Below are 47,254 nucleotides of genomic sequence, written 5' to 3'. Positions count from 1 at the left end.
GCCGTTGTCGGAGGGTTAGGAGCCGCTGCTGTCGCCGTTCCTTTTATTAAATCTTGGAACCCAAGTGCCAAAGCCAAAGCGGCTGGAGCCCCCGTTGAAGTTGAAATCGGTAAACTTGAAGAGGGGCAAATGGTTCGTGTTGAGTGGCGAGGAAAACCTGTTTGGGTTGTTCGTCGTTCTCAATCAGTGGTCGATGGGCTAAAAGATATCGAAAACCAACTTCGAGATCCTCAATCGGATGAGCAGCAGCAGCCTAATTATGCGCAAAATGCTTATCGATCGATTAAACCTGAATATTTCGTTGCTGTGGGTATTTGTACTCACCTTGGCTGTTCACCTACTTATTTGCCTGATTCTTTTAGTGAACAAGTTCAAGGGGTTAAATCTGGTTTTTTCTGTCCTTGCCATGGTTCGAAATTTGATATGGCGGGTCGAGTTTTTCAAGGTGTTCCGGCACCACTAAACTTGGTTATCCCTCAATATATGTATCTTAGCGATACTCGTATTGTCATAGGATTAGATGAGACCGGGGAGGCTGCATAATGCAAGTTTTACTTGATTGGGTAGAAAAGCGTTTACCTGCAATGAACGCTTACAAAAAACACCTATCTGAATATCCAATGCCGAAAAACTTTAACTTTTGGTATTTGTTTGGATCGTTAGCTATGTTGGTTCTTGTTAACCAACTGCTCACTGGCGTGTGGCTAACCATGAACTATGTGCCATCAGGTGAAGGGGCTTTTGCATCTGTTGAATACATCATGCGTGATGTTGAGTATGGTTGGTTACTGCGCTATATGCACTCCACTGGCGCTTCAGCTTTCTTTGTGGTGATTTATCTACATATGTTCCGTGGCTTAATTTACGGTTCCTATCAAAAGCCTCGTGAGCTGCTATGGCTATTTGGTATGCTGATCTTCTTAGTGTTGATGGCCGAAGCCTTTATGGGATATTTGCTACCATGGGGACAAATGTCCTACTGGGGAGCGCAAGTTATTATCTCTTTGTTCGGTGCAATCCCCGTTATCGGTGATGATTTAACTCTATGGATACGTGGTGACTACGTTATTTCAGGTGCCACTCTGAACCGTTTCTTTGCACTGCATGTAATTGCTTTACCTATTGTTTTATTGTTGCTAATTGTTCTCCATATATTAGCACTGCATGAAGTCGGTTCTAATAACCCTGACGGTATCGAAACCAAAGTACCAAAAGGGGAGATGGGCGATGATTATAAAACGCAGTTTAAATTTCATGACTACTACACCAAGAAATACGACATCATTGATTCGATTCCATTCCATCCTTACGGGACAGTGAAAGATCTTATTGGTGTAGCTGGTTTCTTAATCCTGTTCTGTTATGTGTTGTTCTTTAACCCAGAGATGGGTGGTTACTTCCTTGAGCCGCCTAACTTTGAAGCGGCAAACCCACTAAAAACACCAGCACACATCGCACCTGTTTGGTATTTCACGCCTTTCTATGCAATTTTACGTGCCGTTCCTGATAAGTTAATTGGTGTGGCTGCGATGGGTGCATCGATTGTGGTGTTGTTCTTATTGCCATGGCTGGATCGTTGTAAGGTTCGTTCTTACCGTTATCGTAGTAAGTTCCACTTAATCAATATTATTCAGTTCACTATCTGCTTTATTGCGTTAGGTGTTTTAGGTGCGTTACCTGCGACAGCCACTTACACAATGCTTGCACGTATATTTAGCGTTGGTTACTTCATGTTCTTTGTTTTGTTGTTCTTCTACAGCAAAAATGAAGCAACGAAACCATTACCAGAGAGGGTGACATTTAAATGAAAAAGTGGATTGTAATTTTGTTTGCAATGCTGCCATCTCTTGCTTTGGCAGCTGGCGCAAATGTACATTTAGATAAAGCAAATAATGATTTAACAGATCAAGCATCACTGCAGCATGGTGCAAAGCTATTCATGAACTACTGTTTTGGTTGCCACTCAACTCAGTACCAGCGTTATGAGCGTGTAGCGAATGATTTGAATATTCCCTCGGATTTGATGAAAGAGAATTTGATCTTTGATCCGAATGCCAAAATTGGTCAACTGATGGAGAATGCGATTCCAGATAAGTCGGCAGCGAAATGGTTTGGTGCACCGCCACCAGATTTAACGCTTGTGGCTCGTGTTCGAGGAACAGATTGGTTGTATACTTACCTTCGCTCATTTTATGCCGATCCTAGCCGGCCCTTTGGCGTAAACAACATCGTATTCCCAAGTGTCGGTATGCCCCATGTGCTTGAAGAGCTACAAGGGATCCCACAACCAGTTTATGGTACTCATCTTGTCAATGGCGAGGAAGTCAAGGCTGTTATTGGTGCCGAGTCTGATGGAACGGGTGAGCTGAGCCAAAGTGAGTATGATCAAGCGGTCCGTGACATTGTTAACTTCCTTGAATATTCAGCAGAACCAGTCAAGCTTGAACGTCAAACTTTAGGTTGGTGGGTAATGGCATTCCTTGTGCTATTTACTATCGTGGTCGTTCTATTGAAGAAAGAATATTGGCGTGATGTGCATTAATTGTGCTACCATGCGGCGTTAATTTCTAATTTTTAGAATCTTCAATGGAGGCTTGGCCTCCATTGTTTTTATATCTGTAAGTGTGCTGGAGGGCTCCATGGCTGTAGCTGCCAATAAACGTTCTGTGATGACGCTATTTTCGAGTGCATCTGATATGTATAGTCATCAGGTACGTATTGTTCTAGCGGAAAAAGGTGTCAGTGTTGAAGTAGAATTAGTTGATGAAACCAATCTGCCAGCTGACCTTATTGAGCTAAACCCATATAAGACAGTACCAACGTTAGTTGATCGTGAGCTTGCTCTTTATGACTCAAAGATCATCATGGAATACCTAGATGAGCGTTTCCCTCATCCACCGCTGATGCCTGTTTATCCTGTGGCTCGTGGTAATAGCCGTTTGATGATTTACCGTATTGAGAAAAACTGGTACTCACTGGCTGAGAAAGTCGTGAAGGGCAATGCGGAAGAGTCAGAAGCTGCTCGTAATAAATTACGCAATGATCTGCTTACTCTTGGTCCTGTGTTCGCGGAATACGAATATTTCATGAGTGAAGAGTTTAGCCTCATTGACTGCTATTTAGCTCCATTACTATGGCGCTTACCTATTTTGGGTATTGATCTGATTGGTCCTGGCTCTAAAGAGCTTAAAGTATATATGAATCGTGTTTTTGAGCGTGATTCATTCTTGGCTTCTTTAACAGAAGCTGAACGTGAGATGCGTTTAGTTCGTTAAGGCAGTTTGATGGATATCTCTCAAATGACTCCTCGCCGACCTTATATGCTTAGAGCATTTTATGATTGGCTATTAGAAAATGAATTGACTCCTCATGTTGTTGTGGATGCCACTCTTACGGGTGTACGAGTGCCGATGGAGTTTGTGCAAGATGGACAAATTATCCTTAATCTTGCCCCAAGAGCGATAGGTAACCTTGAGCTTGGCAATGAAGCGATTACGTTCAATGCTCGCTTTGGTGGACGTCCTCATTCGGTCATAGTGCCTTTGTACGCAGTGCAAGCTATCTATGCACGTGAAAACGGTGCAGGTACTATGTTTGAACCTGAAGAGGCTTATATCCCTTATCTAGAAGCGGGCATAACAGAGGAATCTGAACAAGAGCCGATGTTAAGCGTTGCTTCTCAAGAAGATGAGGAATTATTAGAGACTCGAGCACAAGAAACCTCTCGGCCGAAGGGAAAACCAAGCTTAAGAGTTATTAAGTAACTCATTTTCACACATTAAGCAGTCATGATCGAAAAAGCAGCGATATTCGCTGCTTTTTTTCTAAAAAAACAAAGGATAACCGAGGTTATTCGCTGTATTGAAATGCCTTAATCACCTGTTTTACGCCTGATATGTTTCGGGCAATATCACTGGCTAGATTAGCCTGTTCTGCCGAGACATAGCCAAGTAAAAATACTTCTCTATTTTCTGTGATTACTTTGATTTTGATTGTGTTCAGTTCAGAATTGGCCAACAGCGCTGATTTTACTTTAGTCGTAATCCAACTGTCGTTACTGATTTCACCAATTGATAAAGGCGCTTTTATTCTGACTTGATTATGAATGGTTTTGACCCCTTTTGTCTCACGTGCTTTATTTTCAAACTCATTGAGTAATCCGGAGTTTTCAGCTTGTCCCATCAATACGACAATCCCTTGATAAGAACTGGCCGTAATGCGAGTTTTTCCGTTAAAGGGGGCTTTATTGGCGATACCTGCTACTTCAAATTCGATGTTATTATCATTCCAAATTTCTTGAGTGGTTCGAGGGTCTGTTACTAGACTCGCTGTTGTCGCCGCGCCAGCAAGGATAACTCCTGCACAACCTGATACAGCAAAGCTCAACAGTAGAATGAGTGAAAGTTTTAATCTATTCATTGTCTATTCTTCATGAGAAGGGAAAAGGACTTGATCAATCAAGTCACATAAGCAGTGTAGGGTGACCATATGAACTTCATGGATTCGAGCCGTCCGCTGCGAGGGGATGCGGATCTCCACATCATTTTCACCTAGAAGACCAGCCATTTCTCCACCGTCTTTGCCTGTGAGAGCGATAATCGTCATATCACGAGTCACAGCCGCTTCCATCGCTTTAATGATGTTTTTGCTGTTACCACTGGTTGAAATAGCCAACAAAACATCACCAGGTTGACCAAATGCACGTACCTGTTTAGAGAATATTTCTTGGTAGTGATAGTCGTTAGCAACTGCGGTTAACGTGGTATTGTCTGCGGTTAATGCAATGGCGGGTAAACTCGGACGTTCAGTTTCAAAACGGTTCAGTAAGCAAGAAGAAAAAAGCTGGGCATTGGCCGAGGAGCCACCATTACCACAACAGAGAATTTTATGACCGTTAAGTAGCGTTGCCACCATGGCTTGTGCAGCATGCGTGATCGCATGGGGTAGTGCTTCAGCAGCCGCAATTTGAATTTGGATGCTTTCGGTAAAACTGTCTTTAATGCTGTCGAGCATCGTTTATCCTTGAGTTATTGCGTTTTTAATCCACTCAATGTGGTGCACATCTTGGTGGATGGCGATCACATCGAAACGAAAATCGGTGTCATAGGGCGATAGGCCATGTTTCAGTAGCCATAAATTCGCGGTTTTCATCAACTTTGCCATTTTTGCGGTAGTAACCATTTCTGCGGCATGCCCATGACATTGGTTTTTTCTGTATTTAACCTCTACGAACACTAAGGTGTTTTTATCTCGCATAATGAGGTCGATTTCACCGACTTTGGTATTGAAGTTTTGTTCAATAAAAGCCAAACCACAACCTAATAAATAGTGTTTGGCTGCGGTTTCATACTGTTGACCAACTGCGCGGCGACTAAAGAGCGCCATGCACCGCCCAACTGATCTCTCTCTGTACCACGCATTGCTCATCAATACTTAATGTGCCTGTTTTGCCATCGATACTATACCCCTCGACGACTTTCATTTGTGGCAACTCAATCATTAACTGATAAGCATCCATACCTAATGCTTGTAAGCGCCGCTCGCTATTGGAGTTCTTTGGCCACAATTGGTTCATTTCATTATCCAGCATTGAATTGGGATGAATGAGTAATGGAATATCGCTATAAGTTACACCAGAGAGGTCTTCATACTGTGTGTTACCACTGTTACTACGAGAGTTTGAAAACAGTTTGGGTGGCTTAGTGTCAGGGTTAATTGCGACCTCGATAAAGGGTTTAATTAAAGTCAATTCTGCGCTGTTAGCCACGATATAAACCGAATCGATATCACGACGACTGCGGGGCAGGCTTTGTAAATCAATACCCATCAACGCATCCATTTGCGCGATATTTTGTTGGCTATCTTGCAGACCAAATACTGAGTTAATGTTGCGTTGCAATTGACGCTTATCACCAAATAGGTTCACCGATACTTTATTCTTGCTGTATTTTTGCCATTCTGCGTTAAACGCTTCTACTACACGCTGGCCGTAATTACCTTGAGGAGCGAGTATTAAAGGGTACTGATAGCCTTGGCTAAACAGATACTTAGCGGCTTGTTCAACCTCTTGCTCTGGCGAAAGTGCAAGATAGCAAGTGTTGGGGTGATCTTCAATTTGGTCTGGAATATTCAACGCCAGCGTAGGGATAGAAGCTAAGCGTGCTTGTTGAAGCTTATGTAGATTCTCGATGTTCTCTTTGATGAGTGGCCCAACAATGAAATCAATGTTTTTTTCAATCAGTTGCTTGTCTATGAGCGCGGCGTCTTCGGCATTGGTATCAATCACAGTCAAGGTAGCATTGAGGTCACGGTTACGGTCATTCATCATCGCCATGATAAAGCCATCACGGATCAGTTGAGCTTGCGTGGCAAATTTTCCGGAAAGAGGAAGTAACAACGCGGTGTTAGTGGGTTTGATGATTTCCAGCGCTAAAATATCTTGTATCGCTTTAGGTGTATAACGAGCCGCTGGGTGATTGCTGTTTTCCGCAAGCCATTTTTCGAGCGTATTCTTCAACTGCGGAATATTACTATTGAGCGTTTTCATATATACAGCCAGTTGTAGCCAGCCATCGAGCACGTTTTCGTTAGGCTCTGGATTTAATTGGGTAATTTGACGCTCGCTATAGTGATTGAAATTGAGCCAAATTTGATCAGCAATCGCCTCTTGCTCGGCATCATCAACGTAAGTGCTTAATGCAATAAGCTCCCTATTTGAATCAAAAGGGCGGCTGAGCGCGGTAAAAATATCGGCGCGCATTTGATGGTATTGAGCCCATGTTTCAGGGCTTAGCTTCCACCAAGCCTGAAAATTAAGCTGAGAGAGCGCTTGTGAAAACTGTTCCGCATTACTCAACAACTGCGCCTTAGCCATTTGCCATTCAGCTTGTTGCGCTTCAGAGAGCGACTGTTTGGCTAAGCGCATAATCAACAGTTGCGCTTGTTCGCTGTTGTTTTCGTTAATGGCGGCTTTAAGAGCCATGATCAACCAATCATTTTGCAGCGAACCTTGGCTACTATCTGCTTGCATCAAGTAAGTTTGCGCTGACTTGATGGGATCTTGCGTAATATCGACTGAGGTGGGCGTCGACGGTGAAGACGAACACGCCGCCAAAGCCATTGCTAATGCAACGGGCGTGAATAAGCGTGGTACACTGAGTCTCGGATGGTTCTTCATAGCCATGAGTTCTTTCGTTATTCCGTGTAAAATTGTCTCTATATTAATCGTTGAAGTGATGGTAAACAAATGACAGATAGCAAAACCTTGCCAGCAGAGATCCCAACTCTCTACATTGTTCCTACGCCAATTGGCAATTTGGGTGATATTACCCAGCGAGCCATTGAAGTACTCTCAAGTGTTGATGTTATCGCTGCGGAAGATACACGCCATACTGGCAGACTTCTCGCTCACTTCAATATCCAGACTAAAACCTTTGCCTTGCATGATCACAACGAACAGCAAAAAGCACAAGTGTTAGTCGATAAATTATTATCAGGGCAATCTATTGCGTTGGTTTCTGATGCAGGAACGCCACTGATCAGTGATCCAGGGTACCATCTTGTCAATCAGTGTCGTCAAGCTGGTGTTAGAGTTGTGCCACTTCCGGGCGCCTGTGCTGTGATTACTGCGCTCAGTGCATCAGGCTTGCCTTCTGATCGTTTCAGTTTTGAAGGTTTTTTGCCGCCGAAAAGCAAAGGGCGTAAAGATAAATTCCTAGAGATCGCTAAGGCTGAACGCACCTGTATTTTTTATGAGTCACCACACCGAATTAGCGAATCACTGCAAGATATGTTAGCTATCTTAGGGCCAGATCGTAACGTGGTGCTAGCCCGCGAGCTCACCAAAACCTTCGAGACGATTCAAGGTTTGCCGTTAGGCGAACTGATTAATTGGATTAATGAAGATGAGAACCGCAAGCGTGGTGAAATGGTGTTACTGATCCATGGTTACAGAGAAAGCGTGGACGATAGCTTGTCGGACGAAGCGTTGCGCAGTTTAGCGATTTTGACAAAAGAGCTGCCTCTGAAAAAAGCGGCCGCATTGGCGGCTGAAATTTATAACCTTAAGAAAAATGCTCTTTATAAGTGGGGGCTTGAAAACCTATCTGCTTAATTAGCCAGCGGCATCTTGATGTTTTAAATCGATGGATAATTAAACGCTTAAGCGTGAATTAAACACAGAAGTTGTTTGAGCCTAGACAGTACCTATCTTTCTCTATACAATCCGCCCTCGGAGTTGACTGGGTAGTCGCTGCTTCATTGATGTCCTTTAGCCTTGTGCTGAGGAGACTGATGGAGGGGAGGAAAGTCCGGGCTCCACAGAGCAGGGTGCCAGGTAACGCCTGGGGGGCGAAAGCCTACGACAAGTGCAGCAGAGAGAAGACCGCCGATGGCCCAATTTCTTCGGAATGGGCACAGGTAAGGGTGAAAGGGTGCGGTAAGAGCGCACCGTGCGTCTGGCAACAGTTCGTAGCAAGGTAAACTCCACCCGGAGCAAGACCAAATAGGCTTCCACATTGCGTTGCTCGCGTAAGGAAGCGGGTAGGTTGCTTGAGCCAGTGAGTGATTGCTGGCCTAGACGAATGGCTACTGCCGCGCAAGCGGAACAGAACCCGGCTTATACGTCAACTCCACCTATTGCAGACCCATCATAACTCTTGCGGTTATGATGGGTTTTTTGCTTTTTATTGACGAAAATTATTTCGTAAGCACTAAACTTAGCGCAATATCACGTGATGCCAACGTCAAGTGGTAGCGATGCGGCGTTAAATCAGTAAACTGAATACTTGCGCCGTAGCCGATTGCTATATTTCAGCTTTAGCCCGATGAGAAAACGATGACTGAACCTTTTCAACACATTTCTGTACTACTGAATGAATCCATTGATGGCCTTGCTATCAAACCAGGCGGTATTTATATCGACGGCACGTTTGGCCGTGGTGGTCATAGTCGTACAATTCTCTCTAAGTTGGGTGACAATGGTCGTCTGTACAGCATAGATCGCGATCCACAAGCGATTGCTGAAGCTGGAAAAATTAACGACCCGCGTTTTACTATCATTCATGGCCCATTTTCTGGCATGGCACAATACGCTGAGCGCTACGATCTGGTCGGGAAAGTGGATGGAGTACTACTTGATTTAGGCGTTTCCTCGCCGCAGTTGGACGATGCCGAGCGCGGTTTTAGTTTCATGAAAGATGGCCCGCTTGATATGCGTATGGACCCGACGTCAGGGATCCCTGTCTCGCAGTGGCTTGCGCAAGCCGATTTGGACGACATTACTTGGGTGATTCGTGAATTTGGTGAAGACAAGCACGCGCGCCGTATTGCCAAAGCGATTGTCGCTTACCGTGAAGACGATGAAAAAGAGCCTCTGACGCGTACCAGTCAATTGGCCAAACTGATTTCAGAAGCTGCGCCGAAAAGCTTTAAAGAGAAAAAACACCCGGCTACGCGCTCATTTCAAGCATTTCGTATCTATATCAATAGTGAATTAGAAGAGATCGACACTGCATTAAAAGGCGCAGCTAAGATCTTAGCCCCACAAGGGCGCTTATCGGTGATCAGTTTCCATTCGCTTGAAGATCGCATGGTCAAACGCTTTATTCGTAAAGAGAGTAAAGGCCCAGAGGTTCCACATGGTTTGCCGTTAACAGAAATACAAATTCAGGCATTGGGCTCAGCCAACTTAAAACCAGTTGGGAAAGCGATTATGCCAACTAAAGAAGAAGTGGAACTCAATCCCCGTTCACGCAGCTCAGTATTACGAGTTGCTGAAAAACTGTAGTCCATGTCTAAGTCGCCGCCTAACTTAACCAAACTGATTGCACTTGACCTGTTTACGGTGGGTCGAGTGCCGCTTATTTTGTTAATGTTAATTTTTGCCAGTGCGATGGGAGTGGTGTTTATTACCCACCATTCTAGGCAGGCGATTTCAGAAAAAGATCAAACTTTAGTTGAGCGCGAGCGGCTCGATAATGAATGGCGTAACCTCATTCTTGAGGAAACGGCCCTCGCAGAACATAGCCGCGTGCAGAATCTTGCCAAACAAGAGCTGGAAATGAAGCGACCTGATTCTGATAAAGAAGTGGTGATTACGCTCAAATGAAAAAAAACAAAGACAAAGCCCAAGCGGCACCTCGTCAAGAAAAAGCGACATCTCCTATTTTGATCCGTTGGCGATTCTATCTCATCCTCTTTTTTGTATTCGTTACTTTCGCTTTATTGGTTGGGCGCGTTGCCTTTATCCAAATTATCGAACCGGATAATTTGATCCGCGAAGGGGATATGCGCTCTGTCCGAGCCAAAACCTTGCCATCGGCACGCGGAATCATTTCAGATCGTAATGGTGAACCTCTCGCAGTCAGTGTTCCTGTCGATGCAGTATGGGCTGATCCTGTGGCTATTTTTAAAGCCGGCGGCTTAGTTGAACGTGAACGTTGGTACGCACTGGCTGATGTGTTAGGCATTAAGCGCAGTGAGCTGCTGAAAAAAATTGAAGAGAACCAAACCCGCCGTTTTATCTATTTGCAGCGTCAAGTGAGCCCTGCAATGGCCAATTATATTCGCGAACTTAAATTAGCGGGTGTGGGGCTCAAGGCCGAATCTCGCCGTTACTATCCAGCTGGTGAGGCGAGTGCGCACTTAATTGGTGTGACGGGCATCGATGGCCACGGTTTAGAAGGGGTTGAGCGCAGCTATGATAAATGGCTGACGGGGGAAGCTGGCAAACAGGTGATCCGCAAAGATCGGTATGGCCGAGTGGTGGAAAATATCTCGCTTGAAGAGCGTGAAGAGGGCAAGCCGCTGGCGTTGACCATTGACCAACGTTTGCAAGCGATCGCCTTTCGTGCGGTCAAGCAAGCTGTAGCGGACTATCGTGCCACTTCGGCATCGGCCATTTTGCTCGACGTGAAAACGGGTGCAGTATTAGCGATGGTTAACGCCCCTTCATACAACCCCAATAACCGTTCCGATTGGCAAAGTTTTAAAATGCGTAACCGCGTGATCACGGACGCCTTTGAACCGGGCTCAACTGTTAAACCTTTTGTAGTATTGGCCGCGCTTGAAAATGGCGTTGCAAATGACAAAACGGTGATAGATACAGGGAATGGCATCATGCAAATCGGCGGCAGTCGAGTGCGTGATACCTCAAAAGTCGGCAAAGCCGATTTAACCTTAATTCTGAAAAAATCGAGTAACATCGGAGTGGCTAAGCTGGCGCTTGAAATGCCTCTCGAAGCCTTATTAGGTATGTATACCTCTGTAGGGCTTGGTGAAATGTCCGGTTTAAACCTCGTCGGTGAGACTTTGGGTATTTTCCCGAATCGCCGCCGTTGGTCACCGTTTGAAATTGCCACCTTGGCATTTGGCTATGGTTTGTCAATTACCCCCATTCAGTTGGCTCATGCTTATGCCACTTTAGGCAATTTAGGTCAGTACCAACCAATCCATATTATTGACAGCAACCAGCAAGATTTATCACGCCAAGTGGTTGATAAAACTAATGCTAAGAAAGTGTTGGAAATGTTAGAAACCGTTACCCAACCCGGTGGCACAGCAACTCAAGCCGCGGTTCCGGGCTATCGTATTGCGGCCAAGTCAGGCACTTCGCGCAAAGCGATTGCCGGCGGTTATGGTGATGAATATTTTGCTTACACGGCAGGAGTGGCTCCAGTGAGCGACCCTCGAGTCTCGTTAGTGGTGATGGTGAATGAACCTCAAGGTGACTTATATTATGGCGGCTCCGTTGCCGGCCCTGTCTTTGCCGAAATAATGAAAGGAGCGTTGCAGATCCTCAATGTCGCTCCTGATGAAAATCGATTCCAAAAATAATTAAGAGAGAAGCACAATGACGCCGAGTATGTGTTTACAAGATCTCATCGCCCCTTGGCTTGACCTCGATGGCCATTCTATTTCAACGTTGTCGGTGACTCGTTTAGTGCTCGATAGCCGTAAAATATCACCCAATGATACCTTTATTGCAGTGGTCGGCCATGCCATCGACGGAAGGCAGTTTATTGATAACGCCACTCAAGCTGGGACGAATCTGGTATTGGCTCAAGCGTGTGGGCAGCATCCGCATGGCAGTATGACTACCGTCAATGGCGTGTTAGTGATTTACCTTGCTGATCTAAACCAACATCTATCTCAACTGGCATCGCGGCTTTATCGTTCGAAGACCAACACGTTGATTGGGGTTACGGGAACCAACGGTAAAACCACCATTACTCAATTAATTGCGCAGTGGATTGACTTGTTGGGCGAGAAAGCGGCGGTGCTGGGTACGACGGGGAATGGTTTTCTTAACCATTTGCAGCCTGCCGCCAATACCACAGGTAATGCCATTGAGGTCCAAGAAACACTCTATCAATTAGCGCAACAGGGCGCTCGCTATACCGCTCTGGAAGTCTCTTCGCACGGATTAGTTCAAGGGCGAGTTCAAGCATTGAAGTTCGCTGTGGGCGTGTTTTCTAACTTGAGCCGCGATCATCTCGATTATCATGGCACCATGGAAGAGTACGCCAAAGCAAAGCTCTCCTTATTTACCGCTCATCACTGCCAACACGCTGTCATTAATGCCGACGATGCGGTGGGGGCGAGTTGGTTAGCACAGCTGAAAGCACCGATTGCCGTCTCTTTAAAGCAGCAACCGCAATGCGCTAAAGCGCTGTGGGCGAGCTCGGTCTCTTACAGTGATAATGGTATTTCATTAACCTTCGACGGCTACTATGGTCAAGGTGAATTGAGCGTGCCGTTGATTGGCGAATTTAACGCCAGCAATCTTCTACTCGCTTTTGCCACTATGCTGACTTTAGGTTTTGATAAACAAGCCTTGATGACAACGGCTTCTCAACTGCAGCCAGTCTTAGGGCGAATGGAGCTCTTTCAAGCGCCAAATCGTGCGAAGATCGTCGTCGATTATGCACACACGCCTGATGCTTTGGAAAAAGCACTATTAGCACTTCGCGTTCATTGCCAAGGTCAGCTATGGGCGATTTTTGGTTGTGGTGGCGACCGTGATAAAGGCAAACGCCCGATGATGGCCGAAATAGCAGAGCGCTGCGCCGATAAGGTCATTTTGACCGACGATAACCCTCGTAGCGAAAAACCGGCAGACATTGTACAAGATATGGTGGCAGGGCTTGAGTTTGCAAGTCGCGCACACGTTGAACACAATCGTTACGCTGCCGTGCAATACGCCCTGCAACATGCTGATCAGCAAGACATCATTTTATTGGCAGGCAAAGGGCACGAAGATTATCAAGTGATGGCCCATCAAACTATTCACTATTCGGATCGCGAAACGGCGCAAACCTTACTGGAGATAAGTGCATGATAGAAGTCTCTTTACAGCAATTGACGCACGTTTTGCAGGCACAATTGGTTGGTTGTGATGTCACCGTGTCTGAGGTCTCGACCGACACACGTCAAATCAAACCCGGTGCGCTCTTTGTTGCCTTGGTCGGTGATAAATTTGATGCTCATGAGTTTGCTGTACAAGCGGTTGCGTCTGGTGCAAAGGCGTTATTGGTTCAGCGCCCTTTGGCGGTTTCGGTTCCTCAACTGGTGGTTACCGACACCAAACTGGCGTTAGGCCAGCTTGGCGCTTGGGTTCATCAACAGTGTCAAACACCGACCGCTGCGATTACAGGCAGTTGCGGTAAAACCACAGTCAAAGAGATGGTGGCAAATATTTTATCAGCCAAAGGCCGCGTGCTCTTTACTGCTGGCAATTTTAATAATGATATCGGCGTGCCGCTCACTCTGCTTCGCTCTGGTCTTAATGATGCGTATGCGGTGATTGAGTTAGGGGCGAACCATATTGGTGAAATTGCTTATACCACCTCTTTAGTGAAGCCGGATGTCGCATTGGTGAACAATGTTGCCGCGGCGCATCTGGAAGGTTTTGGCTCAATTGAGGGTGTAAAACAGGCGAAAGGTGAAATTTATCAAGGCCTTGCTTCAGGTGCGACAGCCATTATTAATTTAGAAAGCCACGGTGGTGAGCGGTGGAGTGCTATTTTAGCGGACAAAACCGTTAAAACCTTTTCCAGCCGTCAAATGGCAGATTTTTACGCCCGTGGTATTAGGCTTAACGAACAAGGTGAAGCTCAGTTTGAAATGATCACACCCATCGGTCATATTGATATTGGGCTCAATATTGTGGGTGAACATAACGTCTCTAATGCGTTGGCGGCGGCGGCATTAGCCATTGAGTTGGGGGCGAATCTTGAAGAGGTGCAGTACGGACTTGCGCATCTAGCTCAGGTGAAAGGGCGTGTTGATGTCACCCAATTGAGCTCGACTGTGAAACTGATTGATGACAGTTACAATGCCAGTGTTCCAGCGATGAAAGCGGCGGTTGATCTACTTAACACTTTCTCTGCAAGGCGTTGGTTAATTTTAGGTAATATGGCTGAGTTGGGCGATGAAAGCCTTGCACTTCATCGTCAAGTCGGTGAACATGCTGCACCATTCCAGTTTGACTATGTCCTTACTTACGGTCGCGATGCAAAAGTGATCAGTGACCTATGCCATGGCCTCCATTTTGAAAGCCATGCGGACATGATTGCTTATATCGAGCAGCAATTATCACAATTCGATCAAGAGTCTCATACCTTACTTGTCAAAGGTGCAAACAGTGCGGGTATGAGTAAAATTGTGGCTGCTCTCAAGGAGAAATACTCATGATTATTTGGCTCGCGGATCTACTCCAGCCATACTTCTCTTTTTTTCGTCTGTTCGAATATCTCTCATTTCGGGCCATCGTCAGTATTTTAACCGCACTTGCTCTGTCGTTATGGATGGGGCCGCGCTTGATTAAACGTTTGCAACTACTGCAAATTGGTCAAGTAGTGCGGAACGACGGTCCAGAATCACATTTTAGTAAGCGCGGTACGCCAACCATGGGCGGAGTGATGATCCTCGCCTCTATCATTATTACCGTACTGCTGTGGACTGATCTCTCAAACCCTTACGTGTGGGCTGTACTCGCGGTGCTGCTTGGTTATGGCGTCGTCGGTTTTGTGGATGATTATCGCAAAGTGGTGCGTAAAAACAGTGATGGATTGATCGCACGCTGGAAATACTTTTGGCAGTCGGCCATTGCGTTGATAGTGGCGTTTGCTCTCTATGTACATGGCAACGATACCGCAGCTACTCAGCTTGTGGTGCCTTTCTTTAAAGATGTGATGCCGCAACTGGGCTTGCTCTACATTGTGCTGACCTATTTTGTCATCGTCGGAACCAGTAACGCGGTGAACTTAACCGATGGTCTGGACGGTTTAGCCATCATGCCGACGGTTTTGGTTGCTGCCGGTTTTGCTGTGATTGCATGGGCAACTGGGAACGTCAATTTCGCCAGTTATCTGCATATTCCTTATGTTCCTTATGCCTCAGAGCTAGTGGTGGTGTGTACTGCAATTGTGGGGGCCGGTTTAGGTTTTCTGTGGTTCAACACTTATCCTGCGCAAGTCTTTATGGGCGATGTGGGTTCACTCGCTTTAGGCGGTGCACTCGGTACAATTGCGGTGTTGGTTCGTCAAGAGTTTGTGTTAGTGATCATGGGCGGCGTGTTTGTGATGGAAACCTTGTCGGTGATTTTACAAGTCGGTTCCTACAAATTGCGTGGTCAACGTATTTTCCGGATGGCCCCTATCCATCACCACTATGAATTGAAAGGTTGGCCAGAACCACGCGTGATCGTCCGTTTTTGGATTATCTCAATTGTGTTGGTGTTAGTGGGTTTGGCTACACTAAAAGTGCGCTAGTGATAGAGCAAAACGGTGTTGAATGGAATGAAGATGGATCGTTGGCAAACTGTTAATAATGTGGTGGTCGTGGGGCTGGGTATGACGGGCCTCTCGGTGGTTAACTACCTTTTGAGCCTAGATCGCTCGCTCACGATTAAGGTGATCGACACACGGGAAAACCCGCCAGGTCGAGAGCATTTAAGCTCGCAAGTTGAGCTACATTGTGGCGGCTGGAACAAAGCTTGGTTATTTGACGCAGACCTGATTGTGACTAATCCAGGCATTGCTTTAGCTACGCCAGAGATTCAACAGGCGTTAGCACGACATATTCCCGTGGTGGGCGATATTGAGCTCTTTGCTTGGCAGGTGGATAAGCCTGTTATCGCTATCACAGGAGCCAACGGCAAGAGCACAGTGACGGATTTAACCGGAGTACTTGCTAAAGCTGCTGGGGTTAAGGTTGCCGTTGGCGGCAATATTGGTGTGCCTGCTTTAGATCTACTTCAGCAAGAGGCCGATCTTTATGTGCTGGAGCTCTCAAGCTTCCAGCTAGAAACGACCTCAAGTTTAAAACTCGTCTCTGCTGCCTTTCTCAATCTGACTGAAGATCATATGGATCGCTACGATGGTATGGAATCGTATCGCCAAGCTAAATTGCGCATTTTTAAGTATGCGCAAGCGGCGGTCGTGAACGCCGATGATAGCCAGACGGAACCTCCCTCATTTTCAGGTCACATCGCACGTTTTTCCGTTGAACATGACGCGGACTATTGCACGCAAATGATTGATGGCAAATCGTTCTTAGTGGCGAAAGGCACGCCATTGTTGGCAAGCGAGGAACTCAGCTTAGTGGGACGACACAATAGTGCCAACGTGCTCACTGTGCTCGCACTGCTCGATTTGGCGGGTGTTGATTACTCATCTGCGCTTGATGCATTGAAATCTTACCGCGGGCTGACACATCGTTGTCAGGTTGTTGCTGATAATCACGGCGTAAAATGGGTCAATGACTCGAAAGCGACCAATGTCGCAAGCACTCAAGCGGCGTTGTCGGGGTTAAATTGCCAAGGGACTTTGTATCTGCTTGTGGGGGGCGTTGGCAAGGGCGCTGATTTCTCGCCATTAGCACCGATACTAAAAACATTGAACGTAAAACTGTGCTGTTTTGGCGTTGACGGTGGGCAATTCATGCCACTGCATCCATCGGCTCAGTTTTATTCATCGATGGAAGAGATTATCGTATCGATCAAACCGCAGCTGCGTCGTGGTGATATGGTGATGCTTTCGCCTGCTTGTGCCAGTTTTGATCAGTTTAAAAACTTTATGGCCAGAGGTGACGCCTTTGCCGAGCTTGCGCAGCGTTACGCTTAATCAACAGGAAATTGCATTTTGTCCTTTTCAAGCCTCATCAAAATGACTCGTCAATGGTTTCAGAGCCAAGCGCCTGAAGCCTTGTTTGATCGTCAATTGGTATGGATTGCTTTAGGTTTGATGCTTACTGGGCTTGTGATGGTGACATCGGCTTCGTTTCCTATCAGTTCGCGTTTAACGGATCAACCGTTTCACTTTATGTTTCGTCACGCCATTTTCTTGATGCTGGCCATCGTGACATCGAGTGTGGTGTTGCAAGTGCCAATGAAACGTTGGATGCAATACAGCTCGGTGCTACTTGGCGTCTCTTTTATGCTGCTGATTGTGGTTTTGCTCGCGGGCAAATCGGTCAATGGTGCCTCGCGTTGGATCCCTTTGGGGTTATTTAACCTGCAACCTGCTGAGGTCGCGAAACTGTCACTGTTTATTTTCATGGCTGGTTACTTAGTTCGTAAACAAGATGAAGTGAGGCAAACCTTTTTTGGTGGTTTCATGAAACCGATTATGGTGTTTGGAACCTTGGCTATCTTGCTACTTGGTCAGCCAGATTTGGGAACCGTGGTTGTGATGCTGGTGACTCTGTTTGGTATGCTGTTTATTGCTGGGGCCAAACTGTCACAATTTATTGCGCTCATGGTGGCTGGAATTGTTGCGGTAATCGCACTGATTGCGGCAGAGCCTTACCGTATTCGCCGTGTAACTTCATTTCTTGATCCGTGGGAAGACCCGTTTGGCAGCGGTTATCAATTGACTCAATCTTTGATGGCCTTTGGTCGTGGAGAGTGGTTTGGTCAAGGGCTTGGTAACTCGATTCAAAAGCTAGAGTACTTACCTGAAGCGCACACTGATTTCGTATTTGCAGTGCTGGCTGAAGAGCTCGGTTTTGTTGGCGTTGTACTGGTTCTACTGCTGATTTTTAGTCTGGTGCTTAAAGCGGTGTTTATTGGTAAAAAAGCCTTTGAGCATGATCAGCAATTTGGTGGCTATTTGGCCTTTGGTATTGGAATTTGGTTTGCATTCCAAACACTCGTCAATGTGGGTGCTGCAGCGGGTATGGTGCCGACTAAGGGCCTAACGCTGCCCTTGATCAGTTACGGCGGTTCAAGCTTAATTATTATGTCGGTTGCGGTGTCGATCTTATTGAGAATTGATCATGAATGTCGACTCAAAGATCGCAATCGAGTGTCTATAGAAAAAGAATCCAATGATAAACAATAAACGTTTAATGGTTATGGCTGGTGGCACGGGGGGACATGTTTTTCCCGGCCTAGCTGTGGCTAAACAGCTCCAACAACAAGGTTGGCAGATCCGCTGGCTAGGGACTGCGGATCGGATGGAAGCAGAATTAGTGCCTAAACATGGTATTGAGATCGACTTTATTCAGGTCAAAGGTTTACGTGGCCAAGGCATAGGGCGTTTGCTGAAAGCGCCTTTTCAAATTGTGAACGCGATTTTTCAAGCGCGTCGTTATTTGAAGCAGTGGCAACCTGATGCGGTGCTCGGTATGGGCGGATACGTCAGTGGCCCCGGTGGCGTGGCAGCGTGGTCTATGGGAATTCCCGTTGTGCTTCACGAGCAAAATGCCGTAGCAGGGTTAACCAACCGTTGGCTTTCGAAAATTGCCAAACGCGTATTTCAAGCCTTCCCCGGTGCCTTTACTGAGGCGCAAGTCGTAGGTAACCCTGTACGTCAAGATGTCGCTACATTACCCGCACCGCAAGTACGCTTTGCTGAGCGAAATGAACCGATCCGCATTCTCGTGATGGGCGGCAGCCAAGGTGCGCAGATTCTCAACCGAACTTTGCCTGATGTGCTAGCTATGCTTGGCGATAATTACCAAGTTTGCCATCAAGCAGGCAAGAATAATCAGCAGTCGGTTGAGCAAGCTTATCGCGCGCTTCAGATCAAAAATGCACACGTTACTGAGTTCATTGAGGATGTGGCTGGCGCTTATGCGTGGGCTGATTTACTGGTGTGCCGCTCGGGAGCATTAACGGTTTCCGAAGTGGCAGCGGCCGGTGTTGGCGCTATATTTATCCCTTTTATGCATAAAGACAGACAGCAAGCGCTTAACGCGGATCACTTAGTCGCTTGTGGTGCGGCCAAAATGATTGAACAGCCGCAGCTCACAGTAGAAAAACTAGCGCAAGAGATTGCTTCTCTTGAGCGTCATGATCTGCTGTTGATGGCGCAACAAGCGCGTGCAGCCGCACAACTGGATGCTGATAAAGTCGTTGCCGACGCTATCATCGCACTTACCCAATAACGAGAAATTTTTCATGACCATTAAACATACTCAAGATTTAGCTCAAATCCGTGCCATGGTGCCAGAGATGCGCCGCGTCAAGTGTATTCACTTTGTCGGTATTGGTGGGGCGGGAATGAGCGGAATTGCAGAAGTATTGCTCAATGAAGGCTACCAAATTACCGGCTCTGATCTCGCTTCCAACCCTGTGACTGAAAGATTGGCAAGTAAAGGGGCTATCATTTATATCGGTCATCAAGCCACTAATATTGAACTCGCCAGCGTGGTGGTAGTCTCTACTGCAATCGATGAGCTAAATCCTGAACTGAAAGCGGCGCGTGAGCGACGCATTCCTATTGTTCGTCGTGCAGAAATGTTGGCGGAATTAATGCGTTTTCGTCATGGCATTGCGGTGGCTGGTACGCATGGTAAAACAACGACTACGGCATTGGTTACGCAAATTTATTCTGAGGCTGGTTTAGATCCCACGTTTGTTAATGGCGGGTTAGTCAAAAGCGCTGGCACCAATGCGCGTTTGGGTTCAAGTCGGATTTTGATTGCTGAAGCTGACGAAAGTGATGCTTCATTCCTTCATCTTCAGCCTATGGTTAGTATCGTGACCAACATCGAAGCTGATCACATGGATACGTATGGCGGTGATTTTGAAACGCTCAAACAGACCTTCATCGATTTCCTACACAACCTGCCATTTTATGGTCAGGCGATATTATGTATTGATGATCCTGTTGTGCGTGAAATCATTCCACGTATCAGCCGTCAAGTGATCACCTACGGTTTTGCCGATGATGCAGATGTCAGGATTGAGAATTACCATCAGCAGGGGCAACAAGGCCAGTTTACGGTCGTCAGACAGGGACGAGCCAATCTGGATATCACGCTTAATATTCCAGGTCGTCATAATGCGCTTAATGCCTCCGCGGCTATTGCAGTGGCAACGGAAGACGACATCAGCGATGAAGCGATTTTAAAAGCGATGGCTAGCACCCAAGGTACGGGACGTCGTTTTGATCATCTGGGCGAGTTTGATACAGGCAATGGGGTTGCGATGCTCGTTGATGATTATGGTCATCATCCGACCGAGGTGGGCGTGACTATTAAGGCGGCGCGTAGTGGTTGGCAAGAAAAACGGCTAGTGATGATTTTCCAACCTCATCGCTACAGTCGAACTCGCGATCTGTATGATGATTTTGCCAATGTACTGGAGCAAGTCGATGTGCTGATCATGCTCGATGTCTATGCCGCAGGAGAAAAGCCGATTGCGGGAGCCGATGGTCGATCGTTGTGCCGAACGATACGCAGTCGCGGTAAAATTGATCCTATTTTTGTTCCCGACAGCACCATACTGCCTTCGATTCTGGCTAATGTATTACAAGATGGTGACCTCGTGCTGACGCAAGGTGCTGGGGATATCGGCAAGGTAGCGAAACATTTAGCGGGACTCGAACTGAATATCAGTAAAATGCAACAGGTTTAATTTAAATGGCTTATTTGTGTATCAATATTGAATAACATGGTATCCAGTCCAGATTTATTACTTTCAATGTTTGATACTTTCAGCGACCTCAGTATAATCCGGAGGTTAAAGTCAGTGCTTTTACCTCTATTGTGAACCAAATAGGGCATGCGATTGCGATTTAGAAACAGGAACATCAGGCTTTGTTAATGAATGTGTTCGATGAAAGCCGAGCTGTGTCCCGTTCGCCACTCATAAAAGATCACGCCGCTGGCGCTATTTTTTTATTTGTGGTGTTGTTGCTGATAAGTTCACTCATTTATTCAACACTTAGTTGGATGTGGGACGAACAGAGGCTACCGCTTTCAAAAATTGTTCTACAAGGTGACTTGCAATACGTATCTTCGCTAGATGTGCAGCGCGCTTTTGCTCAGTTGGATCATATCGGTACTTTCATGTCGCAAGATATTAACGTACTTCAATCGAGTGTACAGGTCATCCCGTGGGTGGCCCATGCATCGATTCGTAAACAATGGCCTGACACAATAAAAGTGTTTCTGACAGAGTATAGAGCGGTAGCGATTTGGAATGGCAACGCTTTGTTAGACGGATATGGCACGGTATTTAATGGTGATATTGGTCAATTGAACGGCGATAGAGTGAAACTTTATGGCCCGCAAGGAACCAGTCACGAAGTACTGGATGTTTGGAATAAAACGAACCCTAAGTTTCAATCATTAAACTTAAATATATCGTCACTGTTACTCAACGATCGTCGAGCGTGGCAAATAATTTTAGATAATGGCATCCGCTTAGAGTTAGGTAAAGAATCACTAGATGAGCGAGTTGCACGTTTTATTTCGCTGTATAAGAATTTAGGTAATAAAGCTGAACAAGTTAGCTATATCGATCTTAGATATGATACAGGAGCCGCAGTAGGTTGGTTCCCTGAACAAGAAGCACAAGAGAGTAAAAATGACTAAGACCGCTGATGACAACATTATTGTTGGTCTTGATATAGGCACAGCCACCGTGTCAGCTTTAGTCGGTGAAATACTGCCTGACGGTCAAATTAATATTATTGGCGCTGGTACGAGCCCATCCCGTGGGATGGATAAAGGGGGAGTTAATGATCTTGAATCGGTCGTTAAGTCTGTCCAAAGAGCGGTTGACCAAGCAGAATTAATGGCGGAATGCCAAATTAGTAATGTGTTTCTCTCTCTATCTGGGCGACATATTGCGAGCCGTATTGAAAAAGGCATGGGAACTATTTCAGATGAAGAAGTTTCTCAAGAAGATATGGATCGAGCGATTCATACCGCCAAATCAATAAAAATTGGGGAAGAGCAAAGAATATTGCACGTCATTCCTCAAGAATTTACGATTGATTACCAAGAGGGAATTAAAAACCCGCTTGGTTTATCAGGTGTGCGCATGGAAGTGAGCGTGCATCTTATTTCTTGTCATAATGATATGGCGAGAAATATTATCAAAGCGGTAGAACGCTGTGGTTTAAAAGTTGAACAACTGGTTTACTCTGGTTTAGCGGCAAGTAATGCAGTTATTACGGAAGATGAGCGAGAGTTAGGTGTGTGCGTGATTGATATAGGCGCAGGCACTATGGATGTTGCTATCTGGACCGGTGGTGCGTTACGACATACTGAAGTGTTTTCTTATGCAGGAAACGCAGTAACCAGTGATATTGCTTTTGCGTTTGGCACACCAGTCAGTGATGCTGAAGAGATTAAAGTAAAATATGGCTGTGCGCTGAGTGAATTGGTAAGCAAGGATGATACCGTTAACGTCCCAAGTGTAGGAGGAAGACCTTCGCGAAGTTTGCAAAGACAAACCTTGTCGGAAGTGATTGAACCTCGCTACACTGAATTAATGGGATTAGTTAACCAAACTATAGATACTGTCCAAGACAAATTGCGCAAAAATGGTATTAAACACCATTTAGCGGCTGGTGTTGTTTTAACTGGCGGCGCTGCGCAAATTGAAGGTTTGGTTGAGTGTGCGGAACGCGTTTTCCGCAATCAAGTTCGCGTAGGCAAGCCTTTAGAGGTGAGTGGCCTTACAGATTATGTAAAAGAGCCGTATCATTCTACGGCGGTTGGTTTACTTCATTATGCGAAAGAGAGCCAAATTAATGACGACACGGAATACAGCGAACCGAAACGCCAATCCATGTCGAGCTTAATTGGTCGTTTGCGTAACTGGATACAAAAAGAGTTTTAACCTGAGTTGCAGGGAAAACGGAGATAACACATGTTTGAACCGATGATGGAAATGTCTGACGATGCTGTAATTAAAGTCGTTGGAGTTGGTGGTGGTGGCGGTAACGCTGTTGAACACATGGTGCGTGAGTCCATCGAAGGCGTGGAATTCATCAGTGTCAATACCGATGCGCAAGCACTTCGTAAAACAAGCGTAAGTAGCGTCATTCAAATTGGTGGTGATATCACTAAAGGTTTGGGTGCTGGTGCAAACCCGCAAGTTGGACGCGATGCAGCTCTAGAAGACAGAGAAAGAATTAAAGAAGTTCTGATGGGTGCCGATATGGTGTTTATCGCAGCTGGTATGGGCGGTGGTACAGGTACAGGTGCTGCTCCTGTTATTGCAGAAGTTGCCAAAGAACTGGGTATCTTAACCGTAGCGGTTGTCACGAAACCTTTCAGTTTTGAAGGAAAAAAACGTTTGGCATTTGCTGAGCAAGGTATTGAAGAGTTGTCAAAACACGTTGACTCTTTGATTACCATTCCTAATGAAAAACTACTGAAAGTGTTAGGTCGTGGTATTACCTTACTTGAAGCATTTGCGAGTGCGAATGATGTACTTAAAAATGCAGTGCAAGGTATTGCAGAGCTAATTACACGCCCAGGCATGATTAACGTGGACTTTGCTGACGTACGTACTGTGATGTCAGAAATGGGCCACGCGATGATGGGTAGTGGAGTGGCTCGCGGCGAAGATCGTGCTGAAGAAGCGGCAGAGATGGCAATTTCTAGCCCTCTTTTGGAAGATATTGATCTTGCAGGCGCTCGTGGCGTGTTGGTCAATATTACTGCTGGTTTGGATATGCGACTAGACGAATTCGAAACCGTCGGTAATACTGTTAAGGCGTTTGCGTCTGACAATGCGACAGTTGTCATCGGTACTTCGTTAGATCCTGATATGGCAGACGAAATTCGCGTGACTGTCGTTGCAACGGGTATTGGCAATGAGAAAAAGCCAGACATTACTTTAGTTGCAGGCGGTAAAGCCAAAGTCGCACCAGCAGTTCAACCACAAATGGTTCAGCAAGCAGCGAAAATCGAAGAAAAAACGGCACAGCCTTTGCAAGAAAGAGCAGAAGTGAAACCGCAATCAGCATCGTCGTCAACTGTTTCATCTTCTTCCGGTGCAAGCCAAAATACGGCACCGAAAGCAGATAAGGAAAATGGATATCTTGATATCCCAGCATTTTTACGTCGTCAGGCTGATTAACAATTAGACATAATTTGACACTGTTCAAAATTATGGTAGCATTCGCGGTCGGTGCTTTACCGACCGTGTTTTGTCGCACTGACATAGAGGCAAGTAGATGATCAGACAACGAACTCTGAAAGAAATAGTGAAAACAACTGGGGTGGGCTTACACTCTGGTCGTAAAGTCACATTAACGCTTCGCCCTGCTGCTGCAAACACTGGGATCATTTACCGCCGTACTGATGTCAATCCTCCAGTAGACTTCCCTGCGGATCCTGAATCTGTTCGCGATACCATGCTATGTACTGCTTTGGTCAACGATGAAGGTATTCGTATCTCTACTGTTGAGCACTTAAATGCAGCATTAGCGGGCATGGGAATCGACAACGTTATCATCGAAGTTGACGCACCTGAAATTCCTATTATGGATGGTAGTGCTAGCCCATTTGTTTACTTGCTACAACAAGCGGGCATTCAAACGCTGAATACACCAAAACGTTTTATTCGAATTAAGAAACCAGTTCGATTTGAAGATGGTGATAAGTGGGCGGAACTTGTACCCCATAACGGTTTTCGTATGGATTTTGAGATTGACTTTCAACATCCTGCTATCGATTCTGATGAACAACGCATGGTGTTTGATTTTTCCTCGCAAGGTTTCGTCAAAGAAATTTCAAGAGCTCGTACTTTTGGTTTCATGCGTGACATTGAGTACCTACAATCGCAAAACCTCTGTTTAGGTGGTAGCTTTGATTGCGCCATCGTATTAGATGAATACCGTATTCTTAATGAAGAAGGTTTGCGTTTTGCCAATGAGTTTGTCACTCATAAAGTATTGGATGCCATTGGTGACTTGTACATGTGTGGTCATTCCATTGTGGGTGAGTTCCGTGCTTATAAATCAGGCCATGGTTTAAATAACCAGCTACTGCGTGCGGTCTTAGCCGACCAAGAGGCGTGGGAATGGGCTACTTTTGAAGAAGAAGTTGGCTCTCCAGTGGCGTTTGCTGAACCAAATATGGTTCTCGCTTAATCGCAATTTTTAAATAAAAAGGCCAGACAGTTGTCTGGCCTTTTTATTTGTACTAATTCATTGATGACGCTTATTTGGGCCTAGCCAATTTCGCCAAATTTTCCAAACGTTTTTTGACTTTGGGGGAAGCGCTACTCGCCACCATCAATAATGCTTGCGCCGTATTTTCAGATAGTGGTGGGCGAGCGACCGTTTCTTTTTCTTCTTTCATACCACGATTACGATAGAGCGCTGGGTTTATCTTGAGCTCAATGCTGATCAATTTGGCAAATCCTTGGTTGCGTAACTGATTCAAAATGTGTAATCGGTCATAATCAAGCTTCATTTTTATTGATGCACTGGCCACTTCAACGATTAAGTGACCACCGCGCACATTAGCGGCTCGTACATGATCGGCCGTTCCTTTAGGAAGCAACTTATTGAGCACTTTATTTAAAGCGAGGATCTCGGTGGCATGTTGCTGTATTTTCTTTAGAGATGAATCGCTGATCAGCTCTTTCGTTAACGTGGGACGGTGATCGCGCATGGTGTCTCCCTCTTAAGTTGCCATTCAATTCTATTGTGGTGCCTATGATGCGTATAGTAATAAATCCATGTTATTGCTTAAACAGTGCTCAAAAAGCGTAAAAATATTAAGTGTGCTTCAAACAAATAGTTTTGCTATTGGTTGTTGCCGCAAAAATTCCTTACACTATGCGTTACATAATTATTTAATACCTTGAAAATAAACCTCACCGTCACAATATCTGTGATACATGATTTATCTCAGTATCCTTAGTTCAAAACTGGTAGAGACTGACGGCATTAAGAGTAGATCGAAAACGATCTAATAAAGAGAGATTCCTGACACATGATAACTAAGCTACTGACAAAGGTTATTGGCAGTCGCAATGACAGAACGCTGCGCCGCCTTAAAAAAATTGTCAAAGAGATCAACAGCTACGAGCCTACTTTTGAAGCACTAACTGATGAAGAATTAAAAGCCAAAACGGTTGAGTTTCGTCAACGTTTAGAGCAAGGTGAAACCTTAGACCAATTACTTCCTGAAGCATTTGCCACCGTGCGTGAAGCGTCCAAGCGCGTATATGGTATGCGTCACTTCGACGTACAGTTGATCGGCGGTATGGTTCTCAACGCGGGTCAAATCGCAGAAATGCGCACTGGTGAAGGTAAAACGTTAACCGCGACTTTGCCTGCGTATCTCAATGCCTTGCCTGGCAAAGGCGTGCACATTGTTACTGTAAACGATTATCTTGCTAAACGTGACGCAGAAACAAACCGCCCACTGTTTGAATTTTTAGGCATGACGGTCGGTATTAACGTACCCAATATGCCACCACAAGAGAAAAAACTTTCTTATCAAGCCGATATTCTTTACGGGACCAATAACGAGTTTGGTTTCGATTACTTACGCGACAACATGGCTTTCCGCAAAGAAGACCGTGTACAGCGTGAACGTTTCTTTGCCGTAGTCGATGAAGTAGACTCGATTCTTATTGATGAAGCGCGAACGCCGTTGATCATCTCAGGTCCTGCAGAAGATAGTTCTGAGTTATACATCCGCATTAATACCCTCATTCCACTTCTGCAAAAGCAAGATAAAGAAGATTCTGAAGAGTATCGTGGTGATGGTCACTACACGGTTGACGAAAAATCAAAACAAGTTCATTTGACTGAAACGGGTCAAGAATTTGTTGAAGAGTTAATGGTGAAAAATGGTTTGATGGAAGAGGGCGATACTCTTTATTCACCCACGAACATTAGCTTACTTCACCACGTCAATGCCGCATTGCGTGCGCATGTGTTATTTGAGAAAAACGTTGATTACATCGTGACAGAAGAGGGCGAAGTGGTCATCGTTGATGAGCACACTGGCCGCACCATGCCAGGTCGTCGTTGGTCTGAAGGTTTACACCAAGCTGTCGAGGCGAAAGAAGGTGTTAAAATCCAAAACGAGAACCAGACTCTTGCGTCGATCACCTTCCAAAACTATTTCCGTTTATACGAAAAACTTTCTGGTATGACGGGCACTGCCGATACCGAAGCGTTCGAATTCCAATCGATTTACGGTTTGGAAACCGTGGTGATCCCAACCAATAAACCTATGGTTCGTGATGATATGCCTGATGTGGTGTATCGCACTGAAGCTGAAAAATTTGCGGCGATCATTGAAGACATCAAAGCGCGTGTTGCAAAAGGTCAACCAACCCTCGTCGGTACGGTTTCGATTGAGAAATCTGAACTACTTTCTAATGCGTTGAAGCAAGCTAAAGTGAAACATAACGTGCTTAACGCGAAATTCCATGAAAAAGAAGCAGAAATTGTAGCGCAAGCGGGTATTCCGGGCGCGGTGACGATTGCGACTAACATGGCAGGTCGTGGTACTGATATTGTATTGGGCGGCAGCTGGCAGGCACAAATTGAGCAGCTAGAGAATCCAACACAAGAACAGATCGATGAGATCAAAGCGAAGTGGAAAGAGGTTCATAACCAAGTGTTAGCCGCTGGTGGTCTGCACATTATTGGTACTGAACGCCACGAATCTCGTCGTATCGATAACCAGTTACGTGGTCGTTCTGGTCGTCAAGGGGATGCGGGTTCTTCACGTTTTTATCTATCGATGGAAGATTCACTGCTGCGTATCTTCACCTCAGATCGTATGGCAAGCCTTATCCAAAGTGGTATGGATGAAGGTGAAGCGATCGAAAGTAAGATGCTTTCTCGCTCGATTGAAAAAGCGCAACGTAAAGTCGAAGGACGTAACTTTGATATTCGTAAACAGCTTCTTGAATACGATGATGTTGCTAACGATCAACGTAAAGTAGTTTATGAGCTGCGTGATGAGCTCATGGAAGCAGACGATATCAGCGAAATGATTGAGCAGAATCGTCAAGATGTTCTGACTTCCGTTATTGACGAATACATTCCGCCACAATCACTTGAGGATATGTGGGATGTTAAAGGATTGGAAGATCGTTTGAAAAACGATTTTGATTTAGAGCTGCCATTACAGCAATGGCTAGATGCTGATGATAAATTGTACGAAGAAGCGCTGCGCGAACGTATTCTTGAACAAGCGGTTAGTGTGTATCGTGAAAAAGAGAAAGCAGTTGGGGCTTCTGTTCTGCGTAATTTTGAAAAATCGGTCATGCTACAAACTCTGGATACCTTGTGGAAAGAGCATCTAGCGGCGATGGATCATTTGCGCCAAGGCATCCACCTACGTGGCTACGCGCAGAAAAACCCAAAACAAGAGTACAAGCGTGAGTCGTTTGAGCTGTTTGAAGAACTACTGAATTCTTTAAAAACCGATGTGATTACTATCTTGTCGAAGGTGCGCGTACAACAGCAAGAAGAAGTTGAACGTATGGAAGCACAGCGTCAAGCGCAGGCGGAAGAAGCCGCGCGTCGCCAACAGTTCCAGCACCAAAGTGCCGACAGTTCGGTTGCAGATGAAGCTTCTGAAGATCAAGGGCACCAGCCTATGGTTCGTGAAGAGCGTAAAGTTGGTCGTAATGAGCCTTGCCCTTGTGGTAGCGGTAAAAAGTACAAACAGTGCCACGGACAGATCAACTGATCCCTTGAATGATCACCCCAAGAGTCGCTTAGGCGACTCTTTTTTTAACTCAATATTTCTCATCTTTATTTTCTAGGTTGGGAAGTCGGCGAATCGGAGTCTTTATGAAACGTGTTCATATTGTTGCGGCTATTATCTTCAATAGCGATAAATCAGAAATTTACATTACCAAACGACCAGATCATCTTCACAAAGGCGGTTTTTGGGAGTTCCCTGGCGGCAAAGTTGAAGCGGGAGAAACGATTGAACAAGCCATTTGCCGCGAGCTAGATGAAGAGATTGGTATTCATATTACTGAGCAATCTCCTTACCAATACCTTGAGTTTGACTATTCAGACAAGTCCTTAACTTTTGATTTTATTTGCGTGACACAATTTGATCATCAGCCGTATGGTAAAGAAGGGCAGCAAGGAGAATGGGTAGCGGTTTCTGAGTTGGCAAACTATTCATTTCCTGAAGCCAATACGCCCATCGTCGAGCGCGTCATGAAAGAGTTTGCCTAAGTCGCTAGCCACCACAAGCAAATGTTGATAGTTTACAGAAACACCTTGAACGAAGAGAAACGATGCAAGCTTAAGCTGATGTCGTCACAATGGAGAATAACGCAATGGTGAGAATTGCGATTGCAGGAGCGGCGGGTCGAATGGGCCGCAATTTGGTGAAAGCCACTTATCAAAATAACCATGCTCGAGTGGGTGCGGGCTCAGAGCGTCCTGAGTCCTCGTTGGTTGGTGTTGATATCGGTGAGTTATGCGGTGAAGGGCGATTTGATATCGCGTTGGTGGATAACCTAGAGAATGCCGTAGATAACTTCGATGTCATCATTGATTTTACAGCTCCTGTGAGCACCTTAGCCAATATTGAGTTATGTAAAAAACACGGTAAGAAGCTAGTGATTGGCACAACGGGCTTTTCTGAAGCAGAAAGAGCACAAATCAATGCTGCCGCACAACAGATTGCGATTGTCATGGCTCCTAACTACAGCGTTGGGGTTAACCTTGTTTTCAAATTGCTTGAAAAAGCGGCTAAAGTGATGGGTGATTACTGTGATATTGAGATCATTGAAGCCCACCATCGTCATAAAGTGGATGCTCCGTCAGGAACCGCAATTGGCATGGGAGAGGCGATTGCTAATGCTATGGGTAACCAACTGAGTGACGTTGCCGTCTATGCGCGAGAAGGTATTACCGGTGAACGTACTAAAAATGAGATTGGTTTTGCTACGATTCGTGCTGGCGATATCGTGGGTGAGCATACCGCGATGTTCGCTGATATTGGTGAACGTGTAGAAATCACCCATAAAGCGACGGATCGTATGACTTTTGCCAATGGTGCAGTGAGAGCGGCGGTTTGGCTTGCTGATAAACCTGCGGGTTTTTATAGCATGACTGACGTGTTAGGTTTGAACGATCTTTGATTACATAATTATGCGTCAGTGTTTGCTGGCGCATCTTTGTTACACCTCTTTTTACCGATTTAATTATCTCTCTTTATTTTCACTTTACTGACTTACTTTTGTTGTATTTTTAGTTGGTATTGCTTTCTTTTTGTTTTAGATCTCTGAAATTGCACTCATTCTCTGCTTGATTAACGTTTGCGTGATTTTGTTTATCGTTGATTGTTTGAAATGCATCAAAGAGTTCCAGTTTGCTGATTCTAATTCCTCCATTCTCATTTTTTTACTCATCAAACCTATTTTTTTACTGTCTTAGGTTCGCTTTTTATCTCTAACGCTTTAAATGTTGCCTTAATTTATTATGAAATGTTGACAGTAATCATGGTGGTCATTAGAATACCGCCAATTTGTCTAAATCACCCTATGGCGCGACTCTATGGCCTTAAGGAAGACAAATTTGCAGTTTAATTTATATTTTTTGCATTTTTATTCTGGAGGTTGTCTTGAGTAAGTCAGCACTGTTAGTCCTAGAAGATGGGACGGTGTTCCACGGTGTATCCATTGGCGCTGATGGAATATCCGTTGGTGAAGTCGTCTTTAATACCTCGATGACGGGGTACCAAGAAATCCTCACTGATCCTTCCTATTCTCAACAAATCGTTACTCTTACTTACCCCCACATAGGCAATACCGGAACCAATTCCGAAGACGAAGAATCCTCTTCTATCCATGCACAAGGCCTTGTGATTCGCGATCTCCCTCTTATCGCTTCTAACTTCCGTAATGAACTTTCCCTTTCTGACTACCTTAAATCACAAAATATTGTGGGCATTGCCGATATCGACACGCGCAAGCTAACGCGCATTTTGCGTGAAAAAGGAGCTCAGAATGGCTGCATTATGGCAGGTGACCATTTAGATGAAGCATTGGCGCTGGTAAAAGCCAAAGAGTTCCCCGGTTTAAAAGGAATGGATCTTGCGAAAGAAGTTACAACAAAAGAAGCGTACCAATGGAAACAAGGTTCGTGGACGCTCGAAGGTGGACTTCCTGAAGCGAAAGATGACAGCGAGTTGCCCTATCACGTTGTTGCCTACGATTTCGGTGCAAAGCGCAATATCCTCCGTATGTTGGTTGACCGAGGATGCCGCCTAACTGTGGTACCAGCACAAACCTCGGCTGAAGAAGTTCTAGCGCTGAAACCTGATGGTGTCTTTTTATCAAATGGTCCTGGCGACCCAGAACCATGTACTTATGCGATTGAAGCAACCAAAGTGTTCTTAGAGAAAGGACTGCCTATTTTTGGTATCTGTTTAGGGCATCAAATTTTGGCATTGGCGTCTGGTGCAAAAACAGTAAAAATGAAATTTGGCCACCATGGCGCGAACCATCCAGTGAAAGATTTGGATCGTAATGTGGTGATGATTACGGCACAAAACCACGGTTTTGCTGCTGATGAAGCAACGCTGCCTATCACGCTTCGTGCAACGCACAAATCGCTATTTGATGGTTCACTACAAGGAATTCACCGCACCGATAAGCCAGCCTTTAGCTTTCAGGGACACCCTGAAGCGAGTCCTGGCCCGCACGATGCCGCCCCTTTGTTTGACCATTTTATTGAACTAATTAAAAAGCACACAGCGTAATTCGGAGTAGTAGACAATGCCAAAACGTACTGACATTAAAAGTATTCTAATTCTAGGTGCTGGCCCGATTGTAATCGGTCAGGCTTGTGAGTTTGACTACTCTGGCGCTCAAGCATGTAAAGCTCTGCGTGAAGAGGGTTACCGAGTGATTTTGGTCAACTCGAACCCAGCCACTATCATGACTGACCCAGAGATGGCCGATGCGACTTATATTGAGCCTATCCATTGGGAAGTCGTGCGTAAAATCATCGAAAAAGAGCGCCCAGACGCGGTATTACCGACCATGGGTGGCCAAACTGCATTGAACTGTGCACTTGAACTGGAAAAGCATGGTGTTCTGGCTGAGTTTGGCGTTGAGATGATTGGCGCAACGGCTGATGCGATTGATAAAGCGGAAGATCGTTCTCGCTTTGATAAAGCGATGAAGTCAATCGGCTTAGCTTGTCCTCGCGCTGATACGGCAAAAACTATGGAAGAAGCTTACCGCGTTCAAGAGATGGTGGGTTTCCCTTGCATTATTCGCCCTTCATTTACTATGGGTGGAACCGGCGGCGGTATCGCTTACAACAAAGAAGAGTTTGAAGAGATTTGCCGCCGTGGCCTTGATCTTTCGCCAACCAACGAGTTGTTGATTGATGAATCACTCATCGGTTGGAAAGAGTACGAAATGGAAGTGGTTCGCGATAAAGCGGACAACTGCATCATAGTCTGTGCGATTGAAAACTTTGACCCAATGGGTATTCACACGGGGGACTCGATCACGGTAGCTCCTGCGCAAACGCTAACTGACAAAGAATATCAGATCATGCGTAACGCATCGCTAGCCGTACTGCGTGAAATCGGTGTGGAAACGGGGGGTTCGAACGTACAGTTTGGTATCAACCCGAAAGATGGCCGCATGGTGATCATCGAGATGAACCCACGTGTTTCTCGCTCTTCGGCTCTTGCATCGAAAGCGACGGGCTTCCCTATTGCCAAAGTTGCAGCCAAATTGGCGGTAGGTTTCACACTTGATGAGTTAATGAACGACATTACTGGTGGTGCAACCCCAGCGTCGTTTGAGCCAACTATTGATTATGTTGTGACGAAAATCCCTCGCTTTAACTTCGAAAAATTTGCCGGTGCTAACGATCGCTTAACCACGCAAATGAAGTCGGTGGGCGAAGTGATGGCGATTGGTCGTAACCAACAAGAATCGCTGCAAAAAGCACTGCGTGGGCTGGAAATTGGCGTAAACGGCCTAGACGAAATGGTTGATTTAGACGCACCAGATGCACTGACTAAAATTCGCCATGAGCTGAAAGAAGCGGGTGCTGAGCGTATTTGGTATATCGCAGATGCTTTCCGCGCTGGTTTGTCTGTGGATGGGGTCTTCAACCTGACTAACGTTGATCGCTGGTTCTTGGTACAAATCGAAGAACTGGTCAAAATGGAACAAGAAGTCAAAGCGGGCGGTTTTGCTGGCTTAAATGCGGATGTTCTACGCAAGATGAAGCGCAAAGGTTTTGCGGATGCGCGTCTCTCTTCACTGCTTGGCGTGGCTGAAAGTGAAATTCGTCGTATGCGTGACCAATATAATATTCATCCGGTTTACAAGCGTGTCGATACTTGTGCGGCGGAGTTTTCGTCTGATACGGCTTACATGTACTCCTCTTATGATGACGAATGTGAAGCACAACCGACCGATAGAGACAAAATCATGGTGCTCGGCGGTGGTCCAAACCGTATTGGTCAAGGTATCGAGTTTGATTACTGTTGTGTTCATGCCTCACTCGCGCTACGCGAAGATGGTTATGAAACCATCATGGTTAACTGTAACCCTGAAACGGTTTCAACAGACTATGACACTTCCGATCGCCTCTATTTTGAACCAGTGACACTCGAAGATGTATTGGCGATTGTTCGTGTTGAAAAACCTAAAGGCGTCATCGTGCAATACGGTGGTCAAACACCACTGAAATTGGCTCGTGCACTTGAAGCTGCTGGAGTGCCTATCATTGGTACTAGCCCAGATGCGATTGACCGCGCCGAAGATCGTGAGCGTTTCCAACAAGCGGTTGATCGTTTAGGTCTGCTGCAGCCAGAAAACGCAACAGTGACCACAATGGAACAGGCGATTGAAAAATCGAAAGACATCGGCTTCCCGCTGGTGGTACGCCCGTCTTACGTTCTTGGTGGCCGCGCGATGGAAATCGTCTATGACGAACAAGATCTGCGTCGTTATTTTAACGAAGCGGTCAGTGTGTCTAACGAATCCCCAGTACTGCTTGATCGCTTCCTTGATGATGCAATTGAAGTCGATATCGATGCGATTTGTGATGGTGAGCGTGTCGTTATTGGCGGCATCATGGAGCACATTGAACAAGCGGGTGTTCACTCTGGTGACTCAGCTTGCTCTCTACCGGCTTACACGTTAAGCCAAGAAATCCAAGATGTGATGCGTGAACAAGTTGAGAAGCTGGCGTTTGAATTAGGCGTTCGCGGTTTGATGAACACGCAGTTTGCGGTTAAAGATAATCAAGTGTACCTGATTGAAGTTAACCCTCGTGCCGCTCGTACTGTACCGTTTGTGTCAAAAGCAACGGGCGCACCGCTTGCCAAAATTGCCGCGCGCGTGATGGCAGGGCAGTCTCTAGAGTCACAAGGCTTTACTAAAGAGATCATTCCTCCTTACTACTCAGTGAAAGAAGTGGTTCTGCCATTTAATAAATTCCCTGGTGTTGACCCACTGCTTGGCCCTGAAATGCGTTCAACGGGTGAAGTGATGGGCGTGGGTGCAACGTTTGCTGAAGCTTATGCAAAAGCGGAATTAGGTTGCGGTAATGTTTATCCTGAAGGCGGCCGAGCTCTACTCTCTGTACGTGAAGGTGATAAACAGCGTGTGGTTGATTTAGCGTCGAAACTGGTGAAATTAGGTTATCAGCTTGATGCTACCCACGGTACAGCTGTAATTTTAGGTGAAGCCGGTATTAACCCTCGTTTGGTGAATAAAGTGCATGAAGGTCGCCCTCATATTCTTGACCGTATTAAGAATAATGAATACACCTACATCATTAATACAGCCGAGGGGCGTCAAGCGATTGAAGATTCTAAAGTTCTTCGTCGTGGAGCATTAGCACAAAAAGTCAACTACACCACAACACTGAATGCTGCCTTTGCAACCTGTATGTCTCATACGGCCGATGCGAAGTCATCAGTTACGTCAGTGCAAGAGTTACACGCGCAAGTGAAAGCACACTTAGCATAAGCGTTAAAAAATAATAAATCAGTAGGTCTAAGACCTACATGACAACCTCATTGCCCGCTGAATTAAGCGGGCTTTTTTTTCGGCCGAATTGAATCGTTTTACCAATGAAGAAGAGATTTGGCTTAGAGGATAGCTTTTTAATTGATGAAAAATGGGAATGGGTTGTTGTCTTGGCTTTCGCTATTTTCACCTTTTAAGTGGTGTTATTGTTGGTTTTTATTGTTCAATGCGTTGATAAGAAATGGAACTTTCACTGGAAGTATTAGGCCTGTTGTTTTTGGTTGCAGGGATTGCAGGGTTCATTGATGCGATGGCTGGCGGTGGCGGTTTGCTTACTTTGCCGGCTTTGCTGGCAGTAGGCGTGCCACCGACTCAAGCGCTGGCTACCAATAAGCTGCAAAGCTCATTTGGCAGTTTCTCCGCCACTTGGTATTTTGTACGCAATGGCATTGTGAACCTAAAAGAGATGAAGTTGGCGATAGCTTGTACTTTTATCGGCGCTGCGTGTGGGGCTGAACTTGTGCAGCATATGGATGCCAGTTTGTTGACCAGCTTAATCCCGCTGTTGCTGATCGGTATTTCACTCTATTTTCTACTTGCACCCGCGACGAAAACCCACAATGGGCCTGCTCCATTGTCTGAAACGGCTTTTGCTTTTACGGTCGGTTTTGGTATCGGTTTTTATGATGGTTTTTTCGGTCCGGGCACCGGGTCTATTTTTACGGTCTGTTTTGTCGTGTTAGGTCATTTTTCGTTGATTGAAGCGACTGCAAGAACCAAGGTTCTCAACTTCACTTCAAACATTGCTGCGCTGCTTTTTTTTGTTATTGCTGGCTTGCCGATTTGGAAGATAGGGCTAGTGATGGCCGTTGGTGGTTTTTTAGGGGCGAGAATGGGCGCAAAGATAGTGGTGACTAAAGGGCAGAAATGGATCCGCCCATTAGTTATTGTGATGTCGATGTTGATGGCAATAAAACTTCTTTGGCAACAGCATCAGCAATGGTTGTTATCAATCTTTTGACCCTTGGCGAGCGATAACTATTGCTGCGCAGACATAGATGAACAGGCCGAACCAAAGGTTGCAGTTCATCAAAATCAAAGTAATAGCGAGGTTCAATGTTCAGCGCTTTAATCACTGAAAGTGGTACTAAAGCAGGCGTCATGCCTCCTAATGCCAATTGTGCTGCGGCCGTATACGAATCCATTTCCATCTGCGGCGTGATGGCGAGTTTCGCCAATATATCGACTTGATAGGCGTTCGCTGGGTTGGATAAATCATTGGTAACGAGCTGTTTAGGTAACGAAGATAAGGGTGTTTGGCTGACAATGTAAAAGGGTTCATCTACCAGATGAAACGTCATTAGCCCATGATTAACGGGTAAGTAGCCTGCGCAAAACCCTAATGTCGCTTTGCCTGATTGAACGTGCTGAACAATCCTCGGCGTATGGTTCGTGGTTATGGTGATGAACTTATCGTGCTTGAGGTACTGCCCCATGGTGGTATTAATATAGCCAGCGACTAACGTTTCTGAGCAGTCTATCCTGATCAGTGTGGCATCCGTAAAAGATTGCTGATCGAAAATTAAACCGCATAACTCACTAAAGCTTGGGCCAATAGTTTCAACCAAGGCCTGTGCATCTGTGGTTAATTTAATCTGTCGGCCATCAGGCTCAATCAGCTTTTTACCGACCCTTTTTTCTAAATTAGCAATCCGCTTACTAACGGCGGACTGGCTAATGTAGAGTAGGCTGCCCGTACGCCCCATGGTTTTTTCTTTGCTCAGCACCAGCAAAGTTTCGATACCTTCTAGCAACATAATTAATGACGATGAGGAATAGATTAGCTCATCTTATCGCAAAGCGACCATAACCCATAGCGTCTGTACATGTTACTGTTTGTGGTTTTGATGAAATCGGCTTTATTTATTCAGTGCAAAAGTGGGCAGTGATAAGTGCCAGCGGATCGCTCCAAGTCGAATGATTAAGGTTGAGGCGACTCCGGCCAGAAAGGCGCTTGAGCTATCGTAGCCCATCGCTAGTGCTGTGGTATGAAACAGACCGCCGATGATACAAGCTGTAGCATAGACTTCGCTGCGTAGCACCATTGGAATTTCACGGGCCAGTACATCACGAATAATACCGCCGCCACAGCCCGTGATAACGCCCATGATTACCGCAACCATGGCCGAGTCTTGATAGTTCATCGCCTTTTCAACACCAATGCCAACAAACACCGCTAAACCGATTGCATCACAAACGGGTAATATCCACCAAGCAACGCGTTTAGGCCTGCGAACCAGCAGCATGGTGAGTAAACAAGTGATGAAAATGACCCAAAGATAAGTGGTGTCTTTTATCCAGAAAACTGGCGTCGCACCCAATGCCATATCACGAATTGTTCCACCGCCAATTGCAGTAACGCTCGCAAGCACGACCACGCCAAACGGGTCCATTTTTAATCGACCAGCTAATAATACGCCAGAAATGGCAAAGATAGCCGTACCAAATAAGTCAATAAGATAGAGCAGCATGGAGTCCATGTTACTGGGTTCTCTTTAGTCGTTAATGGAACAAAATTCGGGCAGGAATTGTACGAGATTTTATTACGCAAGCGTTAGCGTTTTTGGCGAACGACGGAAAAGTACTCACACACTTCTTCTATCGCTTGCAGTGTTCTGGGCGTTGGTCGATTTAACCAATCTGAGGTCAGTGCCCACACAAACCCGTTTTGTACAGCGGGTAGTTGCTGTTGCCACTTTTGCCACATCGTGCCATTTTTTATCGCATGTTCAGAGGTGAAAATTACATCAGGTTTAGCCAGCAGCACTTGCTCAATCCCAACTTGAGGGTAGGGGGATGCGCTGTTGGCAAAAATATTTTCGCCGCCACAAAATTCAAAGACCTCACTGGGCCAACTGCTTTTGGCCAGTGTGATGATCGGTTTTTCACTGAGTTGATAGAAATAACGAACTTTACTTTGGCTGCCATAACTCTGTTTCAGAGTGATGAGTGATTGACGAAAATCACGCGCCGCTTGCTGGCCGATACTCGGATCATCGGCAAATTGGCTAAGTGCTTCAATATTATTGGCAATGTCATCGAGTTTTTGAGTTTTTGTCGTATAAATTGTCAGCCCTAACTGTTCTAATTTATCGAGCTCCTTCGCCGGATTGCCCGCAGGCCAAGCAATCACTAAATCCGGTTTTAGGGTAAGAATGCGTTCTATATTCAACCCTTGGTAATTGGCCACTTTTTCGAGTTTGAGTGCTTGTGCTGGGTAGTCACTGTACTCGCTGACGGCCACCAATTTATCACCAAGGCCAGCCGCAAAGGCCAATTCCGTGGCATGAGGCGCTAAGCTAATGATGCGTTTAACTTGCGCTTGAACTGGAAAAGCCACGCACAGCGTGACGACAATATTGAGAAACAGTAAACGCATCTAAAATCCTTGATGGACGAGCAGCAGTATCGCGCTCTCTAAAGCTATCCACGCGAAAATACGCCAAGCTAACAGTTTTTGGATTTGCGCAAGGTGGAAGGCTGATGGGGCGATACGTCCGCCTATTTTTACGCGCAGGGCTTTTTTATCACCGTAGATAGCTGGGCCACCTAAGGCCAGTGATAGTTTATTGCCGACGGCGGTTAACAGCCATGCAGGCCCCGGGAGTGGCCATAAGCGGCTTTGTTGTAACATGGCTGAGAAGATGTTTGATGCGTTGCGACCAATGATAATCAATAGGCTAAATAGGCGCAGTGGCACAAAGTCAAGCACAGCCAGCAAGCGTACCGATGGAATACCAAAAGGATGAAACGCCGCTCGCGAAGGCGCCCAAGCTCTGGCGAGTTCAGCGATGAGACGGTACATCAACGCGCCAATACCGCCAAGACAGGCGTACCAAAACAGCACTGCAATCACGTTGCGCCCATAGCCAACAATGACGGTTTCAGCCCCCGCCTTACCTAACCCCAGCGCTGACAAGCTATCGGTTTCACGATTCACAAAAGGGGCAAGCACGCTGCGAGCGTATTTTTTGTCTTCTTTGCTGAGTGCATCGATAAGCTGATTGGCTAATAATTCTTGGCTACGCCAATCAAATGCGAGTAATAGTAGCGCTAAATCAAATAGTTGAGGTTGCCATACCAAAGGTTTTAACGCGACTAAGGTGACCCATGCGGGTAGGCACATCAATAGCCAAGCCAGTGAGCCGGAAAGTAGGCTTTGTGAATAACTGTTACTGGTATTGACTTTATCCGCTAATATTTCCGCAAATTTTCGCCACAAAGTGACGGGATGAGCGTTACGCGGGATGGGTAAAATAAGATGAAAGGCAACTGCTCCCCACATAACGAGGAGCGTACCGTTGGCGTACAAGTAGGTGATTAACTCGTCCATGTTGAGTCTGTCACTGCTTACTTAAGGAGTTCGACCATCTTAATCACCATTTCTGATGAGCTTTGTGCGGCAAGCGGTAAAAATTCATCAAAGGACATCGGAGACGCTTTATCGGCTACATCTGAAATGGCACGAACGACCACAAAAGGCACTTTGAATTGGTGGCAAGTTTGTGCAATTGCTGAAGCTTCCATCTCAACCGCAATCACGGTTGGGAAGTGTTGGCGAATAAAGCTTTGACGCTCAGCGGTACAAACGAAAGCATCCCCGGTACAAATCAGGCCGCGTACCGCGTGCTTATCTTTGATGTGTGTGAGTGCTTGTTCTGCAACGCGGATCAATGCATCATCCGCTTTGAAAGCAGCTGGTTGACCTGCCATTTGCCCCATTTCATAGCCAAATGCTGTTACATCGGCATCATGGTGACGAACTTCGCTTGAAATGACTACATCACCCATGGTTAAGCTTGAGTCAAAACCACCTGCAGAACCGGTGTTAATCACTACATCTGGTTGGTATTCATTAAGTAAAAGAGTGGTGCCAATGGCTGCGGCGACTTTACCAATGCCAGATTGTAGCAGCACCACATCCACCCCATGGATTTGACCTGAAAAATAGGTGCAGCCCGCTTTGCTGACTTCTTGAACATTGTCGATTGCGTCTTTTAATATCGCGACTTCTTGCTCCATCGCGCCAATAATGCCGATTTTCATGAGGTTTCTCTTATTCGGTTAGTAGTAAATATTCGGTTAATAGTAAATATCTGGTGAATATGCCCTTCCTACTTGAGGCCGCAGCGGTGTTGGCTACGTTCGCTCACCCCAATCACATAGTTTGCCTACGCTCATGGGGACTCACTCACTTGCCGCCTACCTGCAACTCCAAGTTGTTTGGGTATAGCAAAATTGGCCGAAGTTTAGCACGAAACTTTCCGCCAGTGCGATATTGAGCAACTATTCAATCAAGCCTGCTTTGGTGAGGTTTTCTCGCAGTGTTTCTGCTCGCTTACGATTGACGCCCATATCTGAATAACCAATGCGCGATTCAGATCGTACGATTAAACGGCCGTTCTCTATCTTAAGTTCAAGATCATCCACAAATCGCCAAATACGACTGGTGCATTCAATGCGGAGATAATTGTCCTCTTTCACCGCCGTTTTAGAGCGAGGAATAGAAAGCGCTACCGCTTCGATTTTATCTACAGAGACGCCTGTTTTGAGGATAAAGGGAGAGAGCGAGAACGCGTTACGCTCATCTTGAGTCGAAACGCAATTCGGTTTATTTCCGCAAGGGGTCGCAGTGCGATCGGTCATAGTTGTCACTCCTTGGCTGCAAGCGGTTAGTGTGGCAAACATCAGTAAACTTAGTACTACGCGCATGATAGTCCTTATCAAATGAATCCTCATTACCAATCGCCAAAATACAAGCAAGCTGCAGTGTCGATGGTTGAAGGAAAATGGCCTAAGAAAAAAGGATTCACGTTACCATGAATCCTTCAAGGATATTAAGCAGTTAAGGCTTAAAGGCCTAAGTAGTCAAGTATTCCTTCTGCGGCTTTGCGCCCTTCGTCAATGGCCGTGACGACCAGATCGGAGCCGCGCACGGCATCCCCACCAGCAAAAATTTTTTCATTACTGGTTTGGTACTGGAACGATTGCTGCGACGCGGCCTTAATGCGTCCCCATTGATCAAGTTCAACGCCGAATGGCTCAAGCCATGGCATGGCATGTGGCTGAAAACCAAACGCCATAATGACGGCGTCGGCTGCCAACACATGTTCGCTGCCCGCAACGGGCTCGGGCTTGCGACGCCCAGCAGTGTCAGGCTCCCCTAAAGCGGTTTGCACCACTTTAACGCCACTCACTTGGCCTTGTTCATTGACCTCAATGGCGAGCGGTTGCAGGTTGAACATAAATTCTACGCCTTCTTCTTTGGCATTTTTCACTTCTCGGCGTGAACCCGGCATGTTCTCTTCATCGCGTCGGTAGGCACAAATCACTTTGGCGGCATGTTGGCGAATGGAAGTACGCACGCAATCCATCGCAGTGTCTCCGCCTCCAAGTACCACGACTTTTTTGCCCGCCATATCAATAAATGGTTGGGGCGATTCCAAACCCATCACTTTATAAGTATTTGACACTAAGAAGGGTAGAGCATCGTAAACACCGTTTGCCTCTTCATTTTCTAGCCCTGCGCGCATGTTTTGGTAAGTCCCTACACCGAGAAAAACCGCATCATATTCATTAAGCAGCGTCTGCAGTGTGATGTCTTTACCTACTTCGATGTTGAGCTGAAATTCGACGCCCATCTCACTGAAAATGCGGCGGCGGTTTTCCATTACGCCTTTTTCAAGTTTGAAAGAGGGAATACCAAAGGTTAGCAAACCACCAATTTCAGGATAGCGATCAAACACCACAGGCTTCACCCCGTTGCGCACTAAAATATCGGCTGCGGCTAGGCCTGCTGGGCCTGCACCAATGATCGCCACTTTCTTATCCGTCCACTCCACGTGCGACATGTCTGGTTTCCAGCCCATCTCAAACGCTTTGTCGTTAATGTATTTTTCGATGTTACCTATGGTGACCGCACCAAAGTCATTGTTTAGGGTACAAGAGCCTTCACAGAGGCGATCTTGTGGGCAGACTCGCCCACAGACTTCGGGCAAGCTGTTGGTTTGGTGCGAGAGTTCAGCGGCTTCAATAATGCGCCCTTCGTTGGCCAGTTTTAGCCATTGCGGAATGTAGTTGTGTACTGGGCATTTCCATTCGCAGTAAGGGTTGCCGCAATCTAAGCAGCGATCCGCTTGAGCGGTCGCTTGCTGTTTGGTAAAGGGTTCGTAGATTTCGACGAACTCGATTTTGCGAATAGTGAGCGGCTTTTTTGCCGGATCAACTCGATTCACATCAATAAATTGGTATACGTTCTGGCTCATTAATCTGGCTCCTTCCAATTATTGCGCTTGAACGCGAAGTTCGGCGGCACTGCGGCTTTGATGGCCGAGTAGGGTTTGCAGATCCGCCGCTTGGGGTTTGATGAGATAGAACTTTGGAATCCATTCATCAAAGTTCGCTAAGATCTGTTCAGCATGCACCGACCCCGTCTCTTCCAAATGCTCGGCAATTAAACCACGTAAATGTTCTTGGTGAATGTAGAGATCTTGCAATGAAATAGCCTCTACTGATTCACTGTTGACTCGACCTTGGAAATCACCGTTTTCATCCATCACGTAAGCAAAGCCGCCCGTCATACCCGCGCCAAAGTTAACGCCTGTTGCACCCAAAATGGCGACGATTCCGCCTGTCATGTATTCGCAAGCGTTATCACCAGCGCCTTCGATAACCGTGATAGTGCCAGAGTTACGCACACCAAAACGCTCTCCCGCTTTGCCAGCCGCAAACAGCTTGCCGCCAGTTGCGCCATATAAACAGGTGTTGCCGATGATCGTAGCGTCGTTGCAGTTAAAAGCGGTACCAAGGTGGGGTTTGATGACCAGCTTTCCGCCTGCCATCCCTTTACCAACATAGTCATTGGCATCACCAGTAAGGTAAAGCTCAACACCACCCGCGTTCCATACACCAAATGACTGACCTGCTGTGCCATCGAGATAAATTTTAATCGGCGAGGCGGCCACACCTTGGTTACCATAACGTTTGGCGATTTCACCAGATAGGCGAGCACCGAGCGAGCGGTCAGTATTTTGTACGTTGTAATACAAGCTGATCGATTGTTGTGCTTCAACTGCCGCTAAAGCGTCATCGACAAATTGTTGGTTAAGTTGTCCTTTATCAAACGGTGTATTGGGTTGAGTCCAGTAAAGCGGATGACCCTGAGCGGATACTGGCGCTTCCAATAAACCGGATAAGTCCAATTTGCTTTGCTTGGCGGTCATCCCTTCAAGTACTTCTAGTAAATCGGTGCGGCCAATCAGATCGGTGAGCTTTTCAACGCCCAACTGTGCCAAGTAACCACGGACCTCGTCGGCAAGACCGATGAAATAGTTCATCACCATCTCAGGTAAGCCTTTGAAATACTCTTTACGCAGCGTTTCATCTTGCGTTGCTACGCCCGTCGCACAGTTATTAAGGTGGCAAATCCGTAAGAATTTACAGCCCATCGCGACCATAGGAGCTGTGCCAAAACCGAAGCTTTCGGCACCTAAAATCGCGCCTTTAATCACGTCCAGTCCTGTTTTTAGACCACCGTCAACTTGAAGTCGAATTTTGTGGCGCAGGCCGTTTGCGACTAACGCTTGTTGGGTTTCAGCAAGGCCGAGTTCCCAAGGGCTACCAGCGTATTTTACCGAGGTGAGCGGGCTAGCCGCTGTACCGCCGTCATAACCAGAAATAGTGATAAGATCGGCGTAGGCTTTGGCAACGCCAGTGGCAATGGTGCCAACGCCCGGCTCTGAAACCAATTTGACCGAAACCAAAGCTTTTGGGTTAACTTGTTTGAGATCGAAAATCAGCTGGGCTAAATCTTCAATCGAATAAATATCGTGGTGCGGCGGTGGCGAAATTAAGGTTACGCCTTGTACTGAATAGCGCAACTTGGCAATTTCTGCGGTCACTTTATGGCCGGGAAGTTGGCCACCTTCACCCGGCTTCGCTCCTTGCGCCACTTTAATTTGCAGCACGTCAGCATTGGTGAGGTAATGCGGAGTCACGCCAAAACGCCCTGATGCGACCTGCTTAATACGGGAGTTACGTTCAGTGCCAAAACGGCGTGGATCTTCCCCACCTTCACCAGAGTTGGAGTAGCCACCTAAGCGGTTCATTGCGGTCGCTAACGCTTCATGAGCTTCTGGGCTTAAGGCGCCAATCGACATCGCCGCAGAATCAAAACGTTTAAATAGCTCCGTACTGGGTTCGATTTTTTCCAGTGCTAGCGGTGTCGCTGATTTTTTTAAGCGCAGTAAATCGCGTAGCATCGCGACGGGGCGTGCGTTGACCTGCTGGGCAAAGCTTTGGTAATCGGCGCTTTCACCTGATTTAACTGCGGCTTGTAAGGTACCAACCACATCTGGGTTATAGGCATGGTATTCACCACCATGCACGTATTTTAATAAGCCACCTTGTTCGAGCGTTTTACGTTTGGTCCACGCTTTGCGCGCTAAATTAAATAGATCTTGTTGGAAGTCTTCGAAGTTAGCACCTTGAATACGCGTGGTGACGCCTTTAAAACACAACTGAACTACGTCGCTATGTAGGCCAACCGCTTCAAACAGCTGCGAGCAGCGATAAGAGGCAACGGTTGAAATGCCCATTTTCGACATGATTTTCAATAAACCTTTGTCGATACCGTACCGGTAGTTTTGCATCACCTCGCGATAGCTTTTTTCCAACGTGCCATCATCAATCATTTTGCCGAGCGTTTCGTAGGCCAAGTAAGGGTAGACGGCGGTTGCGCCAAAGCCGATTAAGACCGCAAATTGATGAGGGTCACGTGCGGTGGCGGTTTCGATAATGATGTTTGCATCGCAGCGTAAATTGGCTTCGACTAAGCGAGTGTGTACTGCGCCCACGGCCATTGCCGCTGGGATCGGCAGTTTATCCTTATGCAAAGCGCGGTCAGATAGTACGATCAATACCGAGCCTTGGCGTACGGCCTCCTCTGCTTGTTGGCAAAGTTCGAGCAAAGCTTGCTTGAGATCCTTATGCTGTGGATCGTAATTGATGTCTAAAATGGTATTGCGATAGTGTTTGTCGCTGAGCTCCAATAGCTGTTGCATGTCGGAATAGAGCAAGATAGGTGAATCAAAGGTAACACGATAAGCGTGACCATCGGTTTCACAGAACACGTTCATCTCTTGGCCGATGCTGGTGGCCAGTGACATCACGTGCTTTTCACGTAGTGGATCGATAGGCGGGTTCGTAACTTGGGCAAATTTTTGGCGGAAATAATCGGTAACCAAGCGCTCTTTCGAAGAGAGCACCGCCATCGGCGTATCATCACCCATTGATCCCACCGCTTCTTGGCCTACATCTCCCAGTACGCGCAGTACTTGATCAATCTCTTCGTTGCTCATTGCAAACTGTTTTTGATAGGTTTTCAGCTCGTCATTGTCAAAGCTGCGCTCGCCCACCAAGTCGTCACTGAGTTCAGAAAATGGCGTTAATCGGTGGACGTTATTTTTCATCCACTCGCCATAAGGGTGGCGGCTTTTGAGATCGTTATCAATTTCACTAGATTGCCACAATTTCCCATGGCGGGTGTCGATCACCAGCAGTTCACCGGGCCCAACGCGGCCTTTTTCAGCCACTTCATCGGGCGCGTAATCCCAAATTCCGACTTCAGAGGCGAGGGTGATGAGTTTATCTTTGGTGATCACATAACGCGCAGGGCGAAGGCCATTGCGATCAAGGTTACAGGCAGCATAACGGCCATCCGATAACACAATGCCAGCCGGGCCATCCCACGGCTCCATGTGTTTTGAGTTAAAGTCGTAAAAGGCACGAAGGTCTGGGTCCATATCAGGGTGATTTTGCCACGCCGGCGGCACTAACATACGCATGGCACGGAAAATATCCATTCCCCCCGCTAAAAACAGATCGAGCATGTTGTCTAAGCTTGATGAATCGGAACCTGTTTCATTGACAAATGGCGCGGCGGTTTGCAGATCCGGTAGTAGGGGAGATGCAAATTTGTAAGCCCGTGCTCGCGCCCATTGACGGTTCCCTTCGATAGTATTGATTTCACCATTGTGCGCTAAGTAGCGGAACGGCTGTGCCAGTGGCCAACGTGGCTGAGTATTGGTTGAAAAGCGCTGGTGGAACAAGCAAATGGCTGATTCCATCCGTAGATCAGCTAGGTCAAGATAAAAGCGCGGTAGGTCTGCAGGCATGCACAAGCCTTTGTAAACAATGACTTGAGTCGATAGTGAGCAAATATAGAAATCACGATCTTCGGTGATCTGTTTTTCAATGCGACGGCGAGCAATGTAAAGGCGTCGTTCAATGTCTCGTTCACGCCAACCCGCTGGAGCACTAATAAAGACTTGTTGAATATCAGGCACGGATTCGGCAGCAATAGGGCCAAGTACAGCTTGGTTCGTTGGTACGGTTCGCCAGCCTGTCACTGTGAGTGTTTCTTGCGCCAGTTCTTTGTTGATAATATCGCGCGCTGATTGCGCTTTAACCGGATCTTGGCTGAAGAAAATCATACCAATCGCATACTGTTTGGCGAGCTTCCAGCCTTTTTCTTCAGCGATGAGTCGTAGGTAACTATCTGGTTTTTGTAGTAATAGACCACAGCCATCACCGGTTTTACCATCGGCTGCGATGCCGCCACGGTGGGTCATGCGATCTAATGCTGAAATCGCGGTTCTGACTAATTTATGGCTGGTTTGGCCTTCCATGTGGGCGATCAAACCAAATCCACAGTTGTCTTTCTCTAAACTTGGATCATATAGAGCCATTGCAATTCTCCCTTTGCTTCTCTGTCATCCAGACAGTAAATGACTAACTATTCTATTTTTGTTGTTTTAAGTGGGTAATTATGCGTTCATTCTCAATTTAAATTTTAACAAAAATGATTATTTTAATTTTCACTGACTTCACAACCTATAGCTTATGGTGCAAAAGGTCAAGTTGTTGGTGAAAAATCATGTTGCAATGGGATTTACCACCTAATCATCTAGATTAATATAATATATT

General features: G+C 46.2%; 39 protein-coding genes and 1 other RNA gene. 27 read left to right on the top strand and 13 right to left on the bottom strand.

What is annotated here, in order from left to right; translation table 11 throughout:
- From petA to sspB, 5 genes are all read left to right on the top strand, one after another.
- Positions 1 to 543 (top strand): ubiquinol-cytochrome c reductase iron-sulfur subunit (gene petA / locus AACQ17_RS17400; protein ID WP_240507715.1); only part of this gene is annotated, 543 nt, incomplete at its 5' end.
- A complete protein-coding gene (locus tag AACQ17_RS17395) occupies positions 543 to 1,808 on the top strand; it encodes a cytochrome b (RefSeq protein ID WP_094147963.1) in 1,266 nt (421 codons plus the stop codon). The genes petA and AACQ17_RS17395, both read left to right, overlap by 1 nt.
- Complete coding sequence (locus AACQ17_RS17390; RefSeq protein ID WP_017046506.1) at positions 1,805 to 2,542, top strand: cytochrome c1; 738 nt, start codon at positions 1,805 to 1,807, stop codon at positions 2,540 to 2,542. The genes AACQ17_RS17395 and AACQ17_RS17390 overlap by 4 nt, the downstream gene beginning before the upstream one ends.
- A gap of 97 nt (positions 2,543 to 2,639) precedes the next feature.
- Positions 2,640 to 3,275: a stringent starvation protein SspA gene (gene sspA, locus AACQ17_RS17385; RefSeq protein ID WP_026027272.1), complete on the top strand. Its 636-nt coding sequence runs from the start codon at positions 2,640 to 2,642 to the stop codon at positions 3,273 to 3,275.
- Between the two features lie 9 nt (positions 3,276 to 3,284).
- On the top strand, positions 3,285 to 3,764 hold the full coding sequence (sspB, locus tag AACQ17_RS17380; RefSeq protein WP_026027949.1) for a ClpXP protease specificity-enhancing factor: 480 nt from the start codon (positions 3,285 to 3,287) through the stop codon (positions 3,762 to 3,764).
- Between the two features lie 85 nt (positions 3,765 to 3,849).
- Here sspB and AACQ17_RS17375 read toward each other — a convergent pair whose 3' ends face one another.
- The 4 genes from AACQ17_RS17375 to AACQ17_RS17360 are packed head-to-tail and all read right to left on the bottom strand — an operon-like array spanning position 3,850 to position 7,177.
- A complete protein-coding gene (locus AACQ17_RS17375; RefSeq protein WP_017042658.1) occupies positions 3,850 to 4,419 on the bottom strand; it encodes a BON domain-containing protein in 570 nt (189 codons plus the stop codon).
- A 3-nt stretch (positions 4,420 to 4,422) separates the two neighbouring features.
- Complete coding sequence (locus AACQ17_RS17370) at positions 4,423 to 5,013, bottom strand: phosphoheptose isomerase (RefSeq protein WP_010318025.1); 591 nt, start codon at positions 5,011 to 5,013, stop codon at positions 4,423 to 4,425.
- A 3-nt stretch (positions 5,014 to 5,016) separates the two neighbouring features.
- On the bottom strand, positions 5,017 to 5,385 hold the full coding sequence (locus AACQ17_RS17365) for a YraN family protein (RefSeq protein ID WP_017046509.1): 369 nt from the start codon (positions 5,383 to 5,385) through the stop codon (positions 5,017 to 5,019).
- The gene (locus AACQ17_RS17360) at positions 5,372 to 7,177 is read right to left on the bottom strand and encodes a penicillin-binding protein activator (protein ID WP_094147964.1); all 1,806 of its coding nucleotides are present in this window, start codon (positions 7,175 to 7,177) and stop codon (positions 5,372 to 5,374) included. The genes AACQ17_RS17365 and AACQ17_RS17360 overlap by 14 nt, the downstream gene beginning before the upstream one ends.
- Positions 7,178 to 7,246: 69 nt before the next feature.
- On the opposite strand from AACQ17_RS17360, the gene rsmI reads away from it, so the two are divergent.
- The 16 genes from rsmI to lpxC all read left to right on the top strand — a co-directional run bounded on the left by rsmI (position 7,247) and on the right by lpxC (position 25,346).
- Positions 7,247 to 8,113 (top strand): 16S rRNA (cytidine(1402)-2'-O)-methyltransferase, encoded by an 867-nt coding sequence (gene rsmI / locus AACQ17_RS17355; RefSeq protein WP_094147962.1) that lies wholly within the window; start codon positions 7,247 to 7,249, stop codon positions 8,111 to 8,113.
- A gap of 119 nt (positions 8,114 to 8,232) precedes the next feature.
- Positions 8,233 to 8,636, top strand: an RNA gene (gene rnpB / locus AACQ17_RS17350) — RNase P RNA component class A.
- Positions 8,637 to 8,836: 200 nt separating this feature from the next.
- Positions 8,837 to 9,787: a 16S rRNA (cytosine(1402)-N(4))-methyltransferase RsmH gene (gene rsmH, locus AACQ17_RS17345; protein WP_094147961.1), complete on the top strand. Its 951-nt coding sequence runs from the start codon at positions 8,837 to 8,839 to the stop codon at positions 9,785 to 9,787.
- A 3-nt stretch (positions 9,788 to 9,790) separates the two neighbouring features.
- Positions 9,791 to 10,108 (top strand): cell division protein FtsL, encoded by a 318-nt coding sequence (gene ftsL / locus AACQ17_RS17340; RefSeq protein WP_010318013.1) that lies wholly within the window; start codon positions 9,791 to 9,793, stop codon positions 10,106 to 10,108.
- The gene (locus AACQ17_RS17335) at positions 10,105 to 11,835 is read left to right on the top strand and encodes a penicillin-binding transpeptidase domain-containing protein (RefSeq protein ID WP_094147960.1); all 1,731 of its coding nucleotides are present in this window, start codon (positions 10,105 to 10,107) and stop codon (positions 11,833 to 11,835) included. The genes ftsL and AACQ17_RS17335 overlap by 4 nt, the downstream gene beginning before the upstream one ends.
- 16 nt (positions 11,836 to 11,851) lie before the next feature.
- Positions 11,852 to 13,339 carry a UDP-N-acetylmuramoyl-L-alanyl-D-glutamate--2,6-diaminopimelate ligase gene (murE, locus tag AACQ17_RS17330; protein ID WP_094147959.1) on the top strand — a complete coding sequence of 496 codons (1,488 nt, stop codon included), beginning with the start codon at positions 11,852 to 11,854 and terminating at the stop codon, positions 13,337 to 13,339.
- Positions 13,336 to 14,694 carry a UDP-N-acetylmuramoyl-tripeptide--D-alanyl-D-alanine ligase gene (locus AACQ17_RS17325; protein WP_094147958.1) on the top strand — a complete coding sequence of 453 codons (1,359 nt, stop codon included), beginning with the start codon at positions 13,336 to 13,338 and terminating at the stop codon, positions 14,692 to 14,694. The genes murE and AACQ17_RS17325 overlap by 4 nt, the downstream gene beginning before the upstream one ends.
- Complete coding sequence (mraY, locus tag AACQ17_RS17320) at positions 14,691 to 15,773, top strand: phospho-N-acetylmuramoyl-pentapeptide-transferase (protein ID WP_094147957.1); 1,083 nt, start codon at positions 14,691 to 14,693, stop codon at positions 15,771 to 15,773. The genes AACQ17_RS17325 and mraY overlap by 4 nt, the downstream gene beginning before the upstream one ends.
- A gap of 15 nt (positions 15,774 to 15,788) precedes the next feature.
- On the top strand, positions 15,789 to 17,126 hold the full coding sequence (murD, locus tag AACQ17_RS17315) for a UDP-N-acetylmuramoyl-L-alanine--D-glutamate ligase (protein ID WP_094147956.1): 1,338 nt from the start codon (positions 15,789 to 15,791) through the stop codon (positions 17,124 to 17,126).
- A 42-nt stretch (positions 17,127 to 17,168) separates the two neighbouring features.
- Positions 17,169 to 18,344, top strand: a complete 1,176-nt coding sequence (gene ftsW, locus AACQ17_RS17310; protein ID WP_038148764.1) for a cell division protein FtsW — start codon at positions 17,169 to 17,171, stop codon at positions 18,342 to 18,344.
- Entirely contained in the window at positions 18,331 to 19,392 is a 1,062-nt protein-coding gene (gene murG / locus AACQ17_RS17305; protein ID WP_017046515.1) for an undecaprenyldiphospho-muramoylpentapeptide beta-N-acetylglucosaminyltransferase, read from the top strand. The genes ftsW and murG overlap by 14 nt, the downstream gene beginning before the upstream one ends.
- Before the next feature lie 13 nt (positions 19,393 to 19,405).
- Entirely contained in the window at positions 19,406 to 20,866 is a 1,461-nt protein-coding gene (gene murC / locus AACQ17_RS17300) for a UDP-N-acetylmuramate--L-alanine ligase (RefSeq protein ID WP_013856083.1), read from the top strand.
- Positions 20,867 to 21,054: 188 nt separating this feature from the next.
- A complete protein-coding gene (locus tag AACQ17_RS17295; protein ID WP_088718004.1) occupies positions 21,055 to 21,828 on the top strand; it encodes a cell division protein FtsQ/DivIB in 774 nt (257 codons plus the stop codon).
- Entirely contained in the window at positions 21,821 to 23,083 is a 1,263-nt protein-coding gene (gene ftsA / locus AACQ17_RS17290) for a cell division protein FtsA (RefSeq protein ID WP_010317995.1), read from the top strand. The genes AACQ17_RS17295 and ftsA overlap by 8 nt, the downstream gene beginning before the upstream one ends.
- Before the next feature lie 30 nt (positions 23,084 to 23,113).
- A complete protein-coding gene (gene ftsZ / locus AACQ17_RS17285) occupies positions 23,114 to 24,331 on the top strand; it encodes a cell division protein FtsZ (RefSeq protein WP_017042647.1) in 1,218 nt (405 codons plus the stop codon).
- A gap of 97 nt (positions 24,332 to 24,428) precedes the next feature.
- The gene (gene lpxC, locus AACQ17_RS17280) at positions 24,429 to 25,346 is read left to right on the top strand and encodes a UDP-3-O-acyl-N-acetylglucosamine deacetylase (RefSeq protein ID WP_010317993.1); all 918 of its coding nucleotides are present in this window, start codon (positions 24,429 to 24,431) and stop codon (positions 25,344 to 25,346) included.
- 70 nt (positions 25,347 to 25,416) lie between these two features.
- Here lpxC and AACQ17_RS17275 read toward each other — a convergent pair whose 3' ends face one another.
- Positions 25,417 to 25,872, bottom strand: a complete 456-nt coding sequence (locus AACQ17_RS17275) for a DUF721 domain-containing protein (protein ID WP_017046518.1) — start codon at positions 25,870 to 25,872, stop codon at positions 25,417 to 25,419.
- Between the two features lie 324 nt (positions 25,873 to 26,196).
- On the opposite strand from AACQ17_RS17275, the gene secA reads away from it, so the two are divergent.
- The 6 genes from secA (at position 26,197) to AACQ17_RS17245 (ending at position 36,230) form a co-directional block, all read left to right on the top strand.
- On the top strand, positions 26,197 to 28,923 hold the full coding sequence (gene secA / locus AACQ17_RS17270; RefSeq protein ID WP_013856087.1) for a preprotein translocase subunit SecA: 2,727 nt from the start codon (positions 26,197 to 26,199) through the stop codon (positions 28,921 to 28,923).
- Positions 28,924 to 29,027: 104 nt separating this feature from the next.
- Positions 29,028 to 29,426 (top strand): 8-oxo-dGTP diphosphatase MutT, encoded by a 399-nt coding sequence (gene mutT / locus AACQ17_RS17265; protein WP_010317990.1) that lies wholly within the window; start codon positions 29,028 to 29,030, stop codon positions 29,424 to 29,426.
- Positions 29,427 to 29,530: 104 nt separating this feature from the next.
- Positions 29,531 to 30,340 carry a 4-hydroxy-tetrahydrodipicolinate reductase gene (gene dapB, locus AACQ17_RS17260; RefSeq protein WP_026027267.1) on the top strand — a complete coding sequence of 270 codons (810 nt, stop codon included), beginning with the start codon at positions 29,531 to 29,533 and terminating at the stop codon, positions 30,338 to 30,340.
- A 482-nt stretch (positions 30,341 to 30,822) separates the two neighbouring features.
- Positions 30,823 to 31,962, top strand: coding sequence for a glutamine-hydrolyzing carbamoyl-phosphate synthase small subunit (carA, locus tag AACQ17_RS17255; protein WP_017047461.1), 1,140 nt, complete (start codon positions 30,823 to 30,825; stop codon positions 31,960 to 31,962).
- A gap of 16 nt (positions 31,963 to 31,978) precedes the next feature.
- Entirely contained in the window at positions 31,979 to 35,209 is a 3,231-nt protein-coding gene (carB, locus tag AACQ17_RS17250) for a carbamoyl-phosphate synthase large subunit (RefSeq protein WP_017046523.1), read from the top strand.
- Positions 35,210 to 35,450: 241 nt separating this feature from the next.
- Entirely contained in the window at positions 35,451 to 36,230 is a 780-nt protein-coding gene (locus AACQ17_RS17245) for a TSUP family transporter (RefSeq protein WP_017047462.1), read from the top strand.
- Here AACQ17_RS17245 and AACQ17_RS17240 read toward each other — a convergent pair.
- From AACQ17_RS17240 to gltB, 8 genes are all read right to left on the bottom strand, one after another.
- Positions 36,154 to 37,026 (bottom strand): LysR family transcriptional regulator, encoded by an 873-nt coding sequence (locus AACQ17_RS17240; protein ID WP_094125844.1) that lies wholly within the window; start codon positions 37,024 to 37,026, stop codon positions 36,154 to 36,156. The two genes, AACQ17_RS17245 and AACQ17_RS17240, sit on opposite strands and share 77 nt — an antisense overlap.
- Before the next feature lie 102 nt (positions 37,027 to 37,128).
- Entirely contained in the window at positions 37,129 to 37,749 is a 621-nt protein-coding gene (locus AACQ17_RS17235) for a TRIC cation channel family protein (protein ID WP_013856095.1), read from the bottom strand.
- Positions 37,750 to 37,823: 74 nt separating this feature from the next.
- Positions 37,824 to 38,648 (bottom strand): vitamin B12 ABC transporter substrate-binding protein BtuF, encoded by an 825-nt coding sequence (gene btuF / locus AACQ17_RS17230; protein ID WP_017047464.1) that lies wholly within the window; start codon positions 38,646 to 38,648, stop codon positions 37,824 to 37,826.
- Complete coding sequence (locus AACQ17_RS17225; RefSeq protein ID WP_094146984.1) at positions 38,649 to 39,602, bottom strand: cobalamin biosynthesis family protein; 954 nt, start codon at positions 39,600 to 39,602, stop codon at positions 38,649 to 38,651.
- A 17-nt stretch (positions 39,603 to 39,619) separates the two neighbouring features.
- The gene (mtnN, locus tag AACQ17_RS17220; protein ID WP_013856098.1) at positions 39,620 to 40,315 is read right to left on the bottom strand and encodes a 5'-methylthioadenosine/S-adenosylhomocysteine nucleosidase; all 696 of its coding nucleotides are present in this window, start codon (positions 40,313 to 40,315) and stop codon (positions 39,620 to 39,622) included.
- Between the two features lie 240 nt (positions 40,316 to 40,555).
- Entirely contained in the window at positions 40,556 to 40,981 is a 426-nt protein-coding gene (locus tag AACQ17_RS17215; RefSeq protein ID WP_170935200.1) for a DUF1499 domain-containing protein, read from the bottom strand.
- 140 nt (positions 40,982 to 41,121) lie between these two features.
- Positions 41,122 to 42,534 carry an FAD-dependent oxidoreductase gene (locus AACQ17_RS17210; RefSeq protein WP_026029144.1) on the bottom strand — a complete coding sequence of 471 codons (1,413 nt, stop codon included), beginning with the start codon at positions 42,532 to 42,534 and terminating at the stop codon, positions 41,122 to 41,124.
- A gap of 18 nt (positions 42,535 to 42,552) precedes the next feature.
- Positions 42,553 to 47,016, bottom strand: a complete 4,464-nt coding sequence (gene gltB, locus AACQ17_RS17205) for a glutamate synthase large subunit (RefSeq protein ID WP_094148031.1) — start codon at positions 47,014 to 47,016, stop codon at positions 42,553 to 42,555.
- Positions 47,017 to 47,254 lie beyond the last annotated feature (238 nt).

Source organism: Vibrio sp. V10_P2A27P122, from assembly GCF_963874335.1.
In the GTDB taxonomy this organism is placed as follows: domain Bacteria; phylum Pseudomonadota; class Gammaproteobacteria; order Enterobacterales; family Vibrionaceae; genus Vibrio; species Vibrio anguillarum.
The sequence above is the reverse complement of the archived record's forward strand: the minus strand, read 5'-3'. Positions and strand labels throughout refer to the sequence as shown.

Bases quoted from the DNA above. Each gene is read 5' to 3' on its own strand.
- AACQ17_RS17395 (WP_094147963.1), top strand. From the start codon at position 543: ATGCAAGTTTTACTTGATTGGGTAGAAAAGCGTTTACCTGCAATGAAC.
- AACQ17_RS17390 (WP_017046506.1), top strand. From the start codon at position 1,805: ATGAAAAAGTGGATTGTAATTTTGTTTGCAATGCTGCCATCTCTTGCT.
- sspA (WP_026027272.1), top strand. From the start codon at position 2,640: ATGGCTGTAGCTGCCAATAAACGTTCTGTGATGACGCTATTTTCGAGT.
- sspB (WP_026027949.1), top strand. From the start codon at position 3,285: ATGGATATCTCTCAAATGACTCCTCGCCGACCTTATATGCTTAGAGCA.
- AACQ17_RS17375 (WP_017042658.1), bottom strand. From the start codon at position 4,419: ATGAATAGATTAAAACTTTCACTCATTCTACTGTTGAGCTTTGCTGTA.
- AACQ17_RS17370 (WP_010318025.1), bottom strand. From the start codon at position 5,013: ATGCTCGACAGCATTAAAGACAGTTTTACCGAAAGCATCCAAATTCAA.
- AACQ17_RS17365 (WP_017046509.1), bottom strand. From the start codon at position 5,385: ATGGCGCTCTTTAGTCGCCGCGCAGTTGGTCAACAGTATGAAACCGCA.
- AACQ17_RS17360 (WP_094147964.1), bottom strand. From the start codon at position 7,177: ATGAAGAACCATCCGAGACTCAGTGTACCACGCTTATTCACGCCCGTT.
- rsmI (WP_094147962.1), top strand. From the start codon at position 7,247: ATGACAGATAGCAAAACCTTGCCAGCAGAGATCCCAACTCTCTACATT.
- rsmH (WP_094147961.1), top strand. From the start codon at position 8,837: ATGACTGAACCTTTTCAACACATTTCTGTACTACTGAATGAATCCATT.
- ftsL (WP_010318013.1), top strand. From the start codon at position 9,791: ATGTCTAAGTCGCCGCCTAACTTAACCAAACTGATTGCACTTGACCTG.
- AACQ17_RS17335 (WP_094147960.1), top strand. From the start codon at position 10,105: ATGAAAAAAAACAAAGACAAAGCCCAAGCGGCACCTCGTCAAGAAAAA.
- murE (WP_094147959.1), top strand. From the start codon at position 11,852: ATGACGCCGAGTATGTGTTTACAAGATCTCATCGCCCCTTGGCTTGAC.
- AACQ17_RS17325 (WP_094147958.1), top strand. From the start codon at position 13,336: ATGATAGAAGTCTCTTTACAGCAATTGACGCACGTTTTGCAGGCACAA.
- mraY (WP_094147957.1), top strand. From the start codon at position 14,691: ATGATTATTTGGCTCGCGGATCTACTCCAGCCATACTTCTCTTTTTTT.
- ftsW (WP_038148764.1), top strand. From the start codon at position 17,169: ATGACTCGTCAATGGTTTCAGAGCCAAGCGCCTGAAGCCTTGTTTGAT.
- murG (WP_017046515.1), top strand. From the start codon at position 18,331: ATGATAAACAATAAACGTTTAATGGTTATGGCTGGTGGCACGGGGGGA.
- murC (WP_013856083.1), top strand. From the start codon at position 19,406: ATGACCATTAAACATACTCAAGATTTAGCTCAAATCCGTGCCATGGTG.
- AACQ17_RS17295 (WP_088718004.1), top strand. From the start codon at position 21,055: ATGAATGTGTTCGATGAAAGCCGAGCTGTGTCCCGTTCGCCACTCATA.
- ftsA (WP_010317995.1), top strand. From the start codon at position 21,821: ATGACTAAGACCGCTGATGACAACATTATTGTTGGTCTTGATATAGGC.
- ftsZ (WP_017042647.1), top strand. From the start codon at position 23,114: ATGTTTGAACCGATGATGGAAATGTCTGACGATGCTGTAATTAAAGTC.
- lpxC (WP_010317993.1), top strand. From the start codon at position 24,429: ATGATCAGACAACGAACTCTGAAAGAAATAGTGAAAACAACTGGGGTG.
- AACQ17_RS17275 (WP_017046518.1), bottom strand. From the start codon at position 25,872: ATGCGCGATCACCGTCCCACGTTAACGAAAGAGCTGATCAGCGATTCA.
- secA (WP_013856087.1), top strand. From the start codon at position 26,197: ATGATAACTAAGCTACTGACAAAGGTTATTGGCAGTCGCAATGACAGA.
- mutT (WP_010317990.1), top strand. From the start codon at position 29,028: ATGAAACGTGTTCATATTGTTGCGGCTATTATCTTCAATAGCGATAAA.
- dapB (WP_026027267.1), top strand. From the start codon at position 29,531: ATGGTGAGAATTGCGATTGCAGGAGCGGCGGGTCGAATGGGCCGCAAT.
- carB (WP_017046523.1), top strand. From the start codon at position 31,979: ATGCCAAAACGTACTGACATTAAAAGTATTCTAATTCTAGGTGCTGGC.
- AACQ17_RS17245 (WP_017047462.1), top strand. From the start codon at position 35,451: ATGGAACTTTCACTGGAAGTATTAGGCCTGTTGTTTTTGGTTGCAGGG.
- AACQ17_RS17240 (WP_094125844.1), bottom strand. From the start codon at position 37,026: ATGTTGCTAGAAGGTATCGAAACTTTGCTGGTGCTGAGCAAAGAAAAA.
- AACQ17_RS17235 (WP_013856095.1), bottom strand. From the start codon at position 37,749: ATGGACTCCATGCTGCTCTATCTTATTGACTTATTTGGTACGGCTATC.
- btuF (WP_017047464.1), bottom strand. From the start codon at position 38,648: ATGCGTTTACTGTTTCTCAATATTGTCGTCACGCTGTGCGTGGCTTTT.
- AACQ17_RS17225 (WP_094146984.1), bottom strand. From the start codon at position 39,602: ATGGACGAGTTAATCACCTACTTGTACGCCAACGGTACGCTCCTCGTT.
- mtnN (WP_013856098.1), bottom strand. From the start codon at position 40,315: ATGAAAATCGGCATTATTGGCGCGATGGAGCAAGAAGTCGCGATATTA.
- AACQ17_RS17215 (WP_170935200.1), bottom strand. From the start codon at position 40,981: ATGCGCGTAGTACTAAGTTTACTGATGTTTGCCACACTAACCGCTTGC.
- AACQ17_RS17210 (WP_026029144.1), bottom strand. From the start codon at position 42,534: ATGAGCCAGAACGTATACCAATTTATTGATGTGAATCGAGTTGATCCG.
- gltB (WP_094148031.1), bottom strand. From the start codon at position 47,016: ATGGCTCTATATGATCCAAGTTTAGAGAAAGACAACTGTGGATTTGGT.